At 49.2% G+C, this 57,671-nt stretch carries 48 protein-coding genes (1 of these 48 running past the window's edge); 18 read left to right on the top strand and 30 right to left on the bottom strand.

Annotation, left to right across the window (positions count from 1 at the left end; genetic code table 11):
- Together QNH99_RS21600 and fhuE are read right to left on the bottom strand one after the other, a co-directional pair.
- Positions 1-502: the 5' portion of a non-canonical purine NTP pyrophosphatase gene (locus tag QNH99_RS21600; RefSeq protein ID WP_063876954.1), read on the bottom strand. Its footprint begins 59 nt before the window's first position; the window shows 502 of its 561 coding nt (coding positions 1-502); the start codon lies at positions 500-502; the stop codon falls past the left edge of the window.
- 217 nt (positions 503-719) lie between these two features.
- A complete protein-coding gene (gene fhuE / locus QNH99_RS21595; RefSeq protein ID WP_410517742.1) occupies positions 720-2,933 on the bottom strand; it encodes a ferric-rhodotorulic acid/ferric-coprogen receptor FhuE in 2,214 nt (737 codons plus the stop codon).
- Positions 2,934-4,109: 1,176 nt separating this feature from the next.
- Between fhuE and QNH99_RS21590 the strand changes: the two genes are divergently transcribed.
- Positions 4,110-4,505, top strand: coding sequence for an H-NS family nucleoid-associated regulatory protein (locus QNH99_RS21590; protein WP_063876956.1), 396 nt, complete (start codon positions 4,110-4,112; stop codon positions 4,503-4,505).
- A gap of 59 nt (positions 4,506-4,564) precedes the next feature.
- Here the strand turns inward: QNH99_RS21590 and QNH99_RS21585 are convergent, their stop codons facing one another.
- From QNH99_RS21585 to QNH99_RS21575, 3 genes are all read right to left on the bottom strand, one after another.
- Complete coding sequence (locus QNH99_RS21585; protein WP_410517767.1) at positions 4,565-5,614, bottom strand: tyrosine-type recombinase/integrase; 1,050 nt, start codon at positions 5,612-5,614, stop codon at positions 4,565-4,567.
- A 497-nt stretch (positions 5,615-6,111) separates the two neighbouring features.
- Positions 6,112-6,408 (bottom strand): hypothetical protein, encoded by a 297-nt coding sequence (locus QNH99_RS21580; RefSeq protein ID WP_063876958.1) that lies wholly within the window; start codon positions 6,406-6,408, stop codon positions 6,112-6,114.
- 116 nt (positions 6,409-6,524) lie between these two features.
- Complete coding sequence (locus tag QNH99_RS21575; RefSeq protein ID WP_063876959.1) at positions 6,525-6,818, bottom strand: hypothetical protein; 294 nt, start codon at positions 6,816-6,818, stop codon at positions 6,525-6,527.
- Between the two features lie 543 nt (positions 6,819-7,361).
- On the opposite strand from QNH99_RS21575, the gene QNH99_RS21570 reads away from it, so the two are divergent.
- Together QNH99_RS21570 and map are read left to right on the top strand one after the other, a co-directional pair.
- Positions 7,362-7,604, top strand: coding sequence for a ParD-like family protein (locus QNH99_RS21570; protein WP_109717683.1), 243 nt, complete (start codon positions 7,362-7,364; stop codon positions 7,602-7,604).
- Positions 7,604-8,389: a type I methionyl aminopeptidase gene (gene map / locus QNH99_RS21565; RefSeq protein ID WP_063876961.1), complete on the top strand. Its 786-nt coding sequence runs from the start codon at positions 7,604-7,606 to the stop codon at positions 8,387-8,389. Before QNH99_RS21570 ends, map begins: the two co-directional genes overlap by 1 nt.
- A gap of 112 nt (positions 8,390-8,501) precedes the next feature.
- Here the strand turns inward: map and QNH99_RS21560 are convergent, their stop codons facing one another.
- Positions 8,502-9,560 (bottom strand): diguanylate cyclase, encoded by a 1,059-nt coding sequence (locus QNH99_RS21560; protein ID WP_241568027.1) that lies wholly within the window; start codon positions 9,558-9,560, stop codon positions 8,502-8,504.
- A 204-nt stretch (positions 9,561-9,764) separates the two neighbouring features.
- Entirely contained in the window at positions 9,765-10,076 is a 312-nt protein-coding gene (locus QNH99_RS21555) for a hypothetical protein (protein WP_096011639.1), read from the bottom strand.
- Between the two features lie 170 nt (positions 10,077-10,246).
- Here QNH99_RS21555 and QNH99_RS21550 point away from each other — a divergent pair, with 170 nt between their 5' ends.
- Complete coding sequence (locus QNH99_RS21550) at positions 10,247-10,933, top strand: hypothetical protein (RefSeq protein WP_410517741.1); 687 nt, start codon at positions 10,247-10,249, stop codon at positions 10,931-10,933.
- Between the two features lie 290 nt (positions 10,934-11,223).
- On the opposite strand, the gene QNH99_RS21545 is transcribed toward QNH99_RS21550, so the two are convergent.
- The gene (locus QNH99_RS21545) at positions 11,224-12,045 is read right to left on the bottom strand and encodes a Cof-type HAD-IIB family hydrolase (protein WP_410517740.1); all 822 of its coding nucleotides are present in this window, start codon (positions 12,043-12,045) and stop codon (positions 11,224-11,226) included.
- A 228-nt stretch (positions 12,046-12,273) separates the two neighbouring features.
- Here QNH99_RS21545 and QNH99_RS21540 point away from each other — a divergent pair, with 228 nt between their 5' ends.
- Both QNH99_RS21540 and QNH99_RS21535 read left to right on the top strand, forming a co-directional pair.
- Positions 12,274-13,536, top strand: a complete 1,263-nt coding sequence (locus QNH99_RS21540) for a DUF1479 domain-containing protein (RefSeq protein ID WP_410517739.1) — start codon at positions 12,274-12,276, stop codon at positions 13,534-13,536.
- Positions 13,537-13,586: 50 nt separating this feature from the next.
- The gene (locus QNH99_RS21535; protein WP_410517738.1) at positions 13,587-14,402 is read left to right on the top strand and encodes a DNA-binding transcriptional regulator YciT; all 816 of its coding nucleotides are present in this window, start codon (positions 13,587-13,589) and stop codon (positions 14,400-14,402) included.
- On the opposite strand, the gene QNH99_RS21530 is transcribed toward QNH99_RS21535, so the two are convergent.
- Entirely contained in the window at positions 14,346-15,353 is a 1,008-nt protein-coding gene (locus tag QNH99_RS21530; protein WP_410517737.1) for a LacI family DNA-binding transcriptional regulator, read from the bottom strand. The two genes, QNH99_RS21535 and QNH99_RS21530, sit on opposite strands and share 57 nt — an antisense overlap.
- Positions 15,354-15,665: 312 nt before the next feature.
- Between QNH99_RS21530 and ascF the strand changes: the two genes are divergently transcribed.
- Together ascF and QNH99_RS21520 are read left to right on the top strand one after the other, a co-directional pair.
- The gene (gene ascF / locus QNH99_RS21525) at positions 15,666-17,114 is read left to right on the top strand and encodes a PTS cellobiose/arbutin/salicin transporter subunit IIBC (protein ID WP_172896896.1); all 1,449 of its coding nucleotides are present in this window, start codon (positions 15,666-15,668) and stop codon (positions 17,112-17,114) included.
- Between the two features lie 29 nt (positions 17,115-17,143).
- Complete coding sequence (locus QNH99_RS21520) at positions 17,144-18,574, top strand: 6-phospho-beta-glucosidase (protein WP_410517736.1); 1,431 nt, start codon at positions 17,144-17,146, stop codon at positions 18,572-18,574.
- 115 nt (positions 18,575-18,689) lie between these two features.
- Here the strand turns inward: QNH99_RS21520 and QNH99_RS21515 are convergent, their stop codons facing one another.
- Positions 18,690-20,456 carry a sensor domain-containing phosphodiesterase gene (locus tag QNH99_RS21515; RefSeq protein ID WP_063876970.1) on the bottom strand — a complete coding sequence of 589 codons (1,767 nt, stop codon included), beginning with the start codon at positions 20,454-20,456 and terminating at the stop codon, positions 18,690-18,692.
- Between the two features lie 837 nt (positions 20,457-21,293).
- Between QNH99_RS21515 and QNH99_RS21510 the strand changes: the two genes are divergently transcribed.
- Entirely contained in the window at positions 21,294-21,533 is a 240-nt protein-coding gene (locus QNH99_RS21510) for a hypothetical protein (protein ID WP_096011648.1), read from the top strand.
- A 278-nt stretch (positions 21,534-21,811) separates the two neighbouring features.
- On the opposite strand, the gene QNH99_RS21505 is transcribed toward QNH99_RS21510, so the two are convergent.
- Positions 21,812-22,582, bottom strand: coding sequence for a DeoR/GlpR family DNA-binding transcription regulator (locus tag QNH99_RS21505; protein WP_283355790.1), 771 nt, complete (start codon positions 22,580-22,582; stop codon positions 21,812-21,814).
- Positions 22,583-23,106: 524 nt separating this feature from the next.
- The gene (locus tag QNH99_RS21500; protein ID WP_096011649.1) at positions 23,107-24,300 is read right to left on the bottom strand and encodes a diguanylate phosphodiesterase; all 1,194 of its coding nucleotides are present in this window, start codon (positions 24,298-24,300) and stop codon (positions 23,107-23,109) included.
- Positions 24,301-24,993: 693 nt separating this feature from the next.
- Here QNH99_RS21500 and QNH99_RS21495 point away from each other — a divergent pair.
- The gene (locus QNH99_RS21495; RefSeq protein WP_410517735.1) at positions 24,994-26,769 is read left to right on the top strand and encodes an EAL domain-containing protein; all 1,776 of its coding nucleotides are present in this window, start codon (positions 24,994-24,996) and stop codon (positions 26,767-26,769) included.
- A 62-nt stretch (positions 26,770-26,831) separates the two neighbouring features.
- Here QNH99_RS21495 and QNH99_RS21490 read toward each other — a convergent pair whose 3' ends face one another.
- From QNH99_RS21490 to QNH99_RS21470, 5 genes are all read right to left on the bottom strand, one after another.
- Positions 26,832-27,503: a hypothetical protein gene (locus QNH99_RS21490; RefSeq protein ID WP_172896889.1), complete on the bottom strand. Its 672-nt coding sequence runs from the start codon at positions 27,501-27,503 to the stop codon at positions 26,832-26,834.
- A gap of 270 nt (positions 27,504-27,773) precedes the next feature.
- Positions 27,774-28,286: a GrpB family protein gene (locus QNH99_RS21485; protein ID WP_410516520.1), complete on the bottom strand. Its 513-nt coding sequence runs from the start codon at positions 28,284-28,286 to the stop codon at positions 27,774-27,776.
- Between the two features lie 15 nt (positions 28,287-28,301).
- Positions 28,302-29,174 carry a 23S rRNA pseudouridine(2604) synthase RluF gene (gene rluF, locus QNH99_RS21480; RefSeq protein WP_063876980.1) on the bottom strand — a complete coding sequence of 291 codons (873 nt, stop codon included), beginning with the start codon at positions 29,172-29,174 and terminating at the stop codon, positions 28,302-28,304.
- Positions 29,175-29,370: 196 nt separating this feature from the next.
- The gene (locus tag QNH99_RS21475) at positions 29,371-31,347 is read right to left on the bottom strand and encodes an autotransporter outer membrane beta-barrel domain-containing protein (protein WP_410517734.1); all 1,977 of its coding nucleotides are present in this window, start codon (positions 31,345-31,347) and stop codon (positions 29,371-29,373) included.
- A 295-nt stretch (positions 31,348-31,642) separates the two neighbouring features.
- Positions 31,643-32,521 (bottom strand): MurR/RpiR family transcriptional regulator, encoded by an 879-nt coding sequence (locus tag QNH99_RS21470; RefSeq protein ID WP_241568038.1) that lies wholly within the window; start codon positions 32,519-32,521, stop codon positions 31,643-31,645.
- A gap of 552 nt (positions 32,522-33,073) precedes the next feature.
- Here QNH99_RS21470 and QNH99_RS21465 point away from each other — a divergent pair.
- Together QNH99_RS21465 and QNH99_RS21460 are read left to right on the top strand one after the other, a co-directional pair.
- Positions 33,074-35,152: a TonB-dependent siderophore receptor gene (locus QNH99_RS21465; RefSeq protein ID WP_410517766.1), complete on the top strand. Its 2,079-nt coding sequence runs from the start codon at positions 33,074-33,076 to the stop codon at positions 35,150-35,152.
- On the top strand, positions 35,139-36,275 hold the full coding sequence (locus tag QNH99_RS21460) for an ABC transporter substrate-binding protein (RefSeq protein ID WP_410517733.1): 1,137 nt from the start codon (positions 35,139-35,141) through the stop codon (positions 36,273-36,275). Before QNH99_RS21465 ends, QNH99_RS21460 begins: the two co-directional genes overlap by 14 nt.
- A 51-nt stretch (positions 36,276-36,326) precedes the next feature.
- On the opposite strand, the gene QNH99_RS21455 is transcribed toward QNH99_RS21460, so the two are convergent.
- From QNH99_RS21455 to QNH99_RS21415, 9 genes are all read right to left on the bottom strand, one after another.
- A complete protein-coding gene (locus tag QNH99_RS21455; RefSeq protein ID WP_172896885.1) occupies positions 36,327-37,304 on the bottom strand; it encodes an XdhC family protein in 978 nt (325 codons plus the stop codon).
- Complete coding sequence (locus QNH99_RS21450) at positions 37,301-37,900, bottom strand: nucleotidyltransferase family protein (protein ID WP_410517732.1); 600 nt, start codon at positions 37,898-37,900, stop codon at positions 37,301-37,303. Before QNH99_RS21450 ends, QNH99_RS21455 begins: the two co-directional genes overlap by 4 nt.
- Positions 37,901-37,902: 2 nt before the next feature.
- Positions 37,903-40,239: a xanthine dehydrogenase family protein molybdopterin-binding subunit gene (locus QNH99_RS21445; RefSeq protein ID WP_410517731.1), complete on the bottom strand. Its 2,337-nt coding sequence runs from the start codon at positions 40,237-40,239 to the stop codon at positions 37,903-37,905.
- Complete coding sequence (locus QNH99_RS21440; RefSeq protein WP_256852838.1) at positions 40,236-41,228, bottom strand: FAD binding domain-containing protein; 993 nt, start codon at positions 41,226-41,228, stop codon at positions 40,236-40,238. Before QNH99_RS21440 ends, QNH99_RS21445 begins: the two co-directional genes overlap by 4 nt.
- Positions 41,225-41,713, bottom strand: coding sequence for a (2Fe-2S)-binding protein (locus QNH99_RS21435; RefSeq protein WP_096011666.1), 489 nt, complete (start codon positions 41,711-41,713; stop codon positions 41,225-41,227). The genes QNH99_RS21440 and QNH99_RS21435 overlap by 4 nt, the downstream gene beginning before the upstream one ends.
- Positions 41,714-41,936: 223 nt before the next feature.
- A complete protein-coding gene (locus QNH99_RS21430) occupies positions 41,937-42,764 on the bottom strand; it encodes a metal ABC transporter permease (protein ID WP_370513222.1) in 828 nt (275 codons plus the stop codon).
- On the bottom strand, positions 42,761-43,618 hold the full coding sequence (gene sitC, locus QNH99_RS21425; protein WP_096011668.1) for an iron/manganese ABC transporter permease subunit SitC: 858 nt from the start codon (positions 43,616-43,618) through the stop codon (positions 42,761-42,763). The genes QNH99_RS21430 and sitC overlap by 4 nt, the downstream gene beginning before the upstream one ends.
- A complete protein-coding gene (locus QNH99_RS21420; protein WP_410517730.1) occupies positions 43,615-44,436 on the bottom strand; it encodes a manganese/iron ABC transporter ATP-binding protein in 822 nt (273 codons plus the stop codon). Before QNH99_RS21420 ends, sitC begins: the two co-directional genes overlap by 4 nt.
- Positions 44,433-45,341 (bottom strand): metal ABC transporter substrate-binding protein, encoded by a 909-nt coding sequence (locus QNH99_RS21415; RefSeq protein ID WP_410517765.1) that lies wholly within the window; start codon positions 45,339-45,341, stop codon positions 44,433-44,435. Before QNH99_RS21415 ends, QNH99_RS21420 begins: the two co-directional genes overlap by 4 nt.
- A 325-nt stretch (positions 45,342-45,666) precedes the next feature.
- Between QNH99_RS21415 and QNH99_RS21410 the strand changes: the two genes are divergently transcribed.
- The 4 genes from QNH99_RS21410 to QNH99_RS21395 all read left to right on the top strand — a co-directional run bounded on the left by QNH99_RS21410 (position 45,667) and on the right by QNH99_RS21395 (position 47,286).
- Positions 45,667-45,957, top strand: a complete 291-nt coding sequence (locus QNH99_RS21410) for a hypothetical protein (RefSeq protein WP_410517729.1) — start codon at positions 45,667-45,669, stop codon at positions 45,955-45,957.
- Between the two features lie 229 nt (positions 45,958-46,186).
- Complete coding sequence (ycgZ, locus tag QNH99_RS21405; RefSeq protein WP_109717709.1) at positions 46,187-46,435, top strand: regulatory protein YcgZ; 249 nt, start codon at positions 46,187-46,189, stop codon at positions 46,433-46,435.
- Between the two features lie 166 nt (positions 46,436-46,601).
- A complete protein-coding gene (locus tag QNH99_RS21400) occupies positions 46,602-46,889 on the top strand; it encodes a hypothetical protein (protein WP_096011671.1) in 288 nt (95 codons plus the stop codon).
- A gap of 142 nt (positions 46,890-47,031) precedes the next feature.
- Positions 47,032-47,286, top strand: a complete 255-nt coding sequence (locus tag QNH99_RS21395; RefSeq protein ID WP_063876994.1) for a biofilm/acid-resistance regulator YmgB/AriR — start codon at positions 47,032-47,034, stop codon at positions 47,284-47,286.
- Positions 47,287-47,957: 671 nt separating this feature from the next.
- On the opposite strand, the gene QNH99_RS21390 is transcribed toward QNH99_RS21395, so the two are convergent.
- Positions 47,958-48,683: a YoaK family protein gene (locus QNH99_RS21390; protein WP_096011673.1), complete on the bottom strand. Its 726-nt coding sequence runs from the start codon at positions 48,681-48,683 to the stop codon at positions 47,958-47,960.
- 340 nt (positions 48,684-49,023) lie between these two features.
- Here QNH99_RS21390 and QNH99_RS21385 point away from each other — a divergent pair, with 340 nt between their 5' ends.
- Together QNH99_RS21385 and QNH99_RS21380 are read left to right on the top strand one after the other, a co-directional pair.
- Positions 49,024-49,356, top strand: a complete 333-nt coding sequence (locus QNH99_RS21385; protein WP_063876997.1) for a hypothetical protein — start codon at positions 49,024-49,026, stop codon at positions 49,354-49,356.
- A gap of 20 nt (positions 49,357-49,376) precedes the next feature.
- Positions 49,377-49,751, top strand: a complete 375-nt coding sequence (locus tag QNH99_RS21380) for a RidA family protein (RefSeq protein WP_410517728.1) — start codon at positions 49,377-49,379, stop codon at positions 49,749-49,751.
- A gap of 3,007 nt (positions 49,752-52,758) precedes the next feature.
- On the opposite strand, the gene QNH99_RS21375 is transcribed toward QNH99_RS21380, so the two are convergent.
- The 3 genes from QNH99_RS21375 to QNH99_RS21365 form a co-directional block, all read right to left on the bottom strand.
- Positions 52,759-53,730, bottom strand: a complete 972-nt coding sequence (locus QNH99_RS21375; RefSeq protein ID WP_096011676.1) for a ParB family protein — start codon at positions 53,728-53,730, stop codon at positions 52,759-52,761.
- A gap of 7 nt (positions 53,731-53,737) precedes the next feature.
- Entirely contained in the window at positions 53,738-54,937 is a 1,200-nt protein-coding gene (locus QNH99_RS21370; protein ID WP_063877098.1) for an AAA family ATPase, read from the bottom strand.
- Positions 54,938-56,729: 1,792 nt separating this feature from the next.
- Positions 56,730-57,659 carry a RepB family plasmid replication initiator protein gene (locus QNH99_RS21365; RefSeq protein ID WP_063877001.1) on the bottom strand — a complete coding sequence of 310 codons (930 nt, stop codon included), beginning with the start codon at positions 57,657-57,659 and terminating at the stop codon, positions 56,730-56,732.
- Between the last annotated feature and the right edge of the window lie 12 nt (positions 57,660-57,671).

The raw sequence follows: 57,671 nt of genomic DNA, 5'->3' as shown, positions 1-57,671 counted from the left end.
GGTTTGAAATTTCGTTTTTCTTGTCGCCCATCTCAGCAAAGGTCTGGTCGTAACCTTCGGGGATAAAGACGCAATCCCACTGAAATCCCCGGGGACCCGCAGGCTTTGGCGCTATCGTCCCACGCAATTCACCGTAAAACTGATACATTTTGCGCCCATCACAATAGCCAAGTACCGTTTTGGCCGTGACGCCCTGGCTGTCCAGCCCGTTAACCAGGGAGGCAAAACGGTCGGCATCCAGTCGGTTCCAGAAAATACGCGTCAGACCGGCTGGCAGGCCATTCAGACCATCCAGATAAAGCCCGGTATGCTCGACGAAAAGAGGACGTCCTATAATAGAAAAAGCTTTGGTCAGCTTATCGCGGACTAAATCCAGCTCGTTCTCCGTTTGAATTTCTTCTATGCGACGTGCGATCGGTAATACTTCTACGCCCACTGGCTCCAGTATTCCGCGAACCTCTGCCAGTTTTTGTTCATTGGCCGAAAGGAATCTGATTTTCATACTTCTTCCAGGTTAATTAGTTTGCCTCAAACAGCACCATGATAGCGGCAGAACACAGGGTTAACGCTGGTCAGTGTAGCGCAAATCCAGGGTTTTCTGACGTGAAGATTGCATCAAAACGTGATGGATCATGGATTTGCAGTTGGCAGAGGCGAGCAAAACACCGATTGCTGAAAGCGCCTCGCGTGAGGCGCGTATTGAAGAGACTGTAGACTGTTCAGAAGCGATAGCTGGCGGTAACAGACACGTTGCGTGGTTCGCCGTAAACGATGTCTCCCGCAACGTTGGTGTCATAGGTTTTATCAAAAAGGTTATTGATGTTGCCCTGGACAGCAAAATTTTTAGTGACCTGATAGCGGCTGAACACATTCACTAAGGCATAACTCCCCTGCTCTGCGCGCCATGTCCCCTTGCCTTCGGGTGCGGAGTTATCACTCCAGACATGGGTTTGCCATTTCACACCGCCGCCTACCGTCAGGTCAGGCAGCATGGATAAACGGTAGCTTGTAAAGACGCTCAACTGCGTTCGTGGCAGATCGGGCTTTAACGCCGTGCCCTCTCGCTGTTCTGCAATATAACGGGTGCCACCCAATGTCATTTGCCAGTTATCGGTTATTGCGCCATTAATTTCAAACTCGACCCCGCGGCTGACCGTGCCATTTTTACCTTCATAAGCTGACTCAGTGGTCCCCGGAATAATACGCCCCGTGGTTTGCGCGACATTATCCAGCTCGGCACGAAACACCGATAGCGACGTCGTTAAACGGCTGTCGAACCAGTCAGATTTAACGCCCGCTTCATAATTTTTACCCATAACCGGTGCCAGATAGGCGCCTGAGATATCACGATAGGATTGTGGCTGAAACACAGAGGTGTAGCTGGCGTACGTTGACCAGTTCTCATCAATGTCATAAATCAAACCGGCATAAGGCGTGATATTATTTTTTTCCATATCGTTGGTCAGGGTGTTTTTGCTCCAACGGGTATAACGCGCGCCCAGTATCAGATTTAGCGGATCGGCGACTGAAATACGTGTCGCAAGGTAACCTGAAGTTTGGCGGGTAATATCCTGTTGGGATAGCGTGCGTGGCTCCCAGTCCGTTTCCGGGAACTGACCATCAAAGAGGTTGAAGTCACCTAATTCCGCTGAAGAGATATTGGCAAAAGTACCGTAATAGGTGTTTTTCTGCCTGCTGTAGCTGACACCCAGCATTAATTCGTGGTTACGTCCGAAGAGTTGATAAGGGCCACTGGCAAAGGTGTCGACGGCATCGACTTTACGTTTTGCCGAATTATATCCCGTGCCGCCTACGACAGGATAATCCGCATAAGGCGAAACGCCTGCGCCGGTATTTTTGTCGAAATAACCAGCGATATACATCATTTTACTGTTAAGCGTGGACTGGTCGTGCGTTCCGTTTAATGTCCATTGCCAGCCGCTGTCAAAGGTGTGTTTCAGCCGGGCAAAGAGCTTTCTGCTCTCTTTATCGTTATAAGTCCAGTCAGGCGCGGTATTAAAGCCGCGACGGAAATCAGTTTTTGTACCATCGGTATACCAGCGAGGCAGTCCGCCCCACATTGGGCTGTCAGTATTGAGTTGCTGAAATTCATAGCCCACAGAGACGGTGGTGGCATTATTCAGGTCCGCATCGACCACACCATAGATAAATTTCTTTTCCGCGCCATACCGCTCAACAAAACTGTTATTGTCCTGGTAACCGGCAATAACTCTGCCCCGCACATTGCCTGACGCTGTCAACGGTGACTGTACGTCCATGACGTAACGCTGCTTATTCCTGCTGCCGAAACTGGAAGACACCTCTCCCTCTGGCTGACGGCTGTCAGCATGTTTACGCACCATATTAACGGCCGCTGAAGGATTGCCTGCCCCGGTCAATAACCCGTTTGCGCCCCTGACCACTTCAATATGTTCGTACAGTGCGCTATCGGTTTGTGCATCGCCCAGATTCCAGCGCTCTTCAAATACGGTGGGAATACCGTCAATCAGATAATTATCGATTAAAAACCCGCGAGAATAATAGGTCTTGCGATCCATATCCGCGGTACTGGTCTGAATGGCTGTCGTATTATCCAGAACGTCATTCAGTGACTGGAGCTGTTGGTCCTTCATCCGCTGCTCACTGATAATGCTGACGGATTGGGGGATATCACGTACTGTCGAAAGCAATTTATTGCCCGCCCGGGTTACCGGAACGCTGTAATCCGATGCTGTGTTTTCGACGACAGGGGGTTCAGCAGCCGTGACGATGAGTGTTTGGTTATTCACTGCCGAAACAGGCGCTGTCGTTGCAAACACGTTGTGTGACACGATCCCAGTAATTAACGTCGTCAAAAGTGAATAGCGAGAGGGAACCAGAGGGAAAATCGACTGCAGGCGATCCCGTTGAACATGAAGTGTACTCAAAAGCATTGTAAACGCCTCGTTTTCGTTTTTTATTTGCCACTGCAGCGAATCAGTCCCCAAAAACTGCCGCATAGCCTGAGCATTATGAATAAGTCAAAAGCCATAAAACACAAAAGCAAATGAGAAATATACGCATTTAGATTATCATTGCAAGTTATTGTTAATATTTATAAGTAATGATTCCAGAAAAGCTGAAAGGAGTACGGCATTGATAACGCGGAAGTTTTGCTGAAAGATGAGGTGTAGGGTCACCAGACAAAGGCCACAACAACACAGGCGTTTTTAAAAGGCTGGTAATTTATTGTACGGCGAGTGATGTCATCTTATGAATAAAATGATTGCCGGGTTCCACTCCTGTTTTGATTTCAGTCCCCCGGAGAATGCCTGGGTAAATGCCAGGAAAAATCCCATCGGGTTTCCGCTGCGATATAGGTATAACGTTATCTAAAGCGGTTATTAGTGATTGAATTTTTATTCTGTCTTAAGCTTATTGGCGCTTCGCTTATGATTTAGCTCGCCATACTTATGGCTGTGATACAGTGTGATTAACTGTCAGGCCAGCATAAGACGTCATGTATGTCACGTTTGACGCCTCTGTTAGGCACAAAAAATGTATTGATATTGGGTTCCGGCTGGATGAGACGTTTATACCTTGTTCAAAAAAAGCCGCGATAAAAGAGCCAATGGGCTAAGCAAATTTGAAGCACATTCCAACATGAATATCAGGGTTTACTTATGACAAATGTCACTGTCAGCGACAGGCATTTTGGTGCATTCTGACGATGCGAATGTTTTTCTATTAAATGGCAGATATTATTCACTATACGTTATCATTTTTCTGCGGCGCCGATGAAAACCGTTATCTTAAGGGATCTGCACTACTATTGGCAGAGGCAAGATAGCTTTAGGTTATGATTTAATTGATTTTTCTATTTATAAATAAAGTTTATAATACGTCTTGCGCAGAAGATGCTCACTCCTGAGCATGGCTGTGCTGCCTAAATAGGGTTTATAACATCAATGTTTTTTTAATACGTTATGTCTGTTTGCGCCTCAAAGAAGTCGTAATAATCCTAACAGTAACAAATTTGTACATTTCAGACTGAAGAGATATTTCCTTCCTGGAATATTTTTCGTAGAATGACCCTGTTTAAATATTCGCTGTAATTTAAGGATTAATCAATGGATGCGCTCAAAGCATTAAATAACCTTCGTATTTTACGCGCACAAGCCCGGGAAATTGAGCTTGATGTGTTAAATGAGATGCTCGAAAAGCTTTCTGTCGTTGTCGCTGAACGCCGTGAAGAAGAAGAAGCCGAGCAAGCCCTGCAGCGTGAAAAAGCAGACAAGCTGGCTAAGTATAAAGAAATGCTGATGAATGACGGCATTGATATTTCTGAGCTGGTGGATTTGCCAACAGAAACGAAAACAAAAGCTAAACGTGCACCACGTCCGGCTAAATACCAATATACCGATGAAAACGGTGAAACTAAATCATGGACAGGTCAGGGTCGTACACCATCGCCAATTAAAAAGGCGCTGGATGCAGGCGGTTCTCTTGATGACTTCCTGATCTGATAAAAAAAGCGGTGTTGATAACAACACCGCTTTTTATTGGAAACCGTATCAATCATGCTTTACGGGCTCATAGCCATAACAGATGAGCCGTCTAATTTTAGCGGTTCGCCCTCAAAACGATGACGTAAACAATGGTAATCATCACTGTTTATAATTAATTCTAACGATGCCGAATAGTTGTCCAGCGCAGCCCGCATTTGCACAAGATAGTCGTGAGTATCATAAACCCGGTCTATCCCTTCTAACGCATGATTCATAATTTTTCTTGCCACGTCATTGGGCGTATCCAGCGCAGATAATTTCGAGCGTGCCGTTCGACGTAAATCTCGTGGCGTAAAGTGTTCCAGCCCCAACCCACGCGGTGCGCGCAGCATACGACGCAAAGCCTGATTTAATGCGCCTTTAGACAGTGGCTGCATCACGTCGCGCGGTGCCGGCACCAGCCAGGGCGAAGCGGGATCGCTGGCATTCAGTAATGATTCGATGCACAGTCGCATTAATGCCGAGACGGGCAAAGTATGTTCGCGATGAGACTTATTACGCGTTCCCTGTTTCCAGAGCCCTGACTGCAAATTGAATTCTGACTTGCGTGCCTGGACGATTTCATCAGGACGTCGCGCACTGACCAGGCAAAGGCGCAGTGCCCACCGTACCTGCTCAGAAAGCGCCCAGTTGTCCAGACCATGCCAGAACACCCAGATCTCCGCATCCGACAACTGCCGGCTTCGCGGCGGCGCAGCACGGCCAGCAATATCGCGTTTCTTCATTGACGCAACAGGAGAATGTTCAAGATAACCCTGCATTTCAGCCCAGGCTAAAAACTGTTTCGTTAAAGCAAAGACCCGGCGCGCCTCTTCTTTTTTACCCTCTGAAATCAATACGTTATACAACCGATTTAGTCGTAGCCGCGTCAGGTCTTTTAACGGCAGCGCACCGATATTCGGCAATACATGTCTGAGCAGGGAGGACACCGCAATTTCGGGACGACGACGCGTCACAAGTAATGACAGTTTTACCCACACTTTCATAACCTGCTCAACCGTACCTTCATCACCAAAGTTATCTACCTCAGATAATGAGGCACTTCTGACCTGATTAAGCCACGCCATGACGTGATGCCCGACATGGGGCGAAACGGTTTTTGTGCGGATTTCTGTCACTGCCCTTCCCTGATGATAAAGCTGAAACGCGGATTCTACTCTTCAGATGATTGTGACTCCAGACCTATTAAGTCTGGAGTCACAATAACGCCGCTACGCGGATTCTGATAAAAAAGCAGGGGATATTTGCGCTGCTGATATAAGCCCTGAATAGCAACAGCGGATCAACGCTGACAAGATAGAAGGAAACGAAAAAATGCCCGTTAAATACTGAACGACAGGAAGTTAACATACGCACATACCACGCCTGTTAGATGCGCAGACGTCATCATCACCGCGTTTTATGATGACCCGTTCTTAAATGCGGTTTTTGCATTCTCAGTTATGACGCTGAGTGCCAAACTGAGGAGACGCTGGCGAGTCTCGCGCTCTGTTTGACCTGAACAGCAGTGCTCAACGGTAAATGTCGTTTAAACAACAAAGCGAACCGATAATCCAGGACGCCATCAGGCACCATGACTTTTACGCCATTCCTCCACCATTTCCCGGGACACGTCTTTTTTATAACAGAGGGGAGAATAGCCGCCCGGCTTGCTCCATGCGCTACGCTTGCCACAACTGCTACCGTTGCGCGCTGAATTAAACGGGCACGCGCAAACACCGGGATAGGACGCGATTGAATCCTCAATAATCAGCTGACGAATTTGGTCATCCGTCTGCCGGAGAGCCTTTGCGACAGAACTCTCGGCCCACAGTAAACTCATCACCATAAGGCATGAGGTAAAAATGAAATGTTTTTTCATCACATCCCTCCTGAATTAAGAGGCATAGCGTAAATCAATATGTGAATCCGCAATCGTTCGAACAAAGTAAAAATTCATGCTTCTGTCAGGCGACTTGATATCTCCCTAAAAGGACGTCAACTTTTACTAAATGTGTAGTTAAACACTCTGCCATTTTTTGTCTGCACTGTGAGTGTTTCACCTGCAGAGGTATCCAGCGCTCTGGCTTTGCTGTATTTCCACATCAGTAACTGCTGCCCATTGGGATAAGGTGTTTCCGTATCAGGCGGGCCAAACATCGCGATCAGTTCCGCACGTGTTGTCTGACCTGGCCTGATATTCTGAACGGTGGCGGTATCAAAATTATGTCCCACTGAGTTAGAGCATGCTGTTAACGCGAACATCAGGCCTGTGATGAAGAATGCTCTCATAACGTTGTTCCCGGTAATTACGAAGTAAGAAGTGGATAAGCGTGACCGTTTCATCATGCCGTTTTATGCGGTTCAGGCACCTTCGTGCCCGTCATTAAAATATCATCATCTGCCTTTAAACATCTCACCTATCGTAATCATCCTGACTAATCTGAACCGCTTCTTTTTTAACTGATGTGCCGAATGAAGGCGGATTCTCAGGAGTCGGCCCATTGCTGAAAAGACGGTTACCGTTATCCAGCACTGACCTGGCCGAATCAGACAGTATGGCCAGCGGTGATAAAAAATTTTGCCTTCACGGATAACCCTGCTACCACCGACATAATGCACTCAGCGTCTCTGTTGCCGATTTTCAGATGTAGATTATGGTTCAGGATCTGCCAGAGGGTTTAAAAACCGCAATCTGGAAAACGGGCCTGACACAGGTGCGCTGGCGGATGAATATTACTGAAACGTTCGGACCCGCTGTGATTTTTTTCTTTAACTCTCCCTTCATAACGCGTAGCCTGTATACAAAACGTATATATTCCATATAGGCTTCGCATGGGCATTGTCAAAATATCCGATCTGATGCATGAAAACCTGCGCATCGCCAGCCAGGCGATGAGCCGCTCGATCAACGCTCAGGCTGAGCACTGGTTAAAACTCGGTATGTTGGCCGAGCTGTATCCTCAACTGACACAACATGAGCTGGCTCAAACGTTGATCCGTATCGAAATGAACGGCGGCGCGGATATTCGCCAGGTGCTACATAACGCCGATTTAACCTCACAAGGAGAAGTGTAATGGGGACCGTTAAGATCCATTCCGCAGAAGAAATTGAAAAAGCACGCGCTGCCGGACATGCTGCAGCCCAGGTCCTGGCAATGATTACCCCGCATGTGCGCCCGGGAATCACGACTGAACAACTGGACGATATCTGTCACGATTTTATCGTAAATGAACTTAAGGTTACGCCAGCCAACATCGGCTATCACGGTTACACGCGCACAACCTGCACCTCTGTGAATCATGTGGTATGCCACGGTATCCCTGCTGCCAAGAAATTAAAAGACGGCGATATTGTGAATATCGACGTAGCCGTTATTAAAGATGGCTGGTACGGCGATACGAGCCGAATGTATTTTGTTGGCACACCGTCCGTACGCGCCAAACGCCTGGTCGATATTACTTATCAGTCCCTGGTCGCGGGCATTAAAACGGTGAAGCCTGGTGCGACACTGGGTGATATTGGTGCCGCCATTCAGCGCCTTGCTGAAAACGCCGGCTTTTCGGTGGTGCGGGAATATTGTGGTCATGGCGTGGGCGAGATTTATCATACTGATCCACAGGTTCTTCATTATGGTACCCCAGGCGAAGGGATGCCGTTGAAGGCAGGGATGATTTTCACCATCGAGCCCATGATCAACGCAGGCAAAGCCGGCACCAGCGTCCTCTCTGATGGCTGGACTGTGGTCACGAAAGACCGCTCGCTTTCAGCCCAGTGGGAGCATACGGTGGCGGTGACTGAGACAGGGTTTGATTTGCTTACGCCCTGGCCTGAAGGCACTGGCGACTATCCTGCAATCTGATAGCAAAAGCCGCCTTGAGATAAGGCGGTGTTAATTTCTGGCTGATTACAGTATCGGTATGCTGATGTTAAACCAGTAAAAAAGCGCCCGTGCTACACCGCTTCATGTAACCTCAGGCCTGCCATAATTTCTGACCATTACGCCCCGATCGCTTAACCTCATACAGGGCTTCATCAGCGCGTCGCAGCCATTCATGTATAGAGCTGGCTTTTTCCGCACAGGCAATACCAATACTGACTGAACATCTGAACTCTGCTGAAGCAGGCAAGCGTAATTGCGCTATGTTTCGTTGAATGGTTTCGGCCAGCCTGACGATGTTAACGTCATTTGAGTCACGTACGATCACGCCCAGTTCATCGCCACCAAAGCGCGCCGGGATATCTTTCATGCCTACGCTGTCACGCAGCAACCCGGAAATTTCAGCCAGTAGAAAATCCCCTGCTTCATGACCAAAGGTATCGTTGACGTTCTTGAAATGATCGACATCAATAAGTATCAGGTATGCCTTGCTGTCTCCACGCCGGGTGCGCAGAAATTCACTTTCAAGCCGCCGTTCAAACAGGCGTCGGTTAGGGATTTGCAAACTGGGGTCCATCAAGGCGATCCTTTCCAGCTCCCGGTTCTTCTGGCGCAGATTAAACGTCAGATTATGGGATACCACGCTTAGCGCCAACAGATAAAACGTGGCCAGCGGTATCGTAAGCCATGCCGAACGGATGCTAAATTCCATCAAAACCGGCGCGCCCTCTATTGTCCATACCATGATAAAGGCAAACAGAAACGCCTGTAGTGCAGAGAGAAGTTGTGGCCAGCCTCCGGCGGCATAACGGTCGGAGACCAGTACCGCCATAATGACAAAGGATGGCATCGGGCTCACGGCCATGAGTGCTACCCAAATACCGCCGAAGGCGGCATCGAGCGTTAAATTGGTTCGCTCTCTGGCGGTTGAATCACGTGATGTAATGGCAAGGCAATATGCCAGGCAGGGCCAGATAATAACGTTACTAATCAGTAAGACCAATATGGCGGGTTTTTTGCCCAGCTCCATCAAAACGGATGCAATCGGCAAAGCGCATAAAATCGTGCCCAGTTGGCGCATGGCGAACATGCGACGGACAAATCGCGTGGATCGCATCTTAAGATGATGATCTTCGGGGGAGTAATAAGTCATTCGCAAGCGTAATTGACGGTATATTCAGCGCAGTTTATCCATAAAAAATGTAAACCGCATAAATTTTTAAGCGTTTTACCGCTTTATTTATTATTGTTTTTACTCTGCTTGATCCTGATTTTGTACAGGCAGTTTAGTGAGAGTGGCATAAGCCCAACGATAAACAGAATTATATCGTCAGGCGTCAGCATCATTATTCTTTCGTTATCTTCTGCGGCCTTTTGCGACTGAAGCAGACCAGTTAAAGTCGCTAACTTCACTCGCGGCCATTGATGAAGGTTTCTTTTTCCTGACCGGTTTTTTGCTCTCTTTTTCTGCTTTTAACTTTTCATTAAGCAGTTTATCAGCCATCACCTGCTGGCGGGCTTCAGTGTTAAGCTCTTTTTCTTTTTTGCTGTCAGGCTCTTTGCCGGTGCGTTGACGGTGCTTTTCCATCAGATTTTGAAGGGCTTCGTTAACGGCAAGTCGCTCTTCATCACTGAACTGATCGATGGAAATCATCTTCTTGTCATTCATAATCGCTTTCCTCGTGGTAAGTTCACTAGCAGTGTACATCATGCGGCTGTCGTAAAACGCATTACCTGATACTTAACTGACTCAGCCTGAAGATTTTTAACGTGTGAAGCTTGTATCATTTCCTCTCAGGCAGACTAAAATAAGCGGAAATTTTACTGAGAATCCACGTAATGAATATTCCCCTGCACAGTGACCACAAGCCCTTTATCGAAGCCCTGCTGGATGAAACGGTTGACGCGATTGAAATGCACTCGCCCCTGGCTGAACATATCGAACGCGCTTTCACCGTTGCGCTTCAGCAAAAGAACCGCGAGGCCGAGGCAGACTGGAAACGCACGATAACCTTTTTAGCGTTGTTCGTGTTCCTTTATGCCGCGCTGGGTGCCTCGTTGACGCTGGATCTGAGTCCAGCCGGGGCGAGCCACAAAAGTATTGAGTATGCGCTGGAAGCCGTTCCAGTCCTGATTGCGTTTTCAGGCTTTTTTATCTCCGTCCTGTATCTGTTTATTGTACGCACGGGTTCACGACAACGTCGTAACTGGCAAAAAACCATCCTGATTTTAGAAAGATACACGACTGGAAACCTGTTTAAACTGACGCATCAGCAAGGCGCCGGCACCAGTAACTACTCGCTCTCGTCCATCATGCTAGCCCTGTCGATGTTCATTTGTCTCACCTGGTTGATTATCTATAACTATCTGACCTTTACCACCAGCGGCGTATTTGGCAGCGTGATTTCCCTGTTTATCAGCACGATGGTTTATGTGATTCTGGATATTCAGCTGCTGAAGCCCTGGCGATCGGATGCTGAAACGCAACCGTCAGGCACCGAAGAAGAGAAGAAAGCCGACAAATAATCCCCATCAGCCCGGTGTAAGCCGGGCTGTGGATCGCTATTCTGCAAGACCTGAAAACTACGCGGATGCTGACTCTGGGCTTTTACTACTGTCACTTACAGTATGTTGTAACTATAAGCGGCAACGTTTATGATGCTTTGGTACACCGACGACGCTGGCACCTGCCGCTGACAGCGTCGTGAAAAGCTAATCATTCACCTTTAATAACATCATTGATGTGACACTGTCACACCTATCTGATATACGACCTTTGCCTTTATGGGCACAGCACAAATCCCGGCGTTAAGGCGTTATTCAAAGGGAAACTCGCGCGCCAGAATCCGGGCAATTACATTTAGCGCCCCTTCATCCTGATTGCTTTCAGTTTTAAAACGCGCCACGGCGGATACCGGCTCTACGGCATTGGCCATCGCAAAACTGAAACAGGCCTGACGCAGCATTTCAATATCGTTCGCGCTGTCGCCAATCGCCACCACCTCACAATCGCTGATGCCCCATTTTTGTTGCAGCAAAGCAATGCCATGTGCTTTATGACAACCAGGAATAATCAGGTCGATAAAACCATAGCCACTCGATACGGGATGCATAATATGATCGATCTCGCCAAGCTGGTTATGCAAACGATCCATCAGGCTTTCAATGCCTTCGTGCGCCAGATTAAGCGAAAATTTAAAAATGGTGTCGTCAATATCATAAAGATTATCGCGCTTTTCGAGCCGATAATAATGGTTATTGAGCATCTGAATAACGCTTTCAGGCATGGAAGAATGAACATAAGCGCCCTTACGTCCACAGACGACCGTGCTGATATCCGGCTCTTTTGCCAGTATCTCCAACACGCGGTGCACGCTTTTCCTGGCCAGCTCACCACAAAAAATTTCCTGGTCGCCCTCTGACACCCATGCGCCATTTTCGGCGACAAAGGCGATTTCATTTTTGATGTCAGGAAAGTAGCGCTGTAGCTGATAATATTGATTGCCACTGGCGACAACAAAGCGAATGCCTTTTTGTTTTAGCAGGGCGTACTGGCGTGAAAAGCGCTGAACGTTGTACTGCTTATTTTCGTCCAGAAAAGTCCCATCCATATCAACTGCAATCATCCTTACTGCCATTGTCGTTCCCCCCTTGTCTCCCGGCCTGAATAGGCTGACTGTTGCTTCAAGCTTACTCGCTGTAGGGATTAATGAGAATTCCAATCATTAAATATCCTTCTGTTAGCTCACATTGTGCGCCAGTCGCGATTTTACCCATCAGCAATCTGTTAAACATAAGTTCATCTTTCGAATGTAATGAAAAAAATCTTCATCTGAAATATAAACTATCTGTTAAGGGCCACAATTATGACTGTGAAGCTTCAACACACACCGTTACCCCACGATATTCCAGCAGCGATCCGTCAGTTTAAGCAGCAGGTGCGTCAGCAGATCGGCGATGTTGAAGGCTTATTCAGTGAGGTTTGCAATAAAATCGAGCAGGCCATAAGCCAGGCCAAAGCGGAAGAACAACAGAGCGGCAGTGCCTGGCCGGTGATTTCACCCGAACAGATTACAGATGGCACGCTGACCCCTGAGACACGAGAAAGAATAAAACGTCGTGGCTGTGTGGTCGTAAAGCAGCATTTTCCTCGAGAACAGGCGCTGGCATGGGATGCCGCCATGTTGCGTTATCTGGATGAAAATCAGTTCGATGCACAGTATCGCGGTCCAGGGGACAATTTTTTTGGAAGTCTCGAAGCCTCCCGGCCTGAAATTTATCCGATTTACTGGTCTCAGGCGCAAATGGAGGCGCGCCAGAGTCATGAAATGGCACAGGTGCAGTCGTTTTTAAATCGCCTGTGGCGATTCGAATCCGAAGGTCAGCAATGGTTCGATCCGGATGTGAATCTTATCTATCCGGACCGAATTCGCCGACGTCCGCCGGGAACAACGTCGAAAGGGTTGGGGGCGCATACGGATTCCGGTGCGCTTGAACGCTGGTTGTTGCCCGCGTATCAACGCGTCTTTCGCTCGCTTTTTGACGGCAATGTTGAGCGTTACGACCCATGGAATGCAGCCCATCGTAGCGAAGTGAACGAGTTTGATGTTCCCGATACCACAAAATGCTCGGCTTTCCGCACGTTTCAGGGATGGACTGCGCTCTCCGATATGATGCCCGGTCAGGGCTTACTGCACGTGGTTCCCGTGCCGGAAGCCATCGCCTATGTCCTGCTTCGACCGTTATTATCGGATGTGGCTGACGATGAATTGTGTGGCGTTGAGCCGGGGCGCGTGCTTGCAGTAAATGAAAAATGGCACCCACATTTGATAAAGGGATTATGCTCGGTACCGGCTATAACGGCGGGCGACTCCGTCTGGTGGCACTGTGACCTCATTCACGCCGTCGCACCGGTTGAAAACCAGCAGGGCTGGGGCAATGTTATGTATATTCCCGCTGCGCCCATGTGTGATAAAAACCGGGCCTACGCGCATCTTGTCGCGCGCGCACTTGAGCAAGGCCATTCCCCTGCTGATTTTCCTCCTGAGCACTACGAAGCTGGCTGGAAAAATCGCTTTACCCTCGCCGATCTTAATCTCAACGGAAAACGGGGACTGGGTTTAGCCTGAAAACCCGTATCGCTTAACGTCAGCTTAATCCATGGATGCAGAGAACCACGATGAATACGCGTCAGCAACAAATTATCGAACTGGTTAATTCACGTGGCAGCATCGCCGTCAGCGAGCTGGCTCAGCTTGTCGGTGTTTCAGAGGTCACGGTACGTCAGGATCTCAACCAACTGGCGCAACAGCGGGTTCTGCGTCGGGTTCATGGCGCGGCCCAGGCGCTGGACAGCGACGATGTTGGCACGCGCATGAACACCCGTTATGGTATTAAGCTGGCTCTCGCCCGCTATGCCGCTGATCTGATCAACGATGGCGAGTCTGTATTGATTGAAGGCGGCAGCACTAATGCCCTGCTGGCACGCATGCTGGCCAGCCGCAAAAGCCTGACGTTAATCACGGTGAGCCACTATATCGGTCACCTGCTTAAAGATGCGGCTTGTGACGTGATTATTCTGGGTGGCATGTTGCAAAAGAGCAGCGAATCCTTAACCGGCCCGTTAACCCGCTACTGTATTCAGCAGATTCACTTTCACAAAGCCTTTGTTGGCGCAGATGGCTGGCATCCGGAAACCGGCTTTACCGGTCGCGATATGCAGAGATGTGATGTGGTTGACGCCGTGCTGGCGAAAGGCGCAGACAGTTATGTTCTGACCGACAGATCTAAATTCGGGCAAATACATCCTTATCCCTTGTCGTCCGGTTATCAGCCTGGCCATGTTATTACAGAGGATGGGCTTTCCCAGGACGTGGTGACCCGGCTTTCTGAGCAAGGTATCGCGCTGATGCAGGTCGCCGCCTTGCAGGCAGAGACGTCAGGGGGCAACGGTGATGGAGTCGCGCAGGACAAGGCTGCCCTTAAAAGGCGTTAACGTCGTTAACTCGCCGCCATCCAGCATCGAAACCAGCCGGTTAATGGTCTCGTTAATCATATCGGTTACGGGAAATTTCACGCTGGAAAGCGCAGGAATAATGTAGGCCGCCAGCGGGATATCGTCAAAGCCAATCACGGAGACTGTTCCTGGCACAGCGATATTATTTTCCGTCAGCTGTTTGATGGCCCCAATAGCCATTTCATCATTGCTGGCAACGATGGCACTGAAGGATTGTCCCCTTGCGAGCAAGGTTTTCACCGCCAGCATGCCGCTTTGCGCGGTCCACTTTCCTTGCACAATAAGCTGCGGATTGATGGCGATTTCCTGCGCGCGTAGCGCGGTTTGATAGCCCGAAAGCCGTTCCTGACTGGTAGGTGAATCCAGTGATCCCGTAATAAACGCGATATTACGATGGCCCTGCTCCATCAGATAACGGACGGCCATCTGGCTGGCCATGTGCTGATCGCTATAAACGCAGAAGCTGTCATTGATACGCAGGCGACGATTAATGACCATGACAGGTTGCTTGTGCTGCGAGATCATCGCGTCCAGCTCGTCAATGCTGAGAAAGCGCGGATAGATAATAATGCCATCGCAACGCAGGTCGAGCAGAAACTGGATAGCCGCACGCTCCTGTTCCGCGGTGTGTTTACCATCGGCCAGGATCAATTGACGATTTTGCTGCTCCATAATTCTGGCAGAGTGCGACATCAGCTCACTAAAAATGTTACCGCTGTAAAGTGTGTTGGTGACCACCAGCCCAATGGTTTGGCTACTTTTATTCGCCAGGTTGCGTGCCAGCAGATTTGGCCGATAGCCTGTCTCTGCAATGGCCTGTAATACGCGATCTCGTTTCTCCTGCCCCACATAACCATTGCCCGACAACACTCGCGATACTGTCGCTTTTGAGACGCCGGCGCGTTTTGCTACTTCAGATATTGTTGTCATGTTCTCGCTGCCCGTGTCCTCAGAGTAAATGCAGTCTACCTAAGCCTTTCATTATTTGAAATATTTGCCCTTAGCCCGGCATGGCGCTCTTTTCCACTTCAAGTGATTGCCATCACAAAAATAACAGATGGCCATTTTACGCTCTTGTTTAAACAGTAAAACATCTTCATGATTTTGTGAAACCGGTTTCCTATTTAGCTGCCCCTTCGGTCAGATGCAACCTGAGTCAGGCTGACTGAAGGCGTATAACAATAAAGCGGCGGCTCCAGCGGAAACCCGAGCGCATTTTCCTCTACCCTACGAGATAAAATCATGCCAGGAAATTATGCAGAGATTTCACAGGCTATCGTTAATAAGCTGGGCGGCCTGAACAATATCAGTGCCGTCACGCATTGTATGACTCGCCTGCGTTTTGTGGTGAAAGACGATAGCCTGGTTGACCTTGCCGGATTAAAAACCCTCAATGGCATTATGGGCGTTGTGCATACCGATACACAGTTGCAGGTGATTATTGGCAATGATGTGTCGAAAGCTTATGAGGCAGTTTTGGCATTGGGTGATCCGCAGTCAGACGGTACTGCGCCCAGGAAACGGCGACTCACGCTAAAAAGCGTGGGGGCCGGTATTCTGGATGCGCTGGTCGGCACCATGTCACCGCTGATTCCCGCCATTATCGGCGGTTCAATGGTCAAGCTGTTGGCCATGATCCTGGATATGGCCGGTGTGTTTGAGAAAGGCTCATCGACTCTGGTCATATTGAACGTGATTGGAGATGGTGCTTTCTTCTTTTTGCCCATTATGGTGGCTGCGTCAGCGGCGCTTAAATTCAAGACGAACATGTCACTGGCGATAGCCATCGCTGGCGTCCTGGTGCATCCCAACTTTATTGACCTGATGGCTAAAGCGGCGCAGGGACAACCCGTGGAGTTTGCTTTTATCCCGGTAACGGCGGTGAAATATACCTATACGGTGATACCGGCGCTGGTGATGACGTGGATTTTGTCTCACATTGAACGTGGTGTGGATCGTATTACGCCTGCGGTAACAAAAAACTTTCTGAAGCCGATGTTGATTGTGCTGATCGCCGCACCGATTGCGATTGTCTTGATTGGCCCGATTGGTATCTGGATCGGCAGTGGAATCTCCGCCGTGGTTTACACCATTCACGGTTATTTGGGCTGGCTTTCGGTTGCGATTATGGGCGCGCTCTGGCCCTTGCTGGTGATGACTGGCATGCATCGGGTTTTCACACCCACCATTATTCAGACCATTGCTGAAACCGGTAAAGAGGGCATGGTTATGCCTTCGGAGATTGGCGCTAATCTGTCCCTTGGCGGCTCTTCACTCGCCGTCGCCTGTAAAACGAAAAACCCGGAATTACGTCAAACCGCGCTGGCAGCAGCAGCCTCTGCCATTGTGGCCGGCATTTCTGAACCGGCCCTTTACGGTGTCGCTGTGCGTTTAAAGCGCCCTTTGATTGCCAGTATGATCAGTGGGTTTATTTGTGGTGCAGTCGCCGGCATAGGCGGTTTGGCCAGCCATTCGATGGCATCACCCGGATTGTTTACCAGCGTTCAGTTTTTTGATCCAGCCAACCCGATGTCCATTGTTTGGGTTGTCGCGGTGATGGTGCTCTCTGTGGTGCTGTCATTTATTCTTACCCTGATTCTGGGCTTTGACGATATTCCTGAAACCACCAGCCTGGCAGCATCACAACCTAAGGTTTCACCTGAAAAAGCAAAAGCGGCTAACGCTAGCTGATCATTAATGACTGTGTTAAAGAGGATTTCATGTCTGAATCACGATTCCCGCAAGGATTTTTATGGGGCGGTGCCTTATCCGCAAATCAGTCAGAAGGCGCTTTTCTTGAAGGCGGGAAAGGATTAACCACCGTTGACATGCTCCCCATCGGGCCTGCACGTATGCCGGTCAAGCTGGGTCAGGAAAAACGTGACGCACTGCGGGACGATGAATTCTATCCCAGCCACACTGCGATCGATTTTTATCATCGTTATCGTGAAGACATCGCTTTAATGGCAGAAATGGGCTTTACGGTTTTTCGGACGTCGATTGCCTGGAGCCGTATTTTTCCGCGCGGCGATGAAGTCACGCCCAATGAAGAGGGGCTGGCTTTTTATCGTGACATGTTTACCGAATGTCGCAAGTACGGCATTGAACCCTTAGTGACGCTTTGCCATTTTGATGTACCTATGCATCTGGTTACGCAATACGGTTCGTGGCGCAATCGTAAAATGATCGATTTTTTTGCCCGTTATGCACGCAGTTGTTTTGAGGCGTTTGATGGTTTAGTGAAGTACTGGCTGACCTTTAATGAAATAAATATCATGCTGCACAGCCCTTTTTCGGGCGCAGGACTGGTATTTGAACCGGGTGAAAACAGTGAGCAGGTTAAATATCAGGCCGCTCACCATGAGCTGGTGGCAAGCGCGCGGGTGACAAAAATAGCTCATGAAATCAACCCGGATAATCAGATTGGCTGCATGCTGGCTGGCGGCAATTTTTATCCCTGGTCGAGCAAACCTGACGATGTCTGGGCGGCGCTGCAAAAAGATCGTGAGAATCTGTTTTTCATTGATATTCAGGCGCGGGGTGCCTATCCCGCCTACTCTGCTCGCCTTTTCCGCGAGAAAGGCATCCAGATTGAAATGGCAGAAGATGATGCTGATGTACTCATGAACACCGTCGATTTCGTGTCATTCAGTTACTATGCTTCCCGTTGTGCGTCCGCCGATATGAATGAGCAGAACAGCAGCGCGGCAAACGTGGTGAAATCCCTTACGAATCCGCATATTCAGCGTAGTGAATGGGGCTGGGGCATCGATCCGCTTGGACTCCGCATCACCATGAACATGATGTACGACCGTTACCAGAAACCGCTTTTCCTGGTGGAGAATGGCCTGGGTGCACGCGATGAGGTCAATGATGAAGGCGAAATTATTGATGATTATCGCATCAGCTATTTGCGTGAGCACATTCGGGCGATGGGAGAGGCGATAGGTGATGGGATACCCGTAATCGGCTACACCACGTGGGGCTGTATTGACCTGATTGCCGCCTCAACGGGTGAGATGAGTAAACGCTATGGCTTTGTGTATGTCGATCGTGACGATCGTGGACAAGGCACGCTGGCCCGGCGGCGAAAAAAATCCTTCTGGTGGTATAAAAAAGTGATTACCAGTAACGGCAGCGATCTGGATTGACGGCACAACGCGCATTCACCTTATTGCTGCCCGAATGCGCGTTGTGCAAAACGCCCTGTACTCAGCCTGACTGACCGCACTGAGAAGGCGACAGATACTGTCGCCTTTATCGCGTTTACTTCTGCAGTAACCAGTGTTCGATATCGCTGGCTGGAAGCGGTTTCGAAAAGAAGTAGCCCTGGATTTGATCGCAGCCGTACTGCTTCAGCAAACTCAGTGTGGCTTCTGTTTCTACACCTTCTGCCAACACCGTATAGTCCAACTCCTTCAACATCTGGATAATGCTTCTGACGATAATTCTGGAGGCAGAATCGCTATCCATCCGACTGATTAAAGACATATCAACCTTAATCACATCTAACGGAATTTCCTGCAGGTAACTAATGTTGCTGTAACCTGTACCGAAATCGTCCAATGAGATAATAAACCCGTGGGCTTTAAGCGCTTCGAGTCCATTAATCGCCACATCGCTTTCCGTTATCAGCTCATTTTCCAGACATTCCACGCCCATTAATGATGTTGGCAATTCTGCAGCCTGCATCTTACTGGCTAAACTGGAAGCAAACTCCGCTCTGGAAAAGTCACGTTCGCTGACGTTGACGGATACCGGGATTAATTCAAATTCTTTATTCCACTGCGTTAACTGAATGATGACGCGATCGATAACCCAGTCAGTCAGCACCGAAATCAGGTTGGTTTTTACGGCCAAGGGTATAAAGTCGACGGGAAACAGCTCGCCTCTTTCCGGATGGTGCCAGCGAATTAATGCCTCAAGCCCAACGGTTTTTCCCGTCTTTAAGCACACTTTTGGCTGATACGCGAGGTACAGGCCTTCGTCTTTTTTAAGCGCCTGGGCCAGATCGTTCATAATCAAGAAATCTTCCGTGCGCCGCGAATCGTATGCATGATCGAACGTCATAGCACCACCGTTCTGGTGAATACATTCGTGCAACGCACTGACCGCCTGACGGACAACTTCATTTGCATCAATATCGCGGGAAACAAACTCGGTCTCGCCTGCATAAACGTCGATATCAATGGTGATGTTATCCGCTAAATCTGCTTTAAGGTTGGTTAACACCTCAATGGTACTTTGCGCGCTATAGCCGCCAAAATAAGGCTGGATTAATGCAAAGCGCCCCGGTGCAAATGAATAAAGCATGTCATCTGGCTGAAGCTGAAGACGAGCGCTGACCAGCCCGGCAATTTGCCTGAGTAAGTTTTCCACTGGCGCAATGCCAAAGGTACGTGATAACTCATATGCCTGGGGAATATCAATACAGTCGATAAGGATCATGCGAAAACGACGATCGGGATTGCTGACGGCCAGCTGTTGCATGTCGCGAATCAGGCGTGGCCGGTTCGGTAGATGCGTAATCAGATCGGTGAAACTGGCAAGATTCCATGCATCCAGAAACGATGTCACCAGTCTTGCCAGCGACTTCAGTGTTTCCAACTGCTCATCACTAAACGTATGAGGCTGCGTATCGGTCACGCAAAGCGTCCCTAACACCAGCCCTTCCAGATTGGATAACGACACGCCCGCATAAAACCGGATGTGAGGTTCACCCTCAACTAAGGGATGAAAAGTGAAGCGGCTGTCTTGCAATGTATCCTGTACAACGAGCTGCCCGTCGCCATCAATAACATGACGACACAAGGAAACTTCGCGTGCTGATTCTTTGAGGTTAAAGTTGCGGGAAACCTTAATATACTGATTTTTATCATCAATAATTGAAATAAAACTGCCTGAAATACCCAGCGCCTGCGCGGCAAGATGAACAAATTTTTCCAGCACCTCATCCCTGGTAATATCAGGTGACAAAAGTGCTTTAACCGCTTTAAGACGATTTTCGTCATTGCCACTTTGATTATCGTGCACAACAGCCTCCCCTTGTGCGGGTGCAAAAAACGCAGAAAAACAATTTAGCTTAAATTTAAATATTTAGCGCCATATTAACCGACAATTTATAGCAAACAGGGGCCATGTGCGACTGTATAACATGCGCGAAACTGTTTTCAGAAATTTTTAACATGATACCGTGCTGCCAGCATCGGGTTTGCCGTTTCTCTGAACAACAGGGGCGATTAATAACCCATAAAAGCGGTAATTAAATAATCGCGCAAATAATAACAATTGTTATTACTCTTATGGTTATCATCAATCCCCTAAAGGCGCTGCCGCTAATCCTGATGGCCTGAGAAATAATACCAGAATCCTTTTAATTCAAGTTGTTAATTCTGTGGAATTGATCTCTTTGGGTCGTGTTGCCCAACCTGTTACCGCGACATCTTCATTGCGTTGCTGAAGTCAAAATCGTCGCTCAGTGACACGATCACAACGCGCAGTAAAGGATCAGTGAAGCCAACATCCATAACCGCGCCCCTGTGTGTGCATAGCTGCATAAATAATTTGCGGATGGAGCAAGGCCTGGCCGCTTAAGGCGGCTTTTCCATTGTGCGCGGAGGCGGTTGTCGATGCAGACTGTAGCAGCCCTTCTGTCATCGCCCCTCACTTTCCTTTAGATCTCTGTGTGAACAGACTTCGAAATCTTCCCTTCACGTAGTAAGCTACGCCCTTACAGCCAACATGGGCTATCTTCCCCTGACCGTTCTGCAACAACGAATACTCACGGGCGCCTGTTTGACCACGATTAACTGATTTAAACCCCCAGCGCCTCTTCAGGGTTGCTGGTCAGGGTTGTTCAGGAATGGAAGTATGCTTACCGAAGAACAGTTGAATGATATTGTCAGTCGCCCGGATGGGGTTTCACATCAGGTTGTGGCAATGGCAAAAGAGTTACTCGCGTACCGTGCCGCTTTTGCGCATCCTTACGCGGTCATAGAGCCTTTGGGAATGACCTATATTGGCGACGAAAATGCGGCGATGGTCTGGCATCCAAAACATGTTGAAGAAGGTGACACCTGTCTGTATCTGAAACCCCGTATCGAAGCCTAGTGGTGACACTGCGATGCTGATCGTTGCACCAATGCGCCAGAGTAGCCATGACAGATGGCTTATTTCAGGCTCAGAGAGAACATGCATCTTTCAGATTGCCCATTAATTTCACCATCACCATTCACGCCTTGCGCTGTGCTGCCGTTCGCTTTAACAGACGAGGATTACCCCAGGGCGCGAAGGTTTCAGCGACATTCACGCAAGCGAACCGTCACTGCTTCAGGCTACCTCCACGAATACCTGTTGCGCAGGCTGCCTGATTAGCACAATGAGGCTGTTTATAACGGATCTGCGATGGTCAGCGTCGGCGTCAGGTTTGACTGCAGCGCTTGCCTGATCTCAACGTCCAGATTAGCATCGGTGACAATATCGGTGAGCTCATTTAAATGCACCACATTGAAGAGTGACCATGCCCCATATTTTGAGCTGTCCGCCAGTAAAATCCGGCGATGAGCGTTCATTATCAGATCGTGTTTCAGTGCCGCTTTTTCTTCTGTCGGGGAAGTTACGCCTTTAGCGAGGTCCCAGCCGTTGCCACTCAGAAACGCAATATCAGGATGAATATTGTTGAGCATTTTACGCCCGTGATCGCCAATACAGGACTGGCTGCTCTCATCAATGCGCCCACCGATTATTGTCACTTCGATTTGTTTGAACTCTGAGAGAAACAGGGCGATGTGTAAATCATTGGTAATCACGCGCAACGGCATATGGGTAATTTGCCGGGCCAGTTCAAACATCGTGGTGCCCGCATCCAGAATGACAGCATCGCCGGCTTTAACAAAGCTGGCCGCCACGCGCGCGATAGCATGTTTTTCCACCAGATTACGCGAGGACTTCTCCAGCGTGGTCGGCTGAGAAGGGATAAACCGGTTCAGTGTCACACCGCCATGTGTTCGGCTGACAACACCTTCGTGATCGAGTTTAATCAGATCGCGTCTGATCGTTGCCGGTGAGGCACCCGTTACCGTAACAAGCTGCTCAACTGTGACCAGATTATTCCCTTTGAGGTAATTCATTATCGATTCTAAACGGCTGTTTTCTTTCATATTATAAATGCCCGATAAGGTTTTTATTTTCCGTAATGCCGCTATGATCGCAAACTGTGCTTTTTCTGTCCAGGCAATCTCGGAAAAGAGGATTGCGCCGACGCATTTGTAAGTGTGAATGGTTGTTTTGGCACAACGGCTCATTCGCAAAATGCGAAAGACGGCATTAGGTGCAGCGAAGAGAAAACATCCCGCTCTTTTCAGGAAAATTAATCCCGTAAATAATGTCGGTGCGCCTGGCTAATTTTATTTGCCGTTTAAAAGTCCGGTATTTTCTCAGCTGTATGTCTTTTCATATAACGCTTATAAGGCACGAATAAAGACAGCTATCTCGGTAAACAGGCGGGCGAACGTTATATCCAGAGCAGGTTTTATCTGGGTATCAAAGGGGAATGTAGCGCGTACAACGTGGGGAGCATCATGATTGAAGTCAAAGGGGAATGAGAGCAGCGATCCTTGCTGCTGTTGATATATCGCAAAGCGTTTAATACCTGCGCTATTCGCCGCGAGGCGATAGGGCAACACTACATAGCATCACGATATTCAGGCCAGGCAACCGCATCGGCATGACCCGAACCTGCAGAGGCAAACAGACTGCCCTGGAAGTTGATAATGCCCGCCGCTTCAAGCCACATCCACTCCTCGGCCTTAACGATACCAGCAGCGATCACCGTAATCTCTAAGGCAGAACAGCATTTGATAATCGCCTGGACAACCGCCTGCTTAGGGCCGCTCCGATGAACATCCGTTGTAATACTGGAATCGATACGAATGCGATCGGGCTGGATGTGTGTCAGTAACGACAGGCCAGCCGATCCCGCACCAAAGTTATCGACGGACAAACTGATACCTGCGGCTTTGAGCTGCCTGACGGCAACGGAAAACGCTTCGAGTCTGGAGATGACTTCGGTTTCGCTCACGCCAAGCACCACCTGTTCCGGGACTAATCCGGCCGCATTGATTGTCGAGACAATCTTTGCAACCGCATCCGGCACCACCACCAGCGTCATGGGAAGCAGGCTGACATACAGGGTCATTTCATCCGGACAGGCCCTGCCCGCCATGTCGAAAGCCTTGATCACCGCCTCGAGGTCAGCATCATGTAACGCTTGCTCGGAGCCGTTCTGGTCGGTGCCACGATGACGCGTATCAGTGATTGCCTCAATCGCTGTGACCTGTCTGGCAAGGGGATCGACCACCGGGCGGAAACTAATACCGGAGGAAGCGGGTTTTGCCGTACTCATCGCAGGACGATCGGGAATAAACTCCCAGTATTCGGATGGCAAAACCTCGTAATAGTTTTCTTTCTCACGCGCTTCGACAAAGGTACGCAGAAACTGCAACGCCCTGTCAGCGTAGGTCAGTTGGTACTTAGACGTGCCTTTATCGAGTACAGCCTGAAGCACGGTTGAACGATCGTGCTGGCGTAAATCAAACAGCTCCATACCGGCATTACCAAACCGACGGGATGGCGCGTAGTCACGCATCAATTCAACCACGTTGTGATGGCGGCGAGCGGCACAGATGCGCTGGTAAACGGCAAGCACGCCCTCTTCAGGGCCTTCCAGTAACTGGAAAAAATGGGTGCCATTAAAGAGCAAAATGCCGGTCACTTCATGGGAAGCATTGAATATGCTGGCATCGTCCACCATGTCAGGAAGCGTCTTAACGGGCACGTCATCTGAGATGTGGCTGCGATAAATAATTGTGGTCAGCAAAGGGCAGCTCCAACGTCATCGTGATTGAGGCTGTTAGCTTATCAGTTATTGTCCTGATATGCAGGTATCGGTTGGGAGATGAGCACGATAATTTACATTAATATGCAACAAAAATGATTCTCAAGTAAGACAACGCACAGGTTGGCCCTGTAAAAAGGTTATCACCTCAATGATTAATTTTATTTATTTAATGTCGCATTTCCCATTTCACGCATTCAGAGATAATGCTGCGGCTCAGGGCTGTTCATAACCCCCTGCCCGCTGTTAATCATGATTAATCCATTGTATTAACAGCTAATTTCACAAAAACCCCAGAATGCGGCGATGTGGTACACTAACTTATGACGTTTACCCGGTTATTCTCACGCCCGATCATACATTAACAAAATCAAACTATAGAGTTAATTTAATTTAGCGCACAATATTAAGTGAACGCGACCCTGTTTAATTAAATAACTGCAATGTTATTTAACCTTACTGGCCAGAAAAAACCTTTTAAAAATGACACTGACGCCAATGATAATTTTAATTTGCGTTAAGTGGGCAGGGATAAAAAAATAATTACGCCTTGACCCTTCTAAAGAAAAAATTAATTTAATTGCTTTTGCCTTTTATAATGATTGGGCTTTATTTTCGCTATTTATCGTACACTCTTCTTTTGCAGTTTCATTGAGCAAACGGGCAGGAGCGGAAATGTCTACGGAATCTAGCGACAAGGAACATCACCGCACCAGTGCAACAAAAGCACTTAGTCTTTCCGATCGGGGCCGGGATGAGGTGCTGAAAAAATTCTTGCGTCTGGCCAGTCAACTGCTGGGTATCAATGGAAGTTACATTACTGTTCTGAACGATGACCAGCATATTGTTCGCGCCAACTATAATATTGAGCTGCAGGATACGTCACGCGAGCAAGCGCTGTGCCGATATGTTGTGGAAGGCGGCGCAACGGTCATTGTACCGGACACCACCTGCGATTCACGTTTTGCCCATCATCCACTGATCAGGCATGCACCTTTCATCCGCTTTTATGTAGGTACGCCGCTAAAAAACCGCAATGGCCAGATACTGGGCACGCTGTGTTTGACGGATACGGTGCCGCGCCCTTTCAATGACCAGCAAAAAAAAATAACAGAATCCCTGGCTGGGTTAATCATCGCTTTTCTTGATGCCTGGCACTCCGCAGCTTTCATCGAACTCGTTACCGGGTTGGCCAACCGCGAACGTCTTATTCGCGATATACAGCACCTTGCCACCCAGAAGGATAAATCGCTGCGCCGTCTGGTGTTGATTGATTGTATCGATATGTCACGCGCGTTTGAGTTATCCCGATCGTTGGGCATGGCCGCGCTGGAGTCACTGCTGAAAGATGTCGCGACACTATTGCTGTTACGCCTTCGGCCAACTAATGGCTGCCAGTTTTACACTATCGCAACAGGACGTTTTGCTATTTTAACCCAGGCTGACAGCCCCGTGAGTGCAACCTGGGTAGCTGAGCGACTGGGAGCGATCAGCGCTGATATGGGCGACGGTCTGACCATGGCGCTGACGACCTATACGGAGCAAACTGATTTTATTGCCAGCGATGCGCCGCCTTATGAAGTCCTCCGACGGGCAGTCAATGCGCTGGAGTACATCAGCGGACAGACATTATCTCAGGTTCGTTTTGATGAAATCAGCGACATAAGCTGCGCGACTGATGTCACCTTGATGAGCGACCTGGCAGAAGCCTTACGACACAATCACGGCTTATTCTTGGTTTTTCAGCCCAAAGTCTGTATTAAAAGTGGTAAACCCGTTGGTCTTGAAGCACAGGTGCGTTGGCATCATCCGTTACGCGGTGAGCTGTTAGCAGATCACTTTGTCGCCCTGGCCAAAGGGACGGAACTTGATACGCAACTGACAACCTGGCAGGTCGACAGCGCCATTTCCCGCCTTAAACGTTTACGACATCATCCTATTCAGTTGCCAATAACAATCAGTATTAATGAGCGAGATATTGCTGACAGCACGTTTGCAGAAAAACTGGCTGAAAAAATGCTCAAGGCCGCACTTCCCACATCAATGCTTATCATCAACATATTGAAAACCGAGCATATGATTGACAGTCCAACCGCTATGCTGGGACTGGAAATGCTCAGGCTTTCAGGCTTCAGCATGTCATGGGAAGATACGGCTAAGGGCTACAGCAAAATACGTTACCTACGACAGAGCCCGCCTGAAGTCATAAAACTTGATAACGTACTGGCAAAAGAACTTAATGCCAGGATCACGTCACGTCTGATTGCCCACAGCATCTTTACTACCTTAAAAGCGCTCAATACCCTCGTGCTGGCCGATGGAAAAGATTACCCGCCATCGGTTTCTGCGCCTTTAGAAGACCGTGACGATGTTGCACGTGAGTATTTTAATATAAAGCCAATGGCTGAGACGGAGCTTGATACCTGGCTTAAATGGAAGCTGCCTGGCTGAGATCCTGGATAATGACGTTTTAACCAGAGCAGGTTTCTGCCCACTCCGCGCTCACCGTTTTTTTATTTCCTGGCCAGGTAACGTTTACTGTCACGAGCCTGAATACGCGCGGCCGTTGGCGAAGGGAAAATATAATTAAACAGGTCACAATACAGGCCCAGATGTTTAATCACGCCTTCACGAATGTTTTTGGTGATGTCATTGACCAAAAAGTCGCTCGTGGTATTGAAACTTCCCATTTTAAAAAAGGCTTTATCAAAAACGGTAATAGTACCTTCCCATTTCATATGATATTCATCTCGGGCGACATCATGGGTGGCAATAAACAGGCCTTTATGTGTTTTTACACCGTGGTTACCCACATACGTCACCTGTGAATCGTAGCCACGCTTGTTGCGCCAACGGCAAAATTCATAAGGAACATCATAATGCGGCAAAATAAAATCGGGACAGCGAAAATTCTCATCACTCAATAAGCCATCCAGCGTGACGGAAAAATGCAAAAAATCCTGCATGAAATCGAACTGTCGGGTTTTAGTTAATTCAACGTTGATGGTGAAATGACCTGAGTGCACATACCAGTAATTAGTAAATCCATTCACGAGAATACAAAATACCTGCCAGTCACTGAGCCGTCGATCCCCGGCTAATCCTCTGAAACGGCTGATCATCAACCTTGATTTCGGGTTCTGATACGCCTTAAGCAACGGATCATTCATACCTTTCAGTAACATCAGGCCCACTCCTTTGTTATTTGGCTTATCCTGCCATGCCGTTTTCATCCTGAAAAGGTGGCGTCCTCTGATTGTGCGGCGTTAAGCACGGCTTCAGTAATGCTTTAATCACTCGCGCGCTACACAGGTATCTTCACCCCATCCTGTCCGTTGTTTTTGTATGAGGCTACGGATTTCAGGCGCGCTTATTTCCTGAGCAGGCAAGCACACGCAGGGCTGAAACGGTTGTCGGGCGTCAGCGGATATAGCGTTAAAATTTGAGCGGATAAATCAGAATGGGAATATGGCTAATGCCCGTTGCTGATGACAGGCAATAAAATCATGTTTCAATTGACCGTAAATCTTGATGTCGCCCTGACAGGCAAGTTGTGCAGCGCGTTTAACCGCCGCATATTCATCCCGTACCTTTGGAGAGTGGCGTAAATAATCCCGAAAGGCGAGATGCCGCCTGATATCGGGGCTGCCAGAGATAAAAGCATGAATGTGGTGGGTCCGCGCCTCCGCACCTTTCGTGAAATAGCGTCTCCCCGGCATCCCGTTTTCTCCGCGCGATTGGTAGCCCATCTGTATTAGCGCCTCAGCAGTCGGGGAGTCATGATTTAACACTTCTGTCAACATATCGATGACGGGTTTTGCCGCTAAGCCTTCCACAGCTGTACTGCCAATGTGATGGATAGTCACAAGCGTGTCGCCCAGCGCCGCCGCAACAGCGGCAGCTTCAGTTGAAAAGTGATCTGCCCATTCAGGCCGGTATTCACTGATAATTAGCGGGCGTGGACGCATTGACAGGTACCTGTGTTAACGCCCTTTTTTCTTACGGCCGGGCTGGTTGAAACGCTTGCGCGACGCAGATTTATCCTCGGTCTTATCACCCTGCTTAGGTGCACTTTTCATCGGCTTTTTCGCCGCCGGACTTTTTTGTGATGTTTTCTTCGCTGGTTTTTCATCCGAGGATGAGTTTTCCAGTAATTTGAACAGCTCGACTAATTCATCATCCGTCAGATCGCGCCATTCACCCAAGGGAATGCCCTTGAGATTGACGTTCATGATGCGCGTGCGTTCAAGCTTCGTCACTTCATAGCCAAAGTGTTTACACATGCGACGGATTTGCCGGTTAAGCCCCTGAACCAGCGTAATACGAAACACATAAGGCGCTTCTTTCTTTACTTTGCATTTTTTGGTCACTGTTCCCAACATAGGAACGCCTGCCGCCATGCCCGCAATAAACTCATCGGTAACAGGTTTATCGACGGTAACCACATATTCCTTTTCGTGGTTATTGCCGGCACGTAAAATTTTATTGACCAGGTCGCCATGGTTGGTCAGAAAAATTAAGCCCTGAGAATCTTTATCAAGACGACCAATAGGAAACACGCGTTTGCTGTGATTAACAAAGTCACTGATATTATCGCGCTCACCCTCTTCCATGGTGGTAATAATCCCGGTGGGCTTGTTCAGTGCAATCAGCACTAAATCATCTTCATCACGTGGCTCAATTAACTGACCATTCACTTTTACGACATCGCCGGCAAAAACCTGGGCGCCCACCGCGGCGCGTTTGCCATTGATGAAAACGTTACCCTGTTCGATAAAGCGATCGGCATCGCGACGAGAGCATATTCCGCTCTCACTGATGTATTTATTGAGCCGTGTAGATGAATTGGTCAGCATGGTTCCTCCAAAAACGCGAACTATACCTTACCAAAACACGCTTGCGAAGCGGGTGGCGTCAAACTTTCTGTGCCACCTGCCCTGTCACACCGGAAGTCATCATTGCACGCAATAACGTCATTGCAATGGATGAATTGATCCGGCTCAGTCTGATAAGTAAGACTGAAATGTCTCGCGTCCCTGCGAATCACTCACTCTAAAAGCGTGCGCTCAGACCCAGGTTCCATGTGACTTCATGATAATCACTGGCACCCGCCACCGTCGATACGGCGGCATAAGCGGTTACCGTATCGCCGAAGGGTACGTTCGCGCCAACAGCCATATCCACCCAGTCTTTATCCTGGCCTGCACGGGTACGTCGGAAGGCAGTACGGGTCGATTTTAAACCTGCGCTCACTGAGGAGTCAGTATCTCCAAACTGATGGTTATAACTTACCTGCGCCCATGGATTGATCCATAAGCCTTTGGTGTCGACACGCCAACCTGCTGCGCCAACTTGTGAGTGCCGGGTTTGCCCGGAGAACCGCATCGCACTGCTGCTGTCGCCGAGCTCCTGGTAACCGTCCGCCTTAACATAGTCCAGCGCATAGCTGGCAACGGGCCCGGTGGTGACCACATCGCCTAACGGTAAATCCCAGCCCGTTTGCAGCCGCATCCCCATGAGTTTTCCTGCGCTGCTTCCCTGTTCTGTGCGGGTAGCGGGACCGAGTTTAATCTGACGTTCTATCCCGTCATAATCCAGATCCGCATAGTGGACATCGGCGTTCACCCACAGCTGATCCAGTAGCTGAAGCTGGCTCCAGAGCGCGACCATGTTGCCACGAAGCCGGTAATCATAACGATCAGAGGGCTGCTGCCGTTGACTGGCAGTCGACAGCAATGCCCCCGCCTGCCAGTTATCAGTGAGCTGATAACCGATGCCAACAGACAGATTAGCGGTATCGGTGTCGCCATCGTTAAAAACATCATCTTTGTTGCGGGCGTGCTGACCGGCATAACCGCCAAACACTGTGAACTGACCTGCTTCTGAAGCTTGCTTGCGCTGTTGCTGTAAGTGACCATCCAGTGTGTTGTGCATATCATGCAGCATGGCCAGGGGTGCCTGGGTCAGCACAGCCACCTGGGCGGGCGCATCCAGAATCGACTGGATGTAGTCAGCGATAATGGCATGTACGGCAGGACTGGGATGAAGACGATCGGCAAACAGATAATTTTGCTGGGATGAAAAACCCGCTGTTGCTGAGGTACAGTTTACGGAAGAGGTGCCGGGTGGACAGGCCATGCCTGCCGTATTACTCAGCCCGTACAGGGCGGGATTTTGGATGACTTCACTGAAGAGTCCATTGATATCCACCCGAACAATGTTTCCCTGGGTGGTTGCCAGTGCGTTTTCTTCAAGCTGGTTATACCGCGCGGTCAGTGCTGCCGCCTGACCGCTCAGCTGCTGCCATGCTGCAAATAACTGTTGCGCAATCAGGTCGCGAACCGCGGGTACACTTGAAAGTTGCGCGGCGGCCTGATTAAACGCAGCCTGAATGGCCTGCTGTCGCGCTGCATTATCAGGCGTGGCTGTTGCGTCCAGAGACTGAAACGCAGCAGCCACGGCAGCGGAACTGAACGGCTGAAGAATCGCCTCTATTAATGCGGGTGTCGCCCCCACATTGGGTACCGTCGGCACAATCACGGTGCCCGCGCCAGCGTCAAGTAGCGCCTTGACCTGGCTGGCTGCCGCGCCTGCACTGTTATCAACAATCGATGTGGCCAATGGCGGAAGGGCAACCGCCGCCGCCAGATCGTTGCCGCCTATCCAGTGAATATACAAGCCATTGGGATCGGCCCGACCATTGGTAGAAGCCAGATAACGGGCAACCTGATCCTGAGTATTAAATTGTGGATTAAGGGCAGGCACAGCAACGGCGCCTCCTGCTGCGTAATTGCTACCGCCAGCGGAAGAGGGTTGCAATGTCAGCCCTGCTTCGCGAGCGATAATTTCATCATAAAGCAGATTATTTGCGGAATTATACGTAAACCGGCCGACGTTTCCTGTATCGCTCAGGCTGTCACCAAATACGGTAAGACTGTCCCATGCCATTACCGGCAGCGGGGTTATCAGGGCACTCATGGTGGCAAGGGCCACTAGCGACACAGGAAACCATGCACGATCTTTCTTCATGATTAGCTCCGTTCAGGGACGTAACAAGGATGGATAAATCGAAGAACAGCAAATACCTTCACGGCAGAGTAATAGCCGTTGATTGAAGAACGCTCCAGGCGAAAGCAGGCGTGCGCTCGCAAAAACAGAAATTTTTTTTAAAATTCCGAAAAATGCCAGCCCCCTGCTCATCGCTGATGCCGGGATACGTTCAAAAATGCGCCTTAACGGTTGAGGGCGACTGTTCAGCCCTGGGCCGTGGCAACGCGGGATTTGCCAGATTATCGTCCAGCTTTGTTACATCAAAACGGATGTGCTATTTCTTCGTCGCAGGCTTAAGCCCTCTGTAGAGATCCTGCAGACGTTTCATCGTTTTCACTGTGCGGTCTGGCAGGGAAGAGGCAACCGATAAAATCATCATCTCCAGGCAAACCATGACGGTGCCATGTAGTGGGATGCGGCCATTTTCTCCCCCGCGCGGAACGTGGATCACCACGTCAGCTTCCCGGGCAAAAAACGAGTCGGTGGCATTGGTGAGTAAAATAACAGGAATGCTGAGCCTTTTGGCTTCGCGTATCACGGTACTGCCCTCACGATGCGCTGACTTCTGCGCCATCATCACCAGTACATCGCCCCGTTGCAAAGCCAACATTTGCTCCGCCAACGCAATGCCTGCACGATTAAGTGAAAACGCCGGTAAGCCAATGCGGTTTAACAACCGGGCGCTGTAATCAGCGAGGATGCCTGAGGCATTGATCCCAAAAATGGCAACCTGACGGGCTTCGATCATCAATGAAGTCGCATCAGCCAGCGCCTGACGGTTGTGCTCAGAAGATAAAACGTGGCACGCATGAAGATGTCCCTGCAAAACAAAGTCTATTGAGGAGGAGACATCACGCGTCACGTCATTCACCGTGGTGATCATCTTCTCTTCAGAAGACATGCCAGGCCCGAACCAGGCCTGCAGCACTTTTTTGAGATCGCGCAAACCTGAAAAACCCAGCGCCTGGATGGCACGGATAACGGTGGCGTCAGACGTATGGTTAGCAGTAGCAATTTCCATTGCCGTACTGTCAATCACCGTTTCCCGGTTGTCATTTATATAATGTGCGACCACCAGAAGGCGTGGAGAGAGTTGTTGCTCACGTGAACGTAAACGCTCACCCAATATGTCAACGCGGCTTTTAGCTTGCATTCCGATGATCGTCCGCCTTTTTTAAATAGCAAAAACACTGCGACATACCCTTTTCGTTTTCCCGGTTAACTAAGCACAGGTGAGAAAATCCCCTTGCCTGAGGCTCAGTAAAGCTTTTAAGGACCCGGTTTACTCTTTCGCTTTCCACAGATAGTAAACCTGCAAACTGTAGTCAGAAAGCCAGCAATGCGGAAAGCAGCCGTCTGCTTACCACCCATCGCCTGCCGAAATCCGTTTTGGAAAAGGGATAATTACCTTTAATTTCATTAAGTAACAAGCAAAAACCAGCCAGGACAACGCATTGCGGCGTGCATTTTAGCATGTAGTAAAAATTCCGGTATTTCTGTTTACTACTACATCGTGCAATGGTTGAATGATTATCAATTACAAATCAGCGCGTGAACAGATCCTTTATGCTTTTCCTTCGTCGCTGAATAAATACGCGCAGTCAATGTGGTTATTTACTTTATTTCTCTCTTTGATGATCAGCGAAAACAAATAATGAAAAAACGTTCCAACGATATTAAACACCTGGGAATCCAGCAGGCGGTGATGCTGGCGATCTGTTCTGGCGCGCTGCTTGCACCGGGTGAAAGCCTGGCGGCGACCAGTGATGATACGGTGACAGTAACCAGCGACGCTAACAGCAATGACGGCTATGCCGCCTCCACCAGCAGCGTTAGCACGAAAACCCCTGTGTCTCGTCTGGATGAGGCGCAATCTGTCAGTACCGTGACACAGCAACAGCTCGACGACTACCAGGCCAGCAGCCTGAGCGACGCGATGCGTTTTGTCAGTGGCGTTGCTGAGGCAAACACACTGGCGGGAACAGAAGATGGTTTTGTCCGCCGTGGGTTCGGTAGCAATTCCGATGGTTCCATTTATCGTGATGGCATCCGCAGCAGCCAGGGGTTGAATCTGGATGCCACGACGGAACGCGTTGAGGTGCTCAAGGGCTCGGCGTCTTTGCTCTACGGTATTCAGAATCCTGGTGGGATTATCAACGTCATCAGCAAAAAGCCTCAATATTCATGGCAATCCTCGGTAAGCGGTCGCTACGCGAGTGAAGGCGGCGGTGCCGGTACGCTGGATGTGACGGGGCCGTTGGGCAATGGCTTTGCCTTCAGGCTGATCGCAGAAAAACAACGTCAGGATTACTGGCGTAATTTTGGCAGTGATGAACACTCGCTGCTGGCCCCGTCGCTGCAATGGTATGGTGAAAAAGCCAGCCTGTTAGTGAGTTACAGCGATTATCGTTATGACATTCCCTACGACCGCGGCACCGCCTTTATTAACGGCTCTCCTGTCGACCTGCCCTACAAGCAGAGACTGGATGACAAAGCCAATCATGCCTGGGGACGCAATCAGGCACTCAACGCTCATTACGACTGGCAGTTTAATGACAGCTGGAGTACGCGATTGACCCTTGGCTGGAATCAGCGCCGTTATGACAATAATGAAGTGCGGGTGACGGCGATTGATCCTGCCAGCGGCGTGGTTACGCGGCGTGCCGATGCCAACCGCGGATTTAATCAAAAAACCAACTACCTGTCGTGGGATGTGCTGGGTAATCCAGAACTTTTTGGCATGACACATGCGCTGGTATTCGGCACAGATTATGAAATGAATCAAACCTATCGTGCGCATCAGTATCAGGGCAAGAATGACCGGCGCTTCAACTATTTCAATCCGGTTTATGACATGCTGTCTCCCGTAACCGACAGCACCACTGAAAATAGCGCGAATGCCAACAACCTGAACCGTATTCACAGCCGTTCGGTTTATCTGAAAGACAGCATTTCGCTGAGTCCCGACTGGATCGCGGTGGTTGGCGGGCGATACCAACATTACGAGCAACGGGCTTCAAAAGGTTTCAACCCGGTGATTCAGACACTGGATGATGAAGGGAATAAATTCCTGCCACAAACCGGGCTGATTTATAAACTAACGCCCGATATTTCGCTTTACACCAGCATGAGTAAATCCTTTACGCCCTCAACGGATGTGGATGACGAAGGGAATGTCAGCAAGCCCGAGCAGGGAACGACCTGGGAAGTAGGAAGCAAATGGCAAATCTCCCCTCGCCTGTTCGCTTCGGTCGCGCTTTACAGAATTGATGAAAAGCAGATGTCACTCAGCATTAATGGCACGACTCGTCCTGTTAACAAAGCCCGCTCTCAGGGCGTGGAAGTTGAGCTGAATGGCGAAGTTGCGCCAGACTGGGATATCAGTGCCAATTACAGTTATGACAATGCCGAGATCGTCGATGACACGATTAATCCGGCCAACAACGGCAACCGCTTACAAAATGCGCCTGAACATGCGGGTGCGCTTTACCTGAGTCATAACCTGGTAATACCGGGTTTGCCCGGCGATTTTCGTGTCGGTGGTGGTGCACGCTATGTTGGCAGTCGTGCGGGCGATCCTGACAACAGCTTTACTTTACCGGATTACGTTGTCGCTGACGGCTTCATTGCCTGGAACAACCACCTGCTGGGCAAAAAAACCCAGTTGAGGCTTAATCTGAATAACCTGTTTAACAAACACTATTACACGTCGAGCGGCGGGAACCTGCGCGTACGTGAAGGTGAAACCCGCAACCTGATGGTACAAACCCGTGTTGAATTCTGATTCTTTTATGAAGTTCTGGCTGCGCACGCTCCTGCTGCTGTCCGTGACAATCAGCACGCTCGCCTGGGGCAAAACGATTACCGATATCAATGGCACTCGGGTTACTGTGCCCGATCATCCCCAGCGAATCGTCCTCGGTGAGAGCAGGATGCTGTACACCTTTGCCATGCTGGAGGCCGGCAATCCTTTCAAAAGGCTGGTTGGCTGGCCGCAGGACCTGAAAAAGTACGACCTGCAGACATGGGATATTTTCGCGCACCAGTTTCCCGAGATGCTGAACATACCGTCAATAGGGTTAGATGGCACCAATGATATCAATCCTGAGCGGGTGATTGCGTTAAAACCGGACGTGGTGATCCTGCCCGAACTGGCTCGCAGCAGTGAGGCGGGGCAACGGCTGGAAGCGGTATTAAAAGCAGCCAATATTCCCGTGGTGAAAATTGATTTACGGGTACATCTCCTGCAAAACACGACGCGCAGTGTTGCCATTCTGGGAGAGGTGCTGAATCAGCGTCAGCGGGCAATGGCTTTCAATCAGTTTTATCAGCAACATATGCAGACTATTCAGCAGCGCCTTGCCGGTTTTCAGGGCCGTAAACCCACCGTGCTGTTACAGCTTCACCTGGGCCGCCGAAATGAATGCTGCGTGACCGCCGTGAACGGAAGCCTTGGCGATGTGCTGTCCTTTGCGGGCGGAGACAATATTGCCAGTAAGAAGGTGCCTGGCGTATTCGGTCGGCTGAATGAAGAAACGGTGATTACCGCGAATCCGGATTATTATTTCGCGACCGGTAGCGGTGGCAGCGACGATGCTTCAGACCTTCGTATCGGTCCCGCTATCAGTCAGGCGGAAACGCGTGCGTCCCTGCAGCAGCTCACCGCGCAACAAAATGGCCTGAAACAGCTGCGTGCGCTGCATAACGGTCATGCCGCGGCAATGTGGCATAATTTTTATCTCAGCCCCTGGCATGTTGCCGCAGCAGAGTTTTTTGCCAAAACCCTTTATCCAGACCTGTTTAATGACGTTAATCCGGAACAAACCCTGCGGCAGATCTTTAGCGACTTCCTTCCCGTTCCCTATTCAGGCACCTATTTTTACTCGCTGAAGAAAGAGTCGCAGTAACCTGCGAACCGGCGGCAAGCTGCACGTAGCGCCGCCGGCCCCTCTGCTGACCTAAGCTCCATGTTGGTTTTTAATCCGTACGATATCTGCCATCACCGACAACGCAATCTCCGCAGGCGTTTTACTGCCGATGGCTATGCCAATCGGCGCGCTAATCCTGGCGAGTTCCTCCTGATCAAATCCCGCTATCGCCTGAAGGCGAGCCTTTCGTTTGGCGCTGTTTTTTTCCGATCCCATGATGCCGATATAAAATGCGTGCGTGTTGACCGCTTCCATCATGGTTAACTCATCAATACGGGGATCGTGTGTTAACGATACGATGGCGACAGAAGCATGGGCACCGTTTAACTCCAGCCAGCGTGCAGGATGCTGCGGCACAATCGTGATGTTATCTTCACCCGTAAAGTGGCGTTCCAGCTCACTTAACATCTCCGGACGATGTTCACAGACCCGTACATGAAAACCCAACAGCTGGCCAAAACGAATGCATTCAAACGCAACGGCAGAATAGCCTGCCACCAACAGTTCGGGAATGGCGCCCACGGGCAACACGATGTCAGGGTCCTGATAGCTGAGCACAGGTAACACGGCCGAGAGGGCCACAACGTCCCAGGATGCACGTTCGCCTGCGGACAAGGTTTTTATCAGCCGGGATTTACCGATGAGCGCCTGATGCATGGCCTGTAACAGCGCGCCGCTGACAGTATCAGGGAGCAGGTATTCCACCAGCACGTCCAGCCTGCCGCCACAGGGCAGTTGTACCTGGGTTTGCCGTCCACCCTCGCCATAGCGGATGACCTGGCTGTTTACCCGGTAATGTCCTTCTGCCAGACGCGCCAAAAAATCCTCTTCAATGCAGCCACCCGAAAGCGAGCCACAACACTCGCCCTCCTGGTTGATGACCATCATCGTGCCGGGCGCCCGGGGCGAAGAGCCCCAGGTACGCAGCACGGTACACAACCAGACCGCCTGCCCCGCATGATGCCAGCGCAAGGCCGTGTCGATAACCCGCTGATCCAATGTAATCATAAGTGGCTCCTGACGTGCCGTAAGTCATCCGGGTAATCAATATCGTCGAGACAACCCCGATCGCTGAGCGGCACATAGCGGATTTGCTGATGTTTAAGCACGCTTTGTGCACCCACATCGCCTGTCAGCTGTTGCAACGCGGGAAAAAACGATCGCTGAAAGCCAACCGGATGACCGGGCTGGCCTTCAACCTGCGGGCGCGCAAGCGGATAAAAATGCAAAGCCTGGTTCACCGCCTGATAGCTTTCAGCGGTGAGAAAAGGCATATCTCCCAGTGCAATGATGACCGCATCATAGTCCAGACAGGCGCTGACGCCTGCCGCTATCGACTCACCCAAACCGCCACTGACACAAAATACCGGTCTTACGTCGTGCAGCAACGCATGAATGGCCTTATCTTCCGGACGCGTGACGACAATGACATCCATACCGCTTGCTTTTGCCTGTTCCAGCGTGTGCTGCAAAACGGGTTTTCCCTCCAGTACCGCCAGCAGTTTGCGGTGGCCATTTCCCTGTCGAAACCGGCGGCTCATTCCCGCCGCCGTTAGCACAATCGCCGTTTTCACATCCGCACTCCTGCCAACATCGCCGTGCATGCTTAAAGGATCTTGTCCAGCGTAATGGGCAAATCCCTGACGCGTTTACCGGTAGCGTGATAAACCGCATTGCTGATGGCCGCAGCAACGCCCACGATGCCGAGTTCACCCACCGTTTTGCCGCCCATGCTGGTGGCTTTGTAGTCAGGTTCGCCAACATCAATGGTGGTGATGGCGGGAATATCTGCATTCACTGGAATCAGGTAGTCGGCCAGGTTGTTGTTAATCACTCTGCCATTACGCGGGTCAATAATTCCGCCTTCAAGTAATGCCTGACCTACGCCCATAATCATGCCGCCCACCCACTGGCTTCGGGCGAGTTTGGGATTATAGAGCCGGCCACTGTCGAAAGCCGCGACCATGCGCTTTAGACGTATGGTGCCAAAATCTTCATCTACCCTCACTTCAACAAACTGCGCACTCCAGCTGTGAGCCGACACGTCCTGTGGTCGACTCATTTCATTCAGGCTACCGGTGACGCTGTCCCGCTCCTGCGCTGACATCTCCGGAGAGAAGGTGCCACCTTCTACGCTGAGCCCGTCCAGGTGAGCCAGCTTAATCAGTTCACTAAAGCTAACGGCCTGGGAAGGTTTAGCGGTGAGCTGTATCCCCCCGTTCGCCAGCGTGAGCCGATCCTGTGGTACGCCGGCAAGCGGAGAACCCTGGGTCTGGCTGGCCAGCGCCAGTAAACGCGCACGCAGCTTTTTCGCGGTATCGTCTACGGCGGCGGTCAGGTTTCCTGCCAGCTGAGATCCACCCGCCACGCCCGCCCGAGGCAGTTGCGTATCCCCTAACTCAACGTCGATTCGTTGTGAATCAACGCCCAGTATATCGGCGGCGGTTTGCGCCAGTATGGTATAGGTGCCGGTGCCGATATCCGCGCCGGCGCACTGCACCACGAGCTGTCCTTGAGAAGACAGCAGAATTTTTGCTTCCGCCGGCATGGTATTCACCGGATAGGTACCCGAAGCCATTCCCCAGCCAATGAGTTCTCGGCCTTCGCGCATCGATCGCGGTGCCATGATGCGCTTGTCCCAACCAAACGCCTCAGCGCCTTTTTGGTACGCCTCTTTCAGGCGGCGCGAACTCCACGGAAGATCCTTCTGGTAATCACGATCGGCCCAGTTAAGGAGACGAAAAGCCAGCGGATCAAGATTGAGTTCATAGGCCATCTCATCCATCGCCACTTCCAAACCAAATGCGCTCGGGTTTTCACCGGGTGCGCGCATCCAGCCAGGCGTCACCATGTTGACAGGCCTGACCTGATGCTGGGCAGAGAGATTTTCGATGGCATACATGCGGCCGGTCACCTTGCTGCAGTTTTCGGCGAACACATCGATAAGTGACGTTTCACTGAAACTGCTCAGGATAACGGACTGGATTTTACCCTCCCGCGTCGCGCCCATTTCAAGCTGTTGTGAGGTCGCCGGACGCCCGCCCAGGCCGGTAAAGGTCTGTGGACGCGTCAGTGACACACGAACCGGGCGATTAAGCGCGCGTGATGCCACACAGGCCAGCGCGACATGCGTATAGGGCACGGGTTTAGACCCAAAGCCGCCGCCAACATAGGGTGAAATGATACGCACTTGCTTTGGTGTAATGCCCATCCATTCCGCAATTTCCACCTGGGCACCCATCACCCACTGGCTGGGTTCCCAGACCGTCATGTGGCCATTATCCCACTGGGCAATACAGGCATGAGGCTCCATGGGCATATTGTATTCACGTGGTGTGGTGTAACGCTGATTGATACGGACCTCGGCGTTACGCATTGCCGCTTGCGCGTCGCCCAGATTAATATCCTGGGACGTCAGTGGTTTAGGTTCTACACCCTCATCTGTCGGGGATATCAGCGCAGGCGACGTCTCATAGGCAATCTCGATCAGTGAGGCTGCGTATGTTGCCTGCTCGAACGTGTCGGCCACGACCAGGCCAATATTCTGACCATTATGGATAATGACATCATCCTGGATCGGCGTATAAGTTGTCTGGGCAGCGCCACCGTCGGCGATGGGCGTTGGCTTGTTAATCTTTAAAGTATTGAGGTGCGTATAGACCGCAATAACGCCATCAGCGCGTTCGGCTTTGGCGGTATCCATATGTTTGATTCGCCCACTGGCGACAGTGGACTGAATCACAACACCGTGCACAGCATTCTCAGGTTTATGCTCAATCGCGTAACGGGCTTTTCCCGTCACTTTTACCTTGCCATCACCGCGGGATCGTGGCGTCCCCAGGCCCGAAAGGCTGGCGGGCGCGCGGCGATAGTGATCGTTATGCTCGCCCGCTGCGGAGACATCTTTCTCATTGCCTGGCAGGTCGTTTTTGTCATGTTTCATGCCATTTCTCCTGCCGCCATCAAGGCGCGCGCAATGACCCGTGGCGTAAGCTTTATTTTGTGCGCATTGCCAGAGAGCGCCTGGGTTTCCTGAGTAATCAACTCGGCAGCCGCATAAAGCGTTTGCTGCTCGAAAGGCTGACCTGCCAGCGCCTGCTCAATGCGGCGTGCGCGCCAGGGTTTTGTTGCCACACCACCCAAAGCGATATGAACCGTTTCAATCCGGCCCTGATTGAGAGTCAGTCCAACGGCTGCGCTGGCACTGGCGAATTCGTAGGAAGTGCGATCGCGGACTTTTAAATAGTGGGAGTGCTTCAGCGCGGCAGACTGCGGGATTTCAATGGCCACGATAATTTCATCAGCCAGGAGAGCATGTTCATGATGCGGTGTGTCCCCTGGCAGCAGAAAGAAATCCTCAACCAGAATACGTCGTCTCTGTTGCTGGCTGTTTTGCACCACCACCGTTGCATCGAATGCCGTCAGGGCAACAGCAAAATCACCGGGATAGACGGCAACACAGTGCTCACTGTTTCCCAGAATGGCATGATTGGTATTGACGCCCTGTAGCGCGGCGCAGCCAGAGCCAGGAACGCGTTTGTTACACGCGGAGAAGGTTGCCGGATCGCGATAATAGGCACAGCGGGTACGCTGGCATAAGTTACCGCCAAGCGTGGCCATATTACGAATTTGCGGCGATGCCGCCTGCCATAAGCTGCCATACAGCGCGGGCGCTTCTCGCTCACAGGCCGGATGACTAGCCAGGTCACTCATGGTAACCAGTGCGCCAATCGTGATGGTATCCTGACTGAAATCAATGTCAGACAGGCCGGATAACCCAGCAATATCGGTCAGGCGTGAGGGCGTAAAGACACCACATTTCATTAAATCGAGCTGCGTCGTGCCACCCGCGATAAGATGGTTTCCGGGTTGATTTTTGGCTCCTGCCGCATCCTCGATGGAATGCGCAACCTGCCAGTGAAATTCATTCATCGTGCCTCCTCCGCCATTTCAGCCGCAGCCTGCTTAATCGCATCAATGATGAAAGGATAAGCACCACAGCGACAAAGGTTGCCGCTCATGTATTCACGAATTTCATCGTCGGAGCCGGTATGGCCTTCTTTGATGCAGGCAACCGCAGACATAATCTGCCCTGGCGTACAGTAACCGCACTGAAAACCATCATGCTCAACAAAACAGCGCTGCACCGGGTGCAGTTCACCTGAAGCCTGTTCCAGACCTTCAATCGTGGTCACGGATTTACCTTGCGTCTGCGCAGCCAGCGTCAGACAACTCAGCACCCGCTGCTCATTGACCAGGACGGTACAGGCACCACATTGCCCCTGGTCGCAGCCTTTTTTCGTGCCGGTCAGATTAAGATGATCGCGCAGCGCATCTAATAAGGTTACGCGAGGATCGACGTTTACCTGTCGGGTCTGACCATTGACCTGCATCGTTAACGGTATTTTTTCTGACATTGTCTGTTTCCCATGATTGCAGAGCCGGTTAGGTGATCTGTTGCTTATACATAACGGGCGAGATAAGAACGGGGAAAGTCGGATAACCCTGATGTTTACATGCGTATGTACGTCATTAGGTTTAGCACTTATTTTCAGGAGGCGAGGTAAAAATACGAAGATTGGCGTGATTAGGGCGCGCCAGCCGCCTGGGTTTACACGGCGGCCAGCGCGTTCATCAGCATCATGAATGGGGTAAGCGCGGTAGTTTGTGGTTAGTTATCAGAAAACTGACGATAAAGACCAGCGCAAACAACACGACAATCGTCGGCGCGGGGGCACTGTCGATAAAAAAAGACAGATAAACACCACAGAGTGACACAATCAGCGAAATCAGCGTCGCCAGCATCAGGGCATGGGAGAATCGATGGGTCAGCAAAACGGCAATGGCACCTGGGGCGATGAGCAGAGAAATCGATAAAATAATGCCGACGGCTTTCAATGTCGCCACAATGGTCAGAGAGACCATACATAACAGCCCATAATGCAGCCAGCGCACCGGTAAACCACAGACCTGCGCCTGCTGTGCATCAAAACTAAACAGCATCAAATCGCGCCACTTCAGGCTGACCATGACGACAATTACGGCGGCAATGCCCAGGGTCTGGAATATGTCGCTGCGACTGATACCGAGCATATCGCCGAATAAAATATGGTCGAGGTGGATCGCCGGTTTCACGGCAATATATAAGATCAAACCCACGGCAAACATACCGGAAAAAACAATGCCCAGGACCGTATCCTGCTTGATTCTACTGTTGTCTTTGAGATAACCACTGGCAACAGCACAGAAAAAACCGGCACTGAATGCGCCAACAGCCAGAGGTAACGACAGCATCCAGGCCAGCACAATGCCGGGGAAAACGGCATGGCTCATGGCATCCCCCATCAATGCCCAGCCCTTCAGCACCAAAAAAACGGACAGCAGCGCACAAGGCACCGCGACCACGGCGGCAATGAGTAAAGCATGATTCATAAAATCGAACTGAAACGGTTCCAGCCACATCATCATGCCTCCCGGATGGACTGCGTTTGGGCACGACGGCGGTTCGCCAACAGACCATGCTTAGGCGCAAACACAAAGGCCAGCAAAAACAGTAATGTCTGCGCCACAACAATGATTCCGCCCGTCGCGCCATCAAGGTAATAGCTCACCCACGCGCCCAGAAAGCTTGTAATGCTACCGATGGCGACAGCGATAGCCAGTAAACGGGGAAACCGGTCGGTCAGTAACCATGCCGTTGCCCCCGGTGTGACAACCAGACAGATGACCAGAAAGGCTCCCACGGTTTGCAGGGCGGCAACCGTTGAAACAGCCAGTAAGGTGAAAAATAAGATCTTCAGACGTCCGGGATGTAAACCCACGGCGCGGGCATGGTTTTCATCAAAAAAGGTCACCATCAAATCCTTCCATTTAAAAAATAAAATGATGGCAGAGGTGAGTCCGATAATAACCAGTTGAAAGATATCGGAAGGCGCAATGGCCAGAATATTGCCAAGTACGATGGTCTGAATATTCACGGAAGTGGGATTCAGTGAAACCATAAACAGCCCAAGACCGAAGAACGAGGAAAAAATCAGACCAATGATGGCATCCTCTTTCAGTCGCGTGCGCTGGTTAAGCAGCAACATGCTTCCTGCGGCTAATCCCCCGGATAAAAAAGCGCCCAAGGCAAAGGGCAAGCCGAGCATATAAGCGCCCGCCACGCCGGGTACAATTGAATGTGATAGTGCATCGCCAATAAGCGACCACCCTTTCAGCATCAGGTAACAGGAAAGAAAGGCGCACAGGCCGCCAACCATGGCTGAGATCGCCATGGCATTGACCATATATTGATAACCAAAAGGTTCCAGTAATGTTGTCATGGTTGGCCTCGCGATGGATTAGCGCATGCCGGTGCAATCACAGGACGCTCACTATCAGTGATAACCTGACTGTGGCCGCCGTCAATCATCACATGACGCAGCACGCCGCTAAATGCACGCTCAAGGTTTTCGGGCGTGAATGTGGTGGCTGTGGGTCCACTGGCCAGAATGGTGCCTTTAACCATGACTGTGTAATCACAAAACTCGGTAACCGATCCGAGGTTGTGTGTCGAAACCAGCATGGTTTTGCCTTCATCACGCAGTTCACGCAACAAGCTGATAATTTTGGCCTCAGTCTGAACATCAACGCCGGTAAAGGGTTCATCCAGTAAAATCACCTCACCCTGTTGGGCAATCGCTCGGGCGAGAAAAACGCGTTTTTTCTGACCGCCAGAAAGCTCACCGATTTGCCGTTCGCGGAATGCCAGCATATCGACACGGGCCAGGGCATCAGTCACGCGGTCACGATCGTGCTGTTTAGGTCTGCGCATCAGGCCCATATGCCCGTAACGTCCCATCATGACCACATCATCCACCAGAACCGGAAAAGACCAGTCCACCTCTTCCGCCTGGGGTACGTAGGCCACCAGGCTGCGGCGAAGCGCTTTACGCGTTGGCATACCCAGTATGCTGATTTGCCCAGCGTGGGCAGGTACAAATCCCATCATCGCTTTGAAAAGCGTGGATTTTCCCGATCCATTAACTCCAACGAGTGCCGCAATTGAACCCGCTGGCACACTGAAACTGGCATTATGCAGCGCGGTGTGTCCATTGCGGTAGGTCACCGAGAGGTCGGAAACAACAATTGTTGGGCTCATTGTGTTTTCATCCCATCGTTGATGCCGTTGACCAGGGTTTGAGTGGTCACTTTCAACAGGTCAAGGTAAGTCGGCACCGGACCACTGGACGTACTCAGGGAATCCACAAACAGCACGCCGCCATAATGCGCATGGGTTTCACGTGCAACCTGACGGGCTGGTTTATCGGAAACGGTACTTTCACTGAAGATGACGGGAATGGCATTTTTTTTCATTTGGTCGATAACGTGGCGAACCTGTTGCGGAGTTCCCTGCTGATCCGCATTGATTGGCCAGAGATAAAGCTCTTTAAGTCCTAAATCACGAGCCAGATAGGAGAATGCGCCCTCGCTGGTGACTATCCAGCGTTTGTTTTCAGGAATAGCGGCGATTTGCTGACGAACCGGTTCGAGCGCTGTGACAATCTTTTGTTTATACGCGGCAGCATTGCGCTGATAGGTACTGGCATTGGCTGGATCGTATTTGACTAAGGCGTCACGGATATTATCCACATAAATGAGTGCATTATCTGGCGACATCCATGCATGAGGATTAGGTTTGCCGTTATACGGCCCTTCCCCTATTCCCATCGGCGTTATGCCTGTTGAAACGACGACTTCAGGAACGCCCTTGAGATGCTGATAAAAACGCTGAAACCAGAGCTCCAGATTCAGGCCATTAGCCATCACCAGTTGCGCGCCTTGTGCACGCTTGATATCCCCCGGCGTCGGCTGATACTCATGAATTTCCGCACCGGGTTTGGTAATCGACGTGACTTCAGCTGCGTCACCTGCCACATTTTTTGCCATGTCAGCGATAACAGTGAAGGTGGTGACAACCTTAAATTTTTCCGCCGCATAGCTGTGAGCACTAAGGTACAGACTAAAAAAGATGCCAAGTGTAGTAACTGATATTTTTCTCACCATATTCGCCACCCAACGTTTGAATGTAACCATTTTCATAATTTAGCATTAGCTAACTTTTATAGCACAGGCTATAAAAGAACACACAGAAACACTTTGTGAAGTTTTTTAATGAAATGAATGGAAGTTTGAGCTTTTGTAATGCAGAGTGGCTAAATAGTTATTCTAAAAGCAAAATTCGGGCACTATGGCGCAACCCGATATGCAAAAATTCGACGCAATACGCGGTGCACAACCGATTCCTCACAGCGGATAGCTCTTAAGGTAAAAGGGAACAGTATTCTTTGCTAAAATTACTCTCATCGAACAACGATCAAAGGAGGCTCTTTTGTTACTTTCCCAGCAGCAACTGACCAACACGATCATTGGCGAAGCCGCCCTGAATCTGATTGCAATTAATCAGGATGTCAGCGTCGAGTCTCTGGTCGATGAGCTTAACGTGATGACGAAATCTGAAGTCGATGAGGCCAGACTGTCACAGTTGTATGATGCAACGAAATGGCTTATGGGTTTCAGGAAAATTGGATCTCGCCTGTCAGCAGGTCCCGGTTGGTCAGCACGTAAGTCCGTGTTTTCACCATCCGCAGATAATGACTGCGATGACATTTTCTTAAAATAGTACTATGCTCCTTTCAGAGCAGCAGGTTATTGACCTTGTGCCTTTTAGCGTTCAGGCAACATAACCTCCACACATGCTCTATCCTTCTGTAACTTCTTGTTTTAAATGCGTTAGCATCTTTTGCACAAAAAAAACCTCTCAAGTTCATCAAAATTCTGTACAAGTTTTTAAAACTTGTATAACTTTCGCTCTATGGCAAAGTACATTTTAACCACTTGAGGATAACAGTATGCGTCAGAACGGACATGCACCGGATAATACCAGCGACATCGCCCGTTACTTCAACCAGGCAAATTTGCCCTCGCAGCAAGAAACGCTGGGAGAGATTGTTGTTGAGCTACTGCGCGCAGGTCAAACCCTTTCTCGTAAAGCAATTTGCAGTAAATTACTTCACCGTCTTGATAGTTGTGATGCCACGGAGCAACAACGTCATTACCAGGCGTTGATTGGATTATTGTTTAGTCGCGAAAGCGAATAGAAGGTTTTCATCTTTAAATATTAATTCGTTACCGAAAGTAATTTCTGATCGGGCAGTACCACATTTACTCAAAGGGATAGTACTGCCCACAGCTGACGCGGGAAGGTTAGCTGTCCCCGTCATCGTGACCGGAACATGGCCACAAATCGTAATCAGAGAAGCCAGTATGTACAGAAGTGAAGAAGAAAAAATAACGGACGTGATGATAGGTGAGGCTGTTCTGACCTTACTCAAATCGGAAAGTCCGATATCCAGTAATGCGTTAATTGCTCAGCTAGAAGCGATGGCAGGCGAAACCGACGATGCAACGAAGCTTCAGGCTATTAAAGTTGCGATTGTTGAAGTCCAAAAAGGAATAGCCTCAGCCAACAGCCGCCGCAGAGTTGATCTTCCCGAACGTGATAATCATCGCTTAAACAACGATGGCCCTCCGGAAGGCTCTAAAAAACATTGAGTTCAAGACGATTGCCTAACGATTGAGCAATCGTAAAGTGTAAGAACTAACCTGTGTTACGCCCGATTAACCTTAATATTTAATGACACTGTCGGCTGACTCCCAAAGATGCAACTGACGATTTTCCTAGAGAATTATGACTATGCAACAGAGCACATCAGATTTAGCCATCATCGAGTTTTTTCGCAGTGAGGGAGAGCATCTTGCTCAGGAAACTGAGTTGCTTGGCAGAGTTATCAGAAATATCGTTAGCGATGAGAAACGCGTAACCAATAAAGCCATCATCCTGTATTTGATTGCAGAGCTTGAATGCACTGATGATGAGTTCCGGATTGAGCTGTTACGCAGAACGCTGGAAATCGTTGTCGGCCGTACGCCGGACGATGCAGGTATTTGATTCTGTTACCTGCGTGATTCAGTAATGGATGACGCAGGTAATGCCCACGTCAGTTTTGTTTTATCCTGCAAAATGGTGAGGTTACAGGTCAGCATTAGTGCATTTTGCGTGAAAAAAAATGGATTGCGCGCTGGCAAAGTACTTTGAATCGCCTATCACGACTGTCCTGACTCAAACGAAACAATGCATCTGTGATTTGGTGAAACTGTATGGGCTCACCCACCTTCAGAAGTTCACTTACCACTCTCCCAATCAGCGCACGAATATCGTTGTCTTCATGGTTATTCACATAACCTCCAACTGGTGTATGTATATACAGACTAACACCTTTGTTATCATGAAAACAAAGCGGATAATGAAAATAAACCTTAAGCGAAGCGGCAATACAGCGTTATATTATTGATTTTTTGGGTCTATTTATTTTCATCCCTGCTAAAAAATTATACTCACCCTCAAAATCTTACAAAATCAGATAAAACGTAAAGATTTATTTCTTTTTTGGTCAGTTAATCGGAATGTATGCTCGCATAACGTTCCCAATCCATTGAATAGCGATTCCAAGTTTTAATATAAAAATATTATTTATTGTCGTGATCAGCATTTCATTAATAAACAAAAGGCGGTTAACGAAATAAACATCAGCGAAAACCGCCTTTCCGGTAAATTAACTATTACAACTTCTTTGCATTATATAACGTCATCACAATTGCGCTTACTGAGAGAATAATGAGAAAAATACCCAACCCAATCATAGCGTTAAAGGCATAGGTTTTAAACAGGAGCAGACCGACAATACAACCGGTTAAAAAAGACAACACCGTAGTTAAATGCGTATATAACTGCTTTTGTGCAAATCGTCTGTCACAAGGCTCAGCACGTGATACAAACGACGACAGATAAGAACCGAATGCGATTCCGGCGTCAGTAAGCGTGCCAGTAATATGTGTCGATCTGACGCGGCCGTTTGATAATTGTGTCGAGGTCGCGTTGTGGAGCCCCATCAGGAATCCAAGCATTAACAGGACCTCACCATTGTAACTGGGTGAATAAAATAATTTTTCAAACAGCGATGCGGCAGTCAGGGCAAAACCTTCTGCCAGTATGATCAGGCAGAAAATGGTTCTGATTTTACGCCGTTCTCCTGCGATAATGACTAACCTGGCGGATGTGCATCCGATGACAAATGCAGAGATCAAACCGGCAAGAAAAAGCAGGCTATCCAGATCGGAAGTAAAGACTTCTGTTGAAATTTGAGAGGTATTCCCGCTCATGTGCGACGGGAAAAAACCAAATGCGCCCAATGCCATAGCATTAAGTATGCCGGCGGTTGTTGCCAGTGCCAGGGCCAGATAGCGGTCCTCTGTGTGAGATCTTATCTTCTTCTTTTTTATAAGCACGCCGTTCCCCTATGAAAGTGTATATCTCTCCCCCGGGTTAACTAAAACCCCGCCATCTAATGGTAGTACGCTTTCGAATGTATAGCGGTTAATACAGATAAGTCTGGGTCTGTAACCTGTTAATTGTATTAATTTTTATAGTTTTCTGGCCAGGATTTCATGGAAAGTAAACATCTGTTACAGCCGGTTTTTCTTCCACAAATTTCCTAATCTTATGGCATATCCACGGCAGAGACGGCTCACTTTAGCGAGGATTTAACTATGCAACGCATTTATGGCAGGATACGCGCCCGGGCTCAGGCCACTCACACCAGTCATATGAATAAGTCAGGATAAATACATGACAGCTTTAAAACGTAAATTCATTATTCCGGCAGCCATTGCCATTGGCGGCCTGGGATGGTGGTTAATCCCCCATTATAATGCTGAAGATGAGGCCTATTACATTTCCGTGCTTTGTGCGGTATCTCAGCAGAATGAACATCAGTTACATAAGGATATGCAAAACGTGATAGAGGGCAGTAATTCAGATTACGCGTTGCAAAAAATCCATTTCATCCCTGCCCTCGCAAACCGGGTCATTAATGACTGGAAGACGCTGACGCCTGAGCAGAAACAGCAAGCGTCACATAACAGTAGCCAGTGCACACAACTGATACGTGCACAGAAATGATTCATCAGGAGCAAAGCACTATGATGCCAGAACGGAAAAACTATCCCGCACTGGGGCAGGTAAATGCCCCTTACGTCCATGCCGTCCGCCACAATCAAACGCTCTATGTATCAGGCTTAACGGCCTTCGGTACTTCGGCGCATCAGAGTGATATTGCGGATCAGGCAGACGTCATCTTCGATCAACTGGAAACTATAGCCGCGGCGGAGCACACCTCACTGGCGAATTTAATCAAAGTGACTATTTTTATTACCTCCTTTGCCGATATTGATGCGCTGCGTCACGTACTGTTTAAACGATACGGAGACCACTTACCTGCCAGCTCGTTGGTGCAGGTTAGTGCCCTGTTTTCGCCAGACTTGCTCATTGAAATCGACGCAATCATCGCCCTGTGATTTTATACATACTACACGCACGTTGTGATACAGGTTAACAACGCTCTTATCGGCGGTGCATAACTCCTCTTCTTCATACGATGTCCGCCGTTAGCGTCACCACCATCAAAACACAGCGTTATGGACATTTATTTTGCTAAGCAGGCAGACGATATTTTGCAGGACAGGATCGGCTTTGAACTGCTGGCCAGTGATGACAACCTATCAAAGTAAAATATGGCATGCTCTTGCGCGTTGCTCGCCCAACATTTCGCCTTCAGGGGAAGTCATGATGACCGGCACATGGATATCTGATACGCCCAATACCGGTGTTGACAATGCTATCTACTGCAAGGCACTTATATTTGATTAAAACTATCAGCACGAATCCTCCTCAAGATGCTGGTCTCTGTGCATTGGAAGGGAACAGCAATTCATTTCCAGCCCGGTTAATGTTGTCGCTCTCTCGCTGTTAAGCAGAGGATAAGCAAGGCTACGCGCCCTGCCCGCCTTTTATCATCTGGATGTTATCTCTGGATTATCAGAACGGGTTTTGGCTTTCATGTGCTCCCGCTATACGCAACATAATGATTTTTTTTGCCAGGGTGCACATTGCTCGCGGGGAGAGGTCAGCTGCTCCTCCTCAACGCCACAAAGGAAGGTTTTCTTCGCCGGAATATTCCGCCGCACGATCTATGTAATGGTGAGTCAAACGCAGCCATTTAGCTTCCACGTGAACCGTCATTGAAGGTGCCCCACAACCAGCTGAACACTTTTGCTTTTCGTCTGGGGAATGCACGGTGCCGCAAGAGCAGTCTTCCGCAATTTATCATAATGAAGAACGTTCGTTTCTCCTGTTCCAGGTGCCAGATAGATATTCAGCCTGCCGATGAAACGCAGGGCAGCACCTGAATTTCAGCCTGAAATCGCCAAGCATCCTGCCCATATCTGATTACAGTGAATGTAATTTCTGTTCACTGTAATCAGGCAGCTAAACAAACACAGCACACGCTGTGGCTGCAAATAGTCGGGTATCAGCATATAGGGTTCACTACGGCGTGTTGTATTATGTTAAATAACCATGGCATCAATAAATCGATGACAGTCAGTGTACTGAGTTAAAGCTGAGAACTGCCACGTGGCAGAGTAAATACTCTTTTCGCGGCGTAATGATGGCTAATTGCCCGTTGCCTCGCAGACCTTGTTAATCCAGATAAGGAACGCATTTAAAAGCGCACGGGATTACCCATTTATCCGAGTAACGACGGTACCTGCAATGTTATCTGTTGAATGATGGTGTGTTTTTTGGCTCATTAAATACTGACCTTTAAACAGGCAGCAACGCGTGAATGATATGAGCATTGTTTTTAGGTCGTTAAAAATTGAGTTGTCGTGCACGTATGCCTGAGCCAGATATTCTCCCAAAAGTATCCCCTGACCGACTTCTTCACACCATTCTGGTTCACTGAATCTAAGGGCGAAGAAGAATTTCAGGCTGAAATCGCCAAACAGGCCGCTTTACTGTTACTGATTACAGTGAACGTTATGCAAGTATTCACTGTAATCAGCGCAACACCGACACAGATACGATCCTTCCCTTTAAACCCCATTGGTTAAAGCCCGGATTGCGCTGACTCTACTTGTAATCCTGTCTGCCGCTGAACGGGAAATATCACCCGCTCCGTAAGCATGCACACTAGCGTATGCCAACACTGAAGCATTCACTACAATCAGTAGATGATATTGAGTGGCAACTTTTTTAAAGGGAGAGGTGGAAGCGATCGGCTCCAGAGCAGCCGTTTCTGATTACAGTGAATAAAAGTACGGGCAATCTCTTCGCCGTTATCCTCTAAAGAAACTACCAGTTTGGCTTTGGCTGATGCTGTTTTCTTTGGACAAATGGCATCAGGGCTTTTCCGTCTGATAGGGGGAACGTTAGACTGACCGAGTTGGGACGTAATTCATACAACACATACTAAGAGCGGCCTTGAGTGAACCCTTTACATTCAGGCTCCGCAGGCACGGATAAATAGCAATCCGTCGCAAAATCTTTTTGTTCAACATGACGATGTGACGTCGCAATCATGCCCAGTTAAGAGAGAGCGGCAGTAATGTTTGTAGAAGGGCCAGGTACATAAGTGCAGATATTGAGGGCGGTCTGGCGCGGCCTGAACCTGTTGCACTCGCCGATAAGTTTTCCAGACACGTCAAACTTTCAGTGTTGCGCCTAAAGAATATTGGTTACTCAGAGAAGCATTTGCTCTTACAGATCAGATGAATTGGCTAAGGTGTGACTTTCGTCATCCACTTTTTACCATTTGATTGCAACAGGATGACAGCCTACGTTCAAAAGGGTTTATTCAGAATTCCCTTACTTATCCACTTTTTCTGTGGATAAGTAAGGGATATTTTCTGTATATCATTCTCAATAATATTTAGCATTTTTCCTTTTCGCATTCTAAAGCGGATAAAATCTGTAAATCTGAATGATTTTATCGCCTCTGCAATGACAAAACTTTCACTTTGGATGAAATTTCAGCCTGAAATCGCCAGATTAAAAACGTTATTTATCAATAGCATAATCTTAAAAACAGCGATGCTTTCGCCATCCCGTTATGCTGTTAGCGATTCTGCATATTGCGTGATGCGGTTAAAATGGTATCTCGGATCGTTAAGCTGTTAAGAGAGACCTCCAGACAGGAGAATGCTTGAGCAAATATCGCTCAGGCCTTACATCGACCTTCAATGAAAATTTTCAGCGTTAAAACCGTCTTTGTCATTCTTGTCCGATTTTCAAAATGCTTTTTTGATCAGTTTTTACGATCACGAAAAGCTGGTGAATTTCAGATTAGTAAAAATAAAATAGCCATTTAAATCATAAGCTTAAAAAATACTGAGGCAATTTTCTTTGGCGATTTCAGCCTGAAATTCACTATTAACAGCGTACTGAAACGTGAATGGCGGAGAAAAAAAGAAGGGGGGAAAGCGCAAACCAGACAAATACAGGTTGCCTGGTTTGATGTACGTTTTAACGCGTCATATATTTCTTTAAGGTTTCAGCAATGACCTTATCAAGCTCATCCTGGAGCTCTTTGGACTGACGGTTAAACTCATAGCTGAACATTCTTCCGCGCGTTTTTTTACGTGCAAAGCGATCTTTATCTGCAAAAGACCAGAGGGTGACCGCCGTTGTTTTATCTTTTTCCGGTTCTTTCACCAGTGTCTGACTGCCCTGACGAATCAACCTGAGAATGGTATTTTTCAGTTCATCCTCAGCTAAACCCTCACGCGCTCTTACCACATCAATTTCTGCTGAGATTGCGTTTATCAGTGCATCGACGGTCTGGCCTGTTTCACTGAGTTTATCCGCCGCCTGGAGCAACGCCTTATAATCAGGATAAGTAAGCTCAGATTGGTTCGGAAAAAGGGATATCAAATCAGCAGGAACGCTAGCGGCCTGCAGCGCTCGCGTAACTTTGGCTTGTGAAAGCCCTTGGTTTTCAGCAATCTCTTTTTGTGACAAGCCACCGTCTTTGAGTGCCAGTAACCGCATACCGACTTCACGCAAATTATGCTCACGTGCTGTCTGGATATCCTGAGCCAGTCGGCGGGCTTCATCAGGCGTTATCGCCGCATCTGTGACAAGCACATCAAGGCCGGTTTTACAGTACAGCGCCGCCGCACGACGTCGTGAGCCATCCAGGATCTCAATACGTTCACCTTGCATGACACCAATGGCAGGGAAGAACTGCTGAAGCTTAATAGTGCGAATAATATCGCGTAGCGAGTCCGGTGTGAGTCCAGACTGATCACGCCCATTTGTTTCCATGGTCACAAACGTTTTGGCTTCAACGTCATTCGCAAGAATGTGTTCAAAACGAAATAAGGCACGCTTTCCTGTTGCCAGTACAAACGTTTGTGAATGGCTATCAGCGCTTTTTTCTGTGTTTAACGGTGTCTGGCTGAAGGTTCTGCCGATCGTTATTCTTTTTGCACTCATATAAACCTCAGTTCAGGCGGATAAATTCAATGCGGTCAAAAACCGCTTTAGCAAAGTCTTCAGCGGCAGAACGGGCATTTTTCAACGCCTCACTGCTGCCGACGTAGGTAGAAGGATTAGCAGAGATCACGGTGTCAAAAGACTCACCACATCGCTCAAAACCATCCAGACGCGGCAGCGTCGCATCCAACATATCGCCACCGAAAATTTCTTTCGCCAGGCTGTGGCAAAGTTTATGGTCTGCTTTGTTTGAAAGCTTAGACATAAACCCAATGTTGCCCTGAAGTCGACAGGTCGCGCCGGACTCTTCAATAATGCCGATGAGCTCGGGCAAACGGGTCAGGTACTTGAGTGTGGAATGAAAATCCACCTGCGCAGGCGGGACAGGCGTCATCAGCAGATCGGACGCGGCTATCGCATTTTTTAAAAAGGCATCTAAATGTGGCCCGCTATCAATGAAGATAAAGTCGTAATCTTTTTTAAGCTTAGAAACCACATTATCGTATAACACTGAATGAATATTTTGCCCGGGCAGATGTGTGGCACAAAGCTGATCCCAACTTGATGCAATAAATGCATCATCTATCGACGCAGGCAGCACATCCACACCGGGTATGATGGATGACACAATAAATTCATTCACCAGCTCATCACGCGTGACGTTTTGCAGCATCGCCTGAGCGGCCGTGGCCTCAACAAGTCCAACAGAACGCTCATGGTTTAAAAACATGGTGGCCGAGGACTGTGGATCAAGGTCAATAACGAGGATGCGCAGGTCTTCATACAAGAGGTGAGGGTGCGCTCGCAGCGCGTGAGCCAGAGAAACCGTTGAAACGGTTTTTGAAACACCACCTTTAAGATTACCCACAAACAAAGTAAAGGCTTCAGTATGGCGATCGCGGTATTTAGGCACGCCGCGATGATGATAAATATCAATAATATTCTGAATGGACATCGCGTATTTGACGGAGCTACCTGCTGCACGTTTATCGAACTGATAGCCACTCTCTTCCATTTCGTTCACTGCATAATCTACGCTGGCACGCGTTAACTTTGGCAGTTTCGCCAGCGCAGCCTTGGCATAGATTTGGTAGTAACTGTTTTCTTGCAACTCAAGTTTTTGTGCCTGAATTTGTTCAGTAAGGCTCAATAACATGCGTTCTGAACGCTGAGCAACTTTCATGACCTGACTATCATCGTTAGCCATACTTACTCCAAACATGTAGGATTTATGAATTTATACCTAAATCCTGCACATCAGGCAAGAATTTATCTTATAAACGTAATCTTGTGTTAGATGTGAAACTCCTGATTTTTGTGACGCTATTCGCACAATTCACTGTAATGAGCGTGTGTTGCGCTGGACAGGCATCGCGTGAAACGCGTCTAGTCCGAGCTTATTCCACCTGATAACGCCTGATAAGCCTGAACACAGCCCTGTCGAATCCCACTCCCGCGCCCCATATGTATGAAACGGGCAACCAGAACAATGAACAGAAGTGATAACGTTCACTGTAATCAGTAGGTTTTTACATTGATCAATCTGCCCTGAAAAAGGCTAGCTGGCCCGGCATGAAGAAGAGTAAACAGGTTAAGGTAGCGTCATAGCGCGCTCAATCAGGACGCTCTGGTGCGTTCACTGTGGTTAGCAGAAACAGGAAACCCAACAAGCCTAAAACATTCACTATAAACAGTAGAAGATTCACTGTAGTCAGTAACGACTTAGCGATAATGCGAAACTCCTCATCTTACTGGACATCTCTCTACAGCAGGCACCTGGCAGTAAAGAACAGGAGTGAGTGAGGGAGGTAAAGACAGTTTTTGATTTACTACAGCAGGGCTAAAAATTCACTATAGTCAGCAAGGGAAGAAACCATAATATTCACTGTAATCAGTAAAACTGCCCGGTTCGCATAAACGTTCACTGTAGTCAGTAATCTCAGTCATGTTATGTCTGGCTTTCATGCTCAGCAGCAGCACTCTTCAGCACACCGCCACCCTCATCACGTGCCATGACGGTACACTCCAGAACGCTTGTATGCCGTACCCGGGTTAAAACATTCACTGTAGTCAGTAGGGGATACCGTCTGCTGGTAATCCATGCCTTGTTATCCATCAACAGAGCATCAAGGAAGTCCTTGCCGCCAGAGGCGCTTTCGTCAAAACATTCACTGTAGTCAGTGGAGTTAACAATGTCTCTTTCCCCGCATCGTATTTAGTCATTACCTGTGAAAATGGTTGAATGCAGTTTGCAGATTCACTGTAGTCAGTAAAACATTCACTGTAATCAGTAGATGAAAAAACGAGAATCCGCACCAAACCTGGAAGCGGGGCACCGACAGGTGAAATGTTCACTGTAATCAGCACCTGTGTTTTCAGGTACCGCGCTACCGGCTGGACGTTCACTGTAATGAGTCAAGATGTTCACTGTAATCAGTAAATGTGATGGCAGATATGACTATCGCGCTCTACAGGTAACATCACGTTCACTGTAATCAGCAATCCAACTAACCCTGTCACTTTTTTCACGTGTCATTATCTGGAATGTTAAAGCCAAAACGAGGAGAAGGACTCGAAAAACCCCGAAAAAAAAGCTCTTTTTAAACAGAGAGATACATTTAAAATTCACTGTAATCAGCTTGATAGATAACGTGCGGGGATTCACTATAATCAGTCCTGTCTGCTGATGTGCATGCCAGAGGCAACATTCACTGTAATCAGTAATTGTGGGTTCGGAAGAGGAAGCAGGGACTACCAATAATAATAGTGAGCACCTACAAACATATAATCAATTGATTAATATCACATTTAAAAAAAGGGAATTGAACAGAGAGTTTTAGGCAGTACGCTTTTACTGACTACAGTGAACGGCGCTGATTACAGTGAACATCTTGCGCACTGCATCGCACAGGGAATAGCGGAGAAGAGAATGCGGATGTCACTTTCAGGCAAAAGTGACACTGCAACGCAGGATGTACTGATTACAGTGAACCTTCGGGCTAGTCCTCAAAATCGATGTCTTCGAGCGTATCGATTCCCTCAAGATTGCTTATGCCATCAAGCTTTGGCGTTCTGCTGTGAATGATGAAAAACACGGAACGCCCGCGTTTAACTTCAGAATAATCAAGGTAACCAATCTCTTTGAGCTGTTCCATCGCGCGACGCACCACATGGTTCTGAGTGGTAATTTTTGATCCGAGATTCAGGCGCATGCGTAAACGCGCAAGAGAAATAGGAGCAGGATTGGTTGGCAGGCTCTCAAGGAACGTATAAAGCGCCTGAGCCGATTCTTTACGCTTAAGGCGGGAGATGGCGCGTAGTTGCAGTAAAACCTTGTGGTCGAAGTTGTAGAGCTCAAATAGCTTAGGATCGGCCTGTATGCGCACGATATCTTTTTCGCGATCGTAGTAGGCCGACTGGACAAGGTGCGTATGGTAGGCTTTACCGTTACCTTCAAAAGAAAGCGTATTCGTCGCGATACGACGTAATGAGGCGTCAAGGCGCTTGCGTAACGCAGCAGAGGAGTTCGCCGAAGGTATTCCGCACATCTTCACGAAATCAATAAAGGGCAGCGTCACCGTGTCTCCCTGTGTCGGATAGCGGGAAAATGACTGGATAATACCTGCCCATGTCTTAAAGTCATTATCCATATCCAGCCTGGCACCGGTGATGGTAATCTTTTCATAACCTTCCGCTTTAACCAGCGAAAGGTTTTTAAGTTCTTTAGTGGCATCGGTTGAAGCCATCGCACCCGAGATGCCACGCGCTGTGGATTTAAGCGTGGGCACAAACAAACCCAGGCGCATTAAAGCCACAGGCTGGACGGTATTATTTTTGTTTGGATGAAGCTGGATAACTTCGCCACTGTTTTTGGTCACAGACAGAAAAGGCTCTAGTAACGCTTTGTTTTCACTATCTTTATCTGCCATTGGATAAGATCT

It is taken from the genome of Pantoea allii (assembly GCF_046529425.1).
In the GTDB taxonomy this organism is placed as follows: domain Bacteria; phylum Pseudomonadota; class Gammaproteobacteria; order Enterobacterales; family Enterobacteriaceae; genus Pantoea; species Pantoea allii.
Note: the sequence above shows the minus strand (reverse complement) of the source record. Positions and strands in the feature narration are given on the sequence as shown.

Coding starts and splice junctions, on each gene's coding strand:
- fhuE (WP_410517742.1), bottom strand. CDS start 2,933: ATGCTTTTGAGTACACTTCATGTTCAACGGGATCGCCTGCAGTCGATT.
- QNH99_RS21590 (WP_063876956.1), top strand. CDS start 4,110: ATGGATGCGCTCAAAGCATTAAATAACCTTCGTATTTTACGCGCACAA.
- QNH99_RS21585 (WP_410517767.1), bottom strand. CDS start 5,614: ATGGCGTGGCTTAATCAGGTCAGAAGTGCCTCATTATCTGAGGTAGAT.
- QNH99_RS21580 (WP_063876958.1), bottom strand. CDS start 6,408: ATGAAAAAACATTTCATTTTTACCTCATGCCTTATGGTGATGAGTTTA.
- QNH99_RS21575 (WP_063876959.1), bottom strand. CDS start 6,818: ATGAGAGCATTCTTCATCACAGGCCTGATGTTCGCGTTAACAGCATGC.
- QNH99_RS21570 (WP_109717683.1), top strand. CDS start 7,362: ATGGGCATTGTCAAAATATCCGATCTGATGCATGAAAACCTGCGCATC.
- map (WP_063876961.1), top strand. CDS start 7,604: ATGGGGACCGTTAAGATCCATTCCGCAGAAGAAATTGAAAAAGCACGC.
- QNH99_RS21560 (WP_241568027.1), bottom strand. CDS start 9,560: ATGACTTATTACTCCCCCGAAGATCATCATCTTAAGATGCGATCCACG.
- QNH99_RS21555 (WP_096011639.1), bottom strand. CDS start 10,076: ATGAATGACAAGAAGATGATTTCCATCGATCAGTTCAGTGATGAAGAG.
- QNH99_RS21550 (WP_410517741.1), top strand. CDS start 10,247: ATGAATATTCCCCTGCACAGTGACCACAAGCCCTTTATCGAAGCCCTG.
- QNH99_RS21545 (WP_410517740.1), bottom strand. CDS start 12,045: ATGGCAGTAAGGATGATTGCAGTTGATATGGATGGGACTTTTCTGGAC.
- QNH99_RS21540 (WP_410517739.1), top strand. CDS start 12,274: ATGACTGTGAAGCTTCAACACACACCGTTACCCCACGATATTCCAGCA.
- QNH99_RS21535 (WP_410517738.1), top strand. CDS start 13,587: ATGAATACGCGTCAGCAACAAATTATCGAACTGGTTAATTCACGTGGC.
- QNH99_RS21530 (WP_410517737.1), bottom strand. CDS start 15,353: ATGACAACAATATCTGAAGTAGCAAAACGCGCCGGCGTCTCAAAAGCG.
- ascF (WP_172896896.1), top strand. CDS start 15,666: ATGCCAGGAAATTATGCAGAGATTTCACAGGCTATCGTTAATAAGCTG.
- QNH99_RS21520 (WP_410517736.1), top strand. CDS start 17,144: ATGTCTGAATCACGATTCCCGCAAGGATTTTTATGGGGCGGTGCCTTA.
- QNH99_RS21510 (WP_096011648.1), top strand. CDS start 21,294: ATGCTTACCGAAGAACAGTTGAATGATATTGTCAGTCGCCCGGATGGG.
- QNH99_RS21505 (WP_283355790.1), bottom strand. CDS start 22,582: ATGAAAGAAAACAGCCGTTTAGAATCGATAATGAATTACCTCAAAGGG.
- QNH99_RS21495 (WP_410517735.1), top strand. CDS start 24,994: ATGTCTACGGAATCTAGCGACAAGGAACATCACCGCACCAGTGCAACA.
- QNH99_RS21490 (WP_172896889.1), bottom strand. CDS start 27,503: ATGTTACTGAAAGGTATGAATGATCCGTTGCTTAAGGCGTATCAGAAC.
- QNH99_RS21485 (WP_410516520.1), bottom strand. CDS start 28,286: ATGCGTCCACGCCCGCTAATTATCAGTGAATACCGGCCTGAATGGGCA.
- rluF (WP_063876980.1), bottom strand. CDS start 29,174: ATGCTGACCAATTCATCTACACGGCTCAATAAATACATCAGTGAGAGC.
- QNH99_RS21475 (WP_410517734.1), bottom strand. CDS start 31,347: ATGAAGAAAGATCGTGCATGGTTTCCTGTGTCGCTAGTGGCCCTTGCC.
- QNH99_RS21470 (WP_241568038.1), bottom strand. CDS start 32,521: ATGCAAGCTAAAAGCCGCGTTGACATATTGGGTGAGCGTTTACGTTCA.
- QNH99_RS21465 (WP_410517766.1), top strand. CDS start 33,074: ATGCTGGCGATCTGTTCTGGCGCGCTGCTTGCACCGGGTGAAAGCCTG.
- QNH99_RS21455 (WP_172896885.1), bottom strand. CDS start 37,304: ATGATTACATTGGATCAGCGGGTTATCGACACGGCCTTGCGCTGGCAT.
- QNH99_RS21450 (WP_410517732.1), bottom strand. CDS start 37,900: ATGCACGGCGATGTTGGCAGGAGTGCGGATGTGAAAACGGCGATTGTG.
- QNH99_RS21445 (WP_410517731.1), bottom strand. CDS start 40,239: ATGAAACATGACAAAAACGACCTGCCAGGCAATGAGAAAGATGTCTCC.
- QNH99_RS21440 (WP_256852838.1), bottom strand. CDS start 41,228: ATGAATGAATTTCACTGGCAGGTTGCGCATTCCATCGAGGATGCGGCA.
- QNH99_RS21435 (WP_096011666.1), bottom strand. CDS start 41,713: ATGTCAGAAAAAATACCGTTAACGATGCAGGTCAATGGTCAGACCCGA.
- QNH99_RS21430 (WP_370513222.1), bottom strand. CDS start 42,764: ATGATGATGTGGCTGGAACCGTTTCAGTTCGATTTTATGAATCATGCT.
- sitC (WP_096011668.1), bottom strand. CDS start 43,618: ATGACAACATTACTGGAACCTTTTGGTTATCAATATATGGTCAATGCC.
- QNH99_RS21420 (WP_410517730.1), bottom strand. CDS start 44,436: ATGAGCCCAACAATTGTTGTTTCCGACCTCTCGGTGACCTACCGCAAT.
- QNH99_RS21415 (WP_410517765.1), bottom strand. CDS start 45,341: ATGGTGAGAAAAATATCAGTTACTACACTTGGCATCTTTTTTAGTCTG.
- ycgZ (WP_109717709.1), top strand. CDS start 46,187: ATGCGTCAGAACGGACATGCACCGGATAATACCAGCGACATCGCCCGT.
- QNH99_RS21400 (WP_096011671.1), top strand. CDS start 46,602: ATGTACAGAAGTGAAGAAGAAAAAATAACGGACGTGATGATAGGTGAG.
- QNH99_RS21395 (WP_063876994.1), top strand. CDS start 47,032: ATGCAACAGAGCACATCAGATTTAGCCATCATCGAGTTTTTTCGCAGT.
- QNH99_RS21385 (WP_063876997.1), top strand. CDS start 49,024: ATGACAGCTTTAAAACGTAAATTCATTATTCCGGCAGCCATTGCCATT.
- QNH99_RS21380 (WP_410517728.1), top strand. CDS start 49,377: ATGATGCCAGAACGGAAAAACTATCCCGCACTGGGGCAGGTAAATGCC.
- QNH99_RS21375 (WP_096011676.1), bottom strand. CDS start 53,730: ATGAGTGCAAAAAGAATAACGATCGGCAGAACCTTCAGCCAGACACCG.
- QNH99_RS21370 (WP_063877098.1), bottom strand. CDS start 54,937: ATGGCTAACGATGATAGTCAGGTCATGAAAGTTGCTCAGCGTTCAGAA.
- QNH99_RS21365 (WP_063877001.1), bottom strand. CDS start 57,659: ATGGCAGATAAAGATAGTGAAAACAAAGCGTTACTAGAGCCTTTTCTG.